Origin of the sequence: Streptomyces sp. NPDC048636 (genome assembly GCF_040650655.1) — a bacterium.
Lineage (GTDB): Bacteria > Actinomycetota > Actinomycetes > Streptomycetales > Streptomycetaceae > Streptomyces.
Genome location: NZ_JBEZHR010000025.1, coordinates 1 through 45,858 on the forward strand (window position 1 = coordinate 1; position 45,858 = coordinate 45,858).

The following is a 45,858-nucleotide window of genomic DNA, read 5'->3' on the forward strand; positions in this document are numbered from 1 at the left end:
CCCCGGGGGGGGGGGGTGCCACACCCTCTTTTCGTTCCGCCCCCACCCCGCCCTGGCGCAGGCTCCAAGCGACGGACAGGGGACCACCACCCGCCACCGTGACGAAGAGCCCGTTGCGACGGGCCGGGCGGCCACCTCCGTGGAGAGAGGTGGGCCGTAACCGGCCCCCTGCCCTACGCAGCCGATCAGCTCTGGCGGTGGCCCCACGGGCAGGCTGCGAGCGTCGGGCAGGAGCCATCCCGGACCACCGCACGACGGCCTGACAGCCTTCCGACTTCGTACTGGCGCAGGTCTCGAACCCGGCCTGAACACAACCGGAAAGCAGCCGACCCCCAGCACGACGAAGGCTCCGGCGCCGCCGTTCTCGGCGGCGCCGGGGCCGGCTCACTCACCGAACCCCGTGAGCCTCAATGAGACGACGGGACGCGCAGCGAGCAACAGTCCGCGTCCCGGATACCCACAAGCTCCGGCGCCCGCCGCGGTGCGGCGGGCGCCGGGCTCACGACAACCGGGTCAGGACATCGGGCGGTGGCAGTAGTGACAGGCCCCGCCGAGGCCCACGCACGGGCCGTTGTCGTCACGACCCAGGCACGCGTTGCTCAGAGTCGCCAGAACCCGTACGACCTTCTTCGCGAGCACCTTCATCGTCTCTTTCCTCTCCGCCGAGGAGGGGGGACCGCCCCTTGGTGGTCCGTTGTGGCCCCTGCCCGACGCAGCCGATACGCCCTGGGGGTGGGGTGGGGGCAAACCTGCTTTTGGTTTGCGGCCACCCCACCCCCAGGGCAGGCTGCAAGCGGCGGGCGGGGGCCACAACGGACCACCGGAGGGTCACCACTCGCGCGAGAGAAGGACAGCGGGCGCCCCGAAGCCCCCACGCGCCACGGACGGGAAACGCCCAAGCACAGCGCCAGTCCGAACAAGGCCCAGTAGAGCTGAGCCGGTACCCGCCGGCATCCACACGCCGATGGCCCCGGCACCGCCGAGTACGGCAGTACCGGGGCCATCCATCCAGCCCCGCTCAGGAATCGTTGTTTTCCTCCGAGCCGGACCCGCCCTCAGGCGGGGGAGGCGCGGGCCGGGGCTCGTGACCACCGGCGTCCGTCCACATGCCGTGCTGCGCCATGGTCTCCTCCTTTTCGACGGTGCCGGGCGGTGCCTCCGTCGTGAGGGAGGGGGTCCGTGGTGGGCCCTGCCCGGCGCAGCCGATACGCCCTGGGGGCGGGTGGCCACAAACGCGCTTTTCGTTTGCGGCCACCCCACCCCAGGGGCAGGCTGCAAGCGGCGGGCAGGGCCCACCACGGACCCCTCTCCCGACGGAGGCACCGCCTCCGCACCGACGAGAAGGAGCAGGGCGAGCGGGGACGACGGCGGAGGACCGGCCGGCGCGCGGTGGCATGGGTACACGTTCTGAACGGCGGGCAGGGGCCACCATGGACCGGAGCCCCGGAACCACCGGTACGGATGGTCACGGGCCTGACGGACGGTCACGGGCCTGGCCGAAGCCTTCCGGCCCCCTCGAAGAGGGCCGGAAGGCCGGTCACTCGCGCGTCACCCCGTGGCACCCCACCCGCTGTCGGCGGGGGCGTCGAAGTGGCGTTCCTCGCGCTCCAGGTTCGCCACGAACGCGTCGACCCGCGCCGTGTCCTGGGCCACCAGGTTCCCGGTCCGCCGGTAGCCGCGACGGAAGACGCCGGTCTGCGGAACCGGCACAACGAACGCACCCCGGGACAGCGCCTTCGCCACGAACGTCCCGTCCTCCGGGCCGTAGGCCACATAATCGGGCGGGAACCCGATGTCGGCCACCGGCCCCGAGGCCACGAGGTCGCCGCGGCCGACCAGTTCGTACACCTCGCGCGGGCCCAGGCGTCCGTCCGCCCCGAAGTTCCGGAACCGTCCGTCACCGGCAGCGGTCTTCTTCCCGTACGGCAGACGCTCCGGCGTCGGAGCGGTGGGCTCCAGGTACTCCTCCCGGCCCGACACCGTGATCAGGTACGGCGACAGAAGGTGCCGTACCGCGTGCTCCAGCAGGTAGTTGGGCGCCATCTGGAGGTCGTCGTCCAGGAAGACCGTGACCAGGTGGTCGGTCTGCCACTGACCCAGGTTCCTGGCACCGCCGCGGTACACCCGCTCCTTCGACCGCACGAGTCGCACCTGCGGCGGCAGCCCGAGGGGCAGCCGCAGCGGGGAAGAACTCTTGTCGTCCACGATGACGCACTCCCACGGCGTCTGCCCCGGAAGCCGTTCAGCGGCCCCGATGACGCTCTCGACCGTCCCGGCCAGCACGCTGTGCACGTCACGCGCGGAGATGACGACGCTGACCCCTGGCAGGGTCGGAAGATCCCGGCCGGTCTCCGGCAGCCCCAGGGCCTCCATGGCCGCCTCCAGCAGCCAGTAGTCGTTGCTGCGAGCCCCCAGCCGTTCCCGGACACTCACCAACCTTCCGGCCGCTCGCGCCGTGGGCCAGCCCAGCCACTCCAGCGCCTCCCCGAGCTCCTTGTCCGGCGCCCGCCCCAGCTCCGCGACGACACTCTCCGGGTGGTCCCGCACCACCAGGAGCATCCGGGCGTTGACGGTCTCCCTGGTGCGCACCGCCCACTGGGCGAGGTCGCTCATGTTCCGGGAGCCCAGCGGTTCCCAGCCTCCAGGACCCGCGATCCAGCTGTGCCGGGTGGGGCCCGCCAGCCGCACCTGGCTGACCCCGATGACAGCGTCCACCACCACCTCCAGCGGCACGAAACCGTGCCGCGCCCACCGGTCCAACGCGACCGACGGCTGCACGAGGGAACGACGCACCCCGCTCGGGACCACAACGTTCGTACTCATCTGACCTCCTGACTGTTGGGGACGGGCCGGAAGTGGCCCGTCCGGAAACCTGAAAGGCCCGCACAGCGGCGGGCCGGGCACGAAAAAGGGCGGCCCCTCGCGAGAGGGGCTGCCCTTCCGGGGAGGGGGAGCGGCTGGGCCGCTCCCCCCGGGGGTCAGCCTTCGTCGACCAGCCCCTCCAGGAACTTGGGGGCGGCTACCGGCTTCTCAGCCTTCCTGCGCACGACGACCTCGGTGAGAACGAGGTGGTCACTGCCGTAGGTCCCGCCCGCCTTCCTGCGACCCTGCTCGTACTCGAGGCTGAGGGCGGTCACGTAGTCACCCTGTCCCAGCGACGTGATGAGGTCGATCCACCCACGCTGCCCGGTGGTGAAGGTGATGTAGTCGTCCTCTCGCCGGGTCTCCTCGTTACGGTTCGTCACGCGGACGGTGAGAGTCGCCCAGGTTCCCTTCGGGTTCACGTAGGTCCTCTCGACGTGCCCGGTCGCCGTGGCGAGGTAGGGGAGCTTCTTGGCGAGGACCCTCAGTGCCTGCGCGACGGTGATCTGTTCCACGGTCTTCCTCCTGTGCTGTGGCCGGGAGGGCTGGCCGCTCGGTGCGGCCCGGGGCTCTGTGGTCCCCTTCCCGGTGATCGGCCGACAGCGCCGCGTCGGGGCGGGGGGTCAACCGGGCGCTTTTCCCGGTTGACCCCCCGCCCCGACGCGGGGCAGGCTCAGGCACCGGGAAGGGGGGCGCAGAGCCCCGCACCGCGACCGTGGGCGCTCCTACCCGCCTGGATCGGGGGTGGCAGGAGTGCCGTCCACCCCAGCCGCCCCACCGCCCCGGCTCAGCCTCGCGGCGCCTACGTGCAGAACCACAGGCGGTCGACCTCGGCAAACCCCCACCGAGTCGTACAGCCGGTAGGCGGCACTGCGGTCATCCTCCGCCGACGGACCGTCGTCCACGCAGAGGATCACCTCGTCCGCGCCGAGCTCCAGCAGCAGCCTCAGCGCCAACCACACCCACCAAGAGAAAAGCTGGCACGGTACGCACAAACCCGTTGCCGGACCTCTCACCGAACTTCGAAAGAACGGTGCGAGGCGAACACGGGGCGGACTGCACGAACCCTGGCCCGCGTCACCAGCCGATTCCGGCGATACAAGCCACACAGCCCCTCTGTCGACCCCAACAGGGAAAGGGCCCCGGTGCCGCCGAGTTCCGGCGGCACCGGGGCCCGTCCCTATACGACAGAACTCACTTGGTCGTTCCGCCCTCCTCCAGCGGTGACTTGGGTGAGGAGTCCTTACGGTCCGTCTTCTGCTCCTCCACGTAACGCATGAGCGGTCTCCTTCTTCAACTGTGCCGGGTGGTGGCCTCCGTCGAGAAGGAGGCGGGTCGTGTTCGGCCCTGCCCGACGCGGCCGATCAGCGCCAGGGCGGGGTGGGGGCAAACCGCTCTTTGGTTTGCCCCCACCCCGCCCTGGCGCAGGCTCCAAGCGACGGGCAGGGCCCACCACGACCCACCGCAACGAACAGCACCGGCAACAGACAGGGGAGGAGAGGTCCCGGCCCTCTAGAGAGGCCCGATCCCACCCACACCGTCAGAAGAAGAAGCCGACGAAACCAGCACAGTCCACGAGACATGAATCGGCTGCCCACTAGCTGCACCAACCTGCAGGCACCGACCCGCTGTCTTCTCCGCCCGCAGCCGCTCGAACGATCGGCCCCGAAGGGACCAACCACACACAGAAAGGCCGGTGCCCGCCAGGACCTGGCGGGCACCGGAGTCATCTCTCAGGCTGTCAGCTCTGCTTGATGTTGCCGCAGCTGTAGCAGACCCACATCGAGCCGCCCTGGTCGCCCGGCTTCTGCATCTGCGCACCACACTTGTCGCACTGCATGGGGTTGTCCCTTCTCCAGATGCCGGGAGGGGAGGGCCGCTCTCTGCGGCCCGTGGTGGCCCCTGCCCGACGCGGCCGATCAGCACCAGGGCGGGGTGGGGGCAAACCGCTCTTTGGTTTGCCCCCACCCCGCCCTGGTGCAGGCTTCAAGCGACGGGCAGGGGCCACCACGGGCCACCCCAGAGAACGGCCCCCCGGCACCTGGAGAAGGGACAACCCCGGTCAGGGTGACAACTGACCACGCGCAGATGCAGAAGCCGGGACCAGCGCGGCTCAATCGAGGTCTGCTACAGCTGCGGCAACATCAAGGCCATCGGACAGAGCTGACAAACTGAGAGATGACTCCGGTACCCATCAGGACCTGACAGGCACCGGCCTCTCCGCGTGCCACACACACCCCACCGGAACCACCACGCCAGCCCTCCGACAAACGGCAGGCTCGAGACAACAGCTCGATCACTCCCGACCCGATACCTCACCCGGCCACAAACCTGACCAGGCACGCACCACTTCCTCAGCGTTGTTCGGCGACGCCGTGACGCTCGCGGAACAACCGCCTGCACCTGGTCGAGAGGGCGCGAGAAGCTGCCGCCCGGTGGCGGACAAGCCAGAGGGCTGGCCCCGGCACACCAGAAGCGGGCACACAGCCAGCGCCCCCTGCGGCACACGAGCACGACGCGCATACGCAGACCGAGACCCACCACTTACCGCGGAGTGGCCATGTCCGCCTGCCCCTCCCGCCAGGGAAGAGAACCCTGCCAGGAAAGGACGGCGACCGACAGCGCAGCAGGACGGTGGACAGAGCGTCGACACTGAGAACGCGCTCCGGGCAGCGAACGAAAGCCCAGGCCACAGGCACCAGCAGCCCGAAGACACCGAACGCATCACTGACCTCACCGGCCGCCCTACGACACCCCTCCTTGGCTCTGTTCACGTCGCAGAGCAGCGTTTCGACAGCAGTTCGGGAGGCAGGTGCCCGCGCCGGATATTCACGACTTCGGGCAGCAGCTCGGTGGTGACCGGCGGGAAGCCGTCTGCCGCCCGTCCGGAACTCGCGGCAAAAGCGCTGGCTACGGGCGTAGGTGGCAGCCGCCATCGCGCCGTTGCCGGGCGTCGGCGGGTGCCTCCCGCTCTCGTGAACATCGACTCTTCCGGTCTGCGGGGGCCTTCCGGAGCCATGAACATCTGCTGCCGGAAGTCGCGAACAAAGCCACCTCCTGGCGTAACCGCCGCAACCGGCGAAGGAGCAGCAATAAGCGAAGCCCTATTGCATAGCTCGCTCTCTCCCTCCCCCTCCACAGGGGGAGGGAGGGAGAGGACGGATGGTTCAGTGGCTCTAGGTGCGGGGCAGTCCCAGAGACGTGCCGTAGTGAGAGACTTCGAGAACCGCCTCAGCCAGGTCCGCGGAGGCATTCCGGCACACGTGCGAGGTCCCGGGCTCCGCCAAGCGGTCCGGCTTCGGTGCCTCCCCGCGACAGGAACGAGAGGGATGACTGCCCTGTTCGGTGAATCGCCCGAGAACCAGCAACAACCGTCCGGTGCCAGCAGTCGCTCAGAACGGGCTTCCGGCGACGGACACGAGCGGAAGCGGAACGAGCGGAATAAGAAGCAGGAGCGGCCGGACAAGGCACAGCAGTTGTCGGCCCGGCAACTGGCCGAAGTGTTCGCCTTCGCCTCGGCACTGGCGTGGAGGGCGGACAGGCGGCGCCTGTGTCTTGTCGCCGGGCTCCAGCTCCTGATCGGAACAGGCTTCGGCACCGGCATCCTCCTGGCCTGGCACCTTCTCTCCCGGCCGGAAACACTCTCCCTCGGAGGAGAAGAGTGGCGTCAAAGCCTGCCGGCCCTCGTCGGCGGCGCGGTGCTCCTCACTGTCCTGAGCCTGGCCCGGGATCTGCTCTCCCTCGTCTCGAATGCCCAAGGGCGACTCCTCGGCCTGCAGGTGGACCGGTTCGCTACTGAGCAGGTGCTCGGAGCGGCTCTTGCGACGCCGTTGTCCGTCTTCGAAGAGCCCGACTTCCACGACCGGCTGCAGCGCGCCGTTTTCGCCTCTCGCTCCCAGGCGACCATGACGATCAGCACCCTGAACCTCCTGCTCGGGGCCGCTGTACAGACCGGCGCGGTGGCCGTCTCCTTCGCAGTGATCGCCTGGTGGCTGCTGCCGTTCATCGCCATCGCCGCTGTGCCGGTCATCTGCACGGCGCGGTGGGCGCGGCAGGCCCAGTATCAGGTGCACACTCAGGTCACCGAGAACCGGCGTATCCGTCAGTACGTCGAGGGGCTGCTGACCGGACGGCAGGAAGCCAAAGAGGTACGTGCGTTCGCCCTCGGCCCCACTCTGCTCGACCGCTGGCGCAAGCACTACGAGAACGAGTTCGAACAACAGATCGCGGTGAACCGAAACTCCACCCGTCAGCAGGTCGGCGGCCGCGTTCTCACGAAGCTCGTGCTGCTCGTGTTCCTGGGCGTGGTGCTGTGGCTCGGCAGCCTCGACTACCTCGATTCGATCACTGCGGCCACCGCCGTCGTGGCGCTCGTGATGCTCACCCAGAGCGTGCAAATCGTCGGATACATTGTCGTCTCGAGCGGTGAACAGCTTCTGTATCTCAATGATCTGCGCGCATTCACCAACGCCCCCGAGGGGCAGCCCCCGTTCTCCGGCTCGCGGGCGAGTCTTGTCCGTCAGGGCTGCTCGACGCCCCGTGCCCTGTGCGTGTCTGACGTCACCTTCACCTACCCGGGATCCCGGGAGCCCGCCCTGGCCGGAATCAGCATGACGCTGCCGGCGGGCCGCACAGTGGCTCTCGTAGGGCCGAACGGCTCAGGCAAGACAACACTCAGCAAGCTGATCGCCGGGCTGTACACCCCCGACAGTGGACACGTGTCGCTGGACGGGAGCCCCGCGCCCGATCCTTCCCGCCTTCAAGAAGCCGTGGCGCTGGTCTTCCAAGATTTCGTCCGCTACAAGTTCACAGCCGAGGACAACATCACCTTCGGACGTCCCACCTCCCCGCCCGACAGCGAGGCGGCAGTCCGCGCTGCGCGCGAGGCCGGGGCGCACGACTTCATCAGTGCGCTTCGGTACGGCTACCACACGTATCTGGGCAAGGAGTTCACAGAGGGCGCCGATCTTTCAGGCGGCGAGTGGCAACGTCTCGCTCTGGCCCGCGCCTTCTACCGGAACGCAGGCTGCGTCATCTTGGACGAGCCCACCGCCGCGTTGGACGCCGAGGCGGAGGCAGAACTCTTCGCGCATGTACGGGACCTGTTCGCCGACCGCACGGTGGTATTGATCTCCCACCGGTTCTCCAGTATCCGAATGGCGGACTACATCTACGTCCTCGACGAGGGCATGGTCGTCGAGGAAGGCACGCACACAGCTCTGATGAGACGGGAGGGTGTCTACGCCCGTCTGTACCTGGCGCAGGCCTCCTCCTTCCTCGACGAGTCGGCCGGCTGAGCCTCCGGGTGGGGTGAGCACCCGGACGGACCGTCTACTGCGGTGTGCTCTCCTCAGCCAGCCGCGGCACATCTCGGCGGGCGTAGCGGCCGAAACGGCCGGGCGGCAGTCCGGAGCGTTCGGCGGTGACTTCGAACTTCCCGACGGACCATCCCAGCACCTGTGCGGCCTCTTCACTGTTCAGGCTCGCCTCGATCCAGGCGTGGCGGTCGGATATGGCCGCAGTGACGTCCGCCGGATCGAGGGCGTCCAAGTCCTCGACGGCGTACAGCGGCCATCCTCGGTAGTCACCGACCGGGCAGAGGAGGCCGCGTTCGGCCAGCAGCTGGATGTCGGCCCGCTCCACTTCCAGGCCCGTGCGCTGCGCGAGGTGTTCCGCGGACTTCTCGGAACCGAGGCCCGGGTGGTCACCGATCACTGCGAGGATCTCCTCGACACGGTCCGGAAGCGTCTTTGCCAGCTCCTTCGACCAGCGCTTCTGCTCAGTGTCGGGCTCCGGGACCAGGCCGCGCTCCTGGGCCCGCCGCAGCTGCCAGGTCTTCAGGCCCAGATAGCGACTCAGCTGCACTGGGCCGAATGATTGGCCCCGCTGTGCCCCGCGCGCCCGCGGAACGGCCGACCGGCTGTCGGCGCCGGATACGACCGGCTCCTGCTTCGGCTCCAGAGCGGCCACGATCTCCTCGACGCGGTCCGGAAGGGTCCTGGCAAGGTCGTAGGACCAGCGCTTGTCGTCGATGTCAGGCGGCGGGACCAATCCCCGGTTCTGGGCACGGCGCAGCTGTGACTCCTCGATACCCAGCCATCGGGCGAGCTGCACGGGTCCGAAGTCGGTACGGTTCTGACTCACGGTGCTTCCCTCCGCTTGACACGGTTTGCACGAAGTGGCGGCCGACCACGGAACAGGGCCGCTTCCAGTATCTCGTGTGGCACCGACAGTCGTCCGGGCCGGTTCGTCAGCGCCGGATGTCCGGCGGCTGGGCGGTAGGGGGCGTCGAGCCGAGGTCAGTGCACAGCTGGGGCCAGCGCAGGTCCTTGGCGACCTTCGAGGCGGCGACCCAGATCTGTCCGCCGTCGCAGTCCCGCCAGGTGGGAAAGCTGAAGGAATAGCCTCGGATGCCCCCGGAGGCGGAGAGGTGGGCGCGCCATTCGACTCCGGCTGCGGTGAGGGCGCGTTCGAAGGTGTCTTGGCCCCGGCCGCGGGTCGCGTCGCGTGCGGCGCGTATGCGGGCACGTAGCTCCTCCCTCTCGGGACGGGACGCTCCCCTGCGTTGGCTCGCTGCTCGTTCGGGACGGGTGGCCTGGGGTGCCACACGATTGCTGCGTTCTTCGGCGTTGACGAGCTTCCATACGCGTTCGATGTCGCGGACGACGGGCCAGGAGCGGTGGTAGTCGAAGGCGTCCCGCACCAGCCGGCCGGTCCAGTCGACGCGGCTGATGGTGAGGTGGATGTGGTCCTCGCCGTGCCGCACGGCGACCCAGGGGCAGTTGCCGTATCCCATCCGGGTCACGTAGCGCTCTGCGATCCGGGCCCAGGACGCGTCAGGGAGGATCGGGTCGTCGGGGGCGGTGCGCAGGGCGCAGCGCCAGATGGGGCGGGCTATGTCACCGCGCCGGGCGGTGTGGGCGTCGATGAGGTGGGCCAGCTGGTCGACGGTGCCGGGAACGTTGCCGGCTACCAGGCGGGGGTCGATGTGCTCCTCGTCGCGGCCGGGGCCGAAGTCGTAGCGGAGGGCGCGGTTGGCGCGTCGGCCCTTTGTGATCTTCGCGATCACCGTGCCCGTCCGACGGTCCGCTCGGGCGCTGCGGGAAGTCCGCGCATCTGGAGGGCGGCGTTGCCGAGTTGGGCGAGCGTGGTGTCGGCGCCGGCGGGCAGGGAGCCGTGCTCCTGGGCGAGGCGCAGCAAGCCGCGCAGGTCTTCTGCCGCCTGCACGAGCTGTGCGTAGGCGGTCTCGTTGGCCTCGGGGACCCGGGGGACGTCGCCGGGGATGCCGGGGTGGCCGTTGAGGGATTCCTCGACGACTGCCCGGACCCAGGCGCCGAGTTCTTTGCGCTCGGTCCCCTGGCGGGCGCGCTGCCAGCGCTCCAGTTCCTCGGCGTTCAGGCGCACGCTCACGCAGTGCGTGCGCTTGCTTTCCGGATTCCCTCGCACCATGCCGGTCTCCCCCCGACTCTCGGATCAGCCACCACAGCATCACAGGTGTGACGCGGGGCACCAACCGTAATCGCCGTCTCTGGAGGCACACTTACGCAGGTGGGCTGCCGCACCGCGCAGGGTGGGACGTGGAGACAGGCACGGCTCCGTGCTGCGGGGAGAGGCGGCGCTTCCCCTGTCCGGTCGGGCCCCCGGGTCTTCCGGACACCGCGTCCACGCTCTTGGGCGACTGCGGTGCAGTTCGGCGCAGAGGAGACAGACCATGACCGCATCACCCGCCTCACGCGGAGCAGTCCGGCCCTCTGACGGGACGGGGATTGATGCCGGGCCACCCGGCCGCCACAACCGGTCGGTGGGTGACACCTTCACACAGGTGTGTGGCGCCCTGTTCGGGGACAAGCGGCTGAGCTTCCGGGCGAAGGGAGTCTTCGGGCTGATCTGTACGCACGGGGGCGGCCCGGGAGTTACGGCCGAACTGATCGCGGAGTGCTCCACGGACGGAGTCTCGGCGGTGAGGGCCGCGCTGCGGGAGCTGGAGGAGTTCGGTTACCTGGTGCGGGAGCGATCTGCTCGCTCCGGGGGCCCGCTGGGCGAGGTCTCGTACTCCGTCTCGGAAGTGGCCGGGTCGGTACCGGGAGGTGACGGTTGCTCTCCGGGGTCGGCCCGCACGGATGAGGGGGGTTACGGATCCGCGCCGATGGTCGGTGCCCCGGCACCGGCAACGGCGCCTGGGGAGCGCGGAAGCGCTGACCGCGGTCCGTCCGCCCCGGCCGAGGACACGGAGGCAGCGCGGCGCCAGACGTCGGCTTCTCGCGGGACGTTCCTCGTCAGCGGCCAGGTGCGGGAGGTACTGCTGGCCTTCCCCGAAAGCTTCCGGGAGGCGATACGGGCAGCGGCGCACACGGACCGGCCGCGCGCTCTGGTCACCGCCGTCGAGCGGGAGTTGCGCACGGTGGAGCCGCTCCGGCTGGCCGAGCGGGTACGGCGGCGGTGGGCCGCGCACGGATACGCCCGTCTTCTGGCGGAGGGGGCTCTCAAGAGGCCGGTGGGTGCGGCGGTGGCCATGGTCAAGGCAGGTCCGTGCCCCGACCCCCGGTGCGAGGACGGGAGGCTGGAGGACGGTGCGGCCTGCCGGGCCTGCGGGGAACGGGAGAAGGACCGGCGCGCGGAACGGGCCCATCGGCGCCGGGAGCCGCGGCAGGAGGCTGCCGGGCCGCAGTCGTGTCCGCACTGTGGCGGACAACCGGGCGCGGACGGGGAACCCTGTGGGGCGTGCGCGCGGTCTGCGGAGGCGGTCCGCGAGGAGATCGCCAGGCTGGTCGACGGGGCCGTCCATGACTGGGCGGCGATGCCCGGTACCTCGGCCGCCGAGGCGCGTGCGGAGGTGGAGCGCGCGGTCGCGCGGGCCCGCACGGACGCTGCCGAAGCCGGAGCCGCCCCCGTCGGCCAGGCGCTGGCCGCGCGTCTGGCCGCCCTCGAAGAGGCTCGGCGCGCCCGGACGGCGCGGAACGAAATCGGCGCCGGAGATCGAGCTGGTCTGCTTGCAAACGCCGGTCGCCGGGGCCAACAGGGTGGGCCGGGGGTTCCCGCGCAGGCCACCACCCGGTTGGACCGGTGCCCGGGAGCGGACGGTACGGGCTGCCCCGAGGGGCGTGCCGCGGTCGGGAGGTACGGCCTGTGTGTGCGTTGCCGTGCTGTGGCCGTGGGTCGGGAGGCGACTGTGAGGCATGGGAGGCCCCCGCAGGCCCGGTGAGGCCTTCGTGGTGCTGCATGGCTTCCTTTGCTCGCGGCTTGTGCGTGCCTTCCCCATACCCTTCGGCTGCCCAGGGCCGGTCGTGGGCAGGATGCGTGGATCGAGGTTGAGGGTGGTTGTTTTCCGGTCGCGGCGAAGCCGCCATCACGCGGGTGATCCACCGGGTAGCAGATGTGCACGGGGCTGCTGCGTGGGTGCGCGGCGAAGCCGCCTGCGACCCGGAGCACGGTCGACCCGCGCCGGGCGACTTCCGTCCAGGGGGTGTCCACCCGCAGATCGTCTGCGGCGTCTGTCTATGTATTAAGAGGCGGTTTGCGTTTTCGCAGGTCACAGCGTTTCTGAATAGCTCCCATCCGTATTTCGAATGACGCTTTCGGAAGTTGCAGTTTCCTATAGGCAACTCTTGTTCGATTTATGTTCGTAGCCGTGAGGGGCTGTGACACGACAGTGACGTGCCTATGAGCATCTCCTGTGTACTGTCCCCATGTTTCGTGTTGCCTATGGGCAACACGGCAGGTGAAAGGGGGGATATGAGGCCAAGTAGCACGCCTCGGCGGTTGCCCGCGGTGAATCGCGGGACGGGGGAGATCGTGCAGCTCGAGCTGCTGGGCAGGGAATCGTTCCAGCACAAAGGCGCCGAGGAGAATCCGGTACTGCCGGCGGCCAGGTACGACTGGCAGCCCCATCCAGGCCGTCATGTGAACGTCGCCAAGGCCCTGATGAGGAAGGTCTGGCACAAGGACAGTGGGTACCGGCAGAACGACCGGGACATCTTCGGTTTCTACGTGGCGCATTCGCCCGAGCGCGCCGAACCCTTGCGAATGACCTTCAAGGAGATCGCACAGACCTTGGGCATCCGGCCCGATACGGTGGCGCGGTCCGTGGGCAGGCTCCATGTCGGCGGGCTGTTGCTGGAGGCCGAGAAGGTGGGCCGGATGAAGTTCTACCGGATCAACCCGCGGGCGGCCTTCGACGGTTCGGCATCCGAGCAGATGCGGGCCGTCCAGGACGCCCGTTTCCCGGTGATCCCGGCACCGAAGCCCTCACCGGTACCCAGGAAGAAGGAGACTTCATGACACTTCCCGCAGCGCGGCGGCCTGAGTTGCCCTTCACGCCGGAGCTCATGCACGGAATCCTGCTGGGCACGGCCGACGCCCCCGGTGCCGACTTCCGGGTGCTCAGCTACTACGCGACAGCCGTGCCGCTCGGCGAGACAGTGCGCAAGACCGCCAAGGAGATCGCGCAGACGGTCCAGCTCAGCCCGCCCAACACCGGCAAGAGCATCCGCCGGCTGGTCGAGGAGGGCTGGCTGGAGGTCTCCTACCGGGTGGGCCGGGTGACCTTCTACCGAGTCGGTCCCCGAGTCATGACCCTGGCCGCCCAGTCACCCGAGGAGGACTCCCGGCCGGCTGTTGCCAGCGTCAGCTACCTGCCGGGCGTCTACGAAGCCCAGGACCTGTAGCCACCGGGCGCCCCACGAGCTTCACCCCTCGGCCTCCAGGCTCAGGCATGCGAAATCCCCTGTGGTTGAGGGGCGTCGCACCAGATGGGGCCGCCGCCACCGCTCCGGCCTGACAACGGCTGCCCACCGGCATTCCGACCGACGGTGGCGCCGACCCCACCGAACTCCCCTCGAGCGGATCAGCCTGAACCCGGGCAACCCCCGCTCCGGCCTCGGTGACCTGACCGACCTCGTCGGCAGCCTCAGGGACCACGGCCAGAAGCAGGCGTCAGGACCTTGAGGAACTCGACGAGGCTCGCGCCATGGACCGGCTCCTGGCCATCCATGGGAGTCAGACCGCGTTGGCCAAGCGGCTCCCACCGCTCCCAGGACTGGATCTCCCAGCGGCTCGCGCTACTCAACCTCACCCCCGAGCTGCAACAGCGGATCGGGCAGGAGCCCATCCACCTTCTGCGTGCGGTCGGGAACAAGTCGGCCGATCAGCAGCAAGCCGCTCTGGAAGCTTTCAAAGCAGCAGCGGGCCCGGAAGGAAGCCGAAAAGCAGGAGCGCCGCCGCAAGCCCGAGCCCGCCCAGAGGGCCGCAACCGCGGGTGAGAGCTCCATCTCCTTCGCAGAGGCCCATTACGACGTAATAGAGCGCCAGGAGAAGGCAGCGGCATCTTCCGCAGCCGAATCCGTGCCCCTGGCCTCCGGACACACCAACACCCGGCACAAGCAGCCGCTCACAGGAAGGCGGCTGCCTCCTGATCGGACGCCATCGGTGCAACAGCTCCCACGGGCCCTGGCGAGTAGAGGCAGGCCCTGGGAGCCCATGGTGCATCCCGGCCGGCGTCCCCTCAGGGACATCTCCAGCCACTGACGTGAATGAGACACTGACCGCTCATCAAGGACGAGAGCAAGAGACAACGGGGGAACTGGTGCAGGGGGTGCACATGAGCCGCGTGCACCGCATGCTCATCGCTGTCGTAATCACCGGTGCCATGGTGATCGCGGCGATCGGCTTCGCGGGCTCCTACGCGGCGGTCCGCGACCTGGCCGAGCGCAAGGGCTTCGGCTCGTTCGCGCCGTTCTTCCCCATCGGTGTCGACGCGGGCATCGTCGTCCTGCTCGCCCTCGACCTGCTGCTGACCTGGATCCGCATCCCCTTCCCTCTGCTGCGGCAGACGGCCTGGCTGCTGACGGCCGCGACGATCGCCTTCAACGGCGCCGCGGCCTGGCCCGACCCGCTCGGCGTCGGCATGCACGCGGTGATCCCGGTGCTCTTCGTCGTCACCGTCGAGGCGGCCCGGCACGCGGTGGGCCGGGTGGCCGACATCACCGCCGACCGGCACATGGAGGGCGTGCGGGTCTCCCGCTGGCTGCTGGCCTTCCCCTCCACGTTCCGGCTGTGGCGGCGCATGAGGCTGTGGGAGCTGCGCTCCTACGACGAGGTGATCCGTATGGAACAGGACCGGCTGATCTACGAGACACGGCTGCGCGCCCAGTACGGCCGCTCCTGGCGGCGCCGGGCCCCCGTCGAGGCACTGATGCCGCTGAAGCTGACCCGCTACGGCGTGCCGCTGCACCAGACGGCGTCCTCCGAGCTGACGGCTGCGGGACAGCCCGCAGACTCACTCACACTCCTCAACGGTGCACCCCGGAAGGATTACTCCCTCCAGGGGGAAGACCTCCCGGGTTCGGCCGCGCTCGGCGCGCCGCGGTCCCCCCTGGATGCGGACAGCCACACCGAAGAGGAAACGCGGATAGCCCGCCACGCACACAGGACCGTTCCGGCCGATGCCGGCAGCCTTGCCCACCCCGGCGAGGCACCCGCAGGGGAGGATCCCCTGACACGTGAAGGGCTGACAGTCGCCGGGGCGGAGGAATCTGCCTCGGCGCCGATACCGATACCGCAGAAGCCAGCCGCGCCTGACAGCGCGCCCGAGTATCAGCAGGCACCCGATCAGGACCCGCACGACCGCCCTCGGACGTCTCCAACGGCGGGGCAGGCAGAGGAAACGGGCCCGTCCCAGAATGAAGGGGCCCCGACACTCGTCGACCGCTACTACCAGGCATGGTCAGACCTCACGGATCGGCTCGGCGCTGAGCCTGGTCTCCAGGAGCTGTCCGATCATCTCTGGATCAACGGCATGGCAGGCCGCAGGGGCGGCCCGATCAGTCCGAGCACCCTGCGCCGGTACCGGCTGGGCTGGCGCATCTACCGAGTGTGGGCCGAGCATCTCGAGATACAGGGCAGCGAACCTTCCCTCATCGAGCTGGAGGTGCTGTGCGCCAAGCACGGCATCCGCTCCAAGGGGCACCGCGGTGACCGCCTGAGCCAGGACGATCTCACGGTCTACCTCGCGGAGTGCCGACGCCGCTACGACGCATTCGCGGGTGCTTCGCGGAGGACCACCAGGTCGTGGTCGCTGTAGGCGACACCGAGGATCTCGTCACGGCCGTGGGCATGGGCGACCTCCCTCCCTCGGAGAGGGAGGGAGGTCGGGTGGTCCGGGGAGTCTCACCCCCGGGCTCCCGAAACGGAGCGTGCCAGTCTCCCGTCACTCCGCTCTTGTCATCCTGGTCACCAGGCAATGGAGGCTTCGGTCGTCCACTTCCACAGTCTCGATCGTTTCAGTCATTGGTCACTCAACGGGTCGTGGTGGGCGGCCGCCGGCGCGTCCGCCGCGGCGGAACGGGGACAGGAGACGGGGGGTTTGGGAGTCACGGGTGGGGTGCCATGTCCTTCGCCCGTGCGTAGTGGCCCTGGAACGCGACGGTCACCGTCGAGGTGGGGCCCTGTCTGTTCTTGGCGACGATCAGGTCCAGCTCCCCCGCCCGCGGGTCGTCCTTGGCGTACGCGTCCGGGCGGTGCAGCAGGATGACGGCGTTGGCGTCGGCCTCGATCGAGCCGGACTCGCGCAGGTCCGCGAGGGTCGGTGTCCGGTCGGCGCGCCGTTCCACCTCGCGGTTGAGCTGGGCGGCGGCGATCACGGTGGTCTGGAACTCGCTCGCGAGTTCCTTCAGCCCGCGGCTGAGTCCGTCGACCTCGGCCGTGCGGCTCTGGCCTCGCTTCTCGGCGGCCTTCATGATCTGGATGTAGTCGACCAGGAGGACGGCGGGAAGCCGGCCCCGGCCATTGAGCCAGCGCAGGCGGGAGCGGAGCTGGTGGAGGGTGGCGGCCGGGCCGTCGTCGACGACCAGCGGCGCCCCCGCGATCTGTTCGGCGGCCTGCTCCACGCGTCTGCGATCGTCTTCGTCGTACTGCCGTGCTTTCACCTGCTGGAGCCCGACTCTGGCCTCGGCCGCGATGATCCGTTCCATCAGCTGCGGGCGGTTCATCTCCATGGAGGAGACCATCGCGGTCCGACGGTGTCTGATGGATACATGCCGGGCTATGTCGAGTAGGACGACCGACTTGCCCACGGCGGGGCGGGCGGCGACGACGATGAGGTCACCGGGCTCCGCTCGCAGGATCCGCTCCAGGTCGGTGTAGGGCAGCGGAAGGCAGGACGGGCGGGGCTCATCCATGCTGCGGAGGTAGTCCTCCAGCATCTCGTCGAGCCACCGCACCCGCTCGAGGCCGCCTCCGGTGGCGTCGGTGGTGACGGCCTGTATCTCGGCGGACGCCCGGTCGAGGATGTCGTCGGTGTCGCCCTCGGCGAGGTATCCCATCTGGGTGATGCGGGTGCCGGCCTCCACCAGGCGGCGCAGCTTCGCCCGATCGGTGACGATCTCCGCGTAGTAGGCCGCGTTGGCCGCGGTCGGCACCGCGTGGACGAGGGTGTGGAGGTAGGCAGGACCGCCGACCCGGCCGATGCCGCCGGTCCTGGTGAGTTCGGCGGCCACGGTGATGGGGTCGGCAGGCTCCCCCCGTCCGTACAGGTCCATGACGGCGCTGAAGACGAGCTGGTGCTGAGGGCCGTAGAAATCGGTGCTCTTGAGCCCCGATTCGACGATCTCCCCGATCGCATCCTTCGACAGCAGCATGCCGCCGAGGACGCACTGTTCGGCGTCTGTGTCCTGGGGCGGGAGGCGCTCGAGGTGCACGGCCTCTCGGTGGGGCGGGGTGGTCGTGGGCCCGGGGCCGTCGTGCTCCGAGGCGGTGTGGGTGCTCATCGGTGATCTGCTATCCCGTGGTCGAGATCCAGGTAGGGGGTGGCGGGGCGGTTCTTCGGCTTGCCGCCGTTGGCCCGTGGCTCGGTGCTGGCCGGGAGGGTGGTAGGCGTGGCGCCGGGGTGGCAGGAGGGGCACTTTGTGAGCGTCCCTTCCGCCGATTCACGCAGCCGCTGGCCGGGCTGCGCAGGTGGGTTGCCGTCGTTGCAGATGCCACACCAGTCGGGCAGGGGCCGGCGCCGGCCAGGCAGGGTGACCTTGGCCGGTATCACGAAGCTCTCCAAATGGCGGGTCAGGTCGAACCAGTTGGCGCGCTTGCCCATGTCCGTCACGGCTGCCACGAGGTACTCCACGTCCTCCCCTTGGGCCAGCAGCAAGTTGGCGTCCCGTGTCAAGCGGCTGCGCGCTCGGGAGGGGATGCCGTGTCCGTGAGCCTGCCGGGAGGCGATCCACGCATCGGCGATCCGCTCGCCGTTGTGAGTGCTGTCGTGGTCGTCGGGCCGTGCGGTGGTGGCCGGTTCCGGTGCGCTCCGGCCTTTTGCGCTCTCTCCTCCTCCGGCCTGGGGGGCGGCGAGGTCGGCCTGAGGCGTGCCCGTGCGGGAGGGAGAGGAGGGCTTCTTGGAGAGACTTCTTTGAAGGGGCTGGTTTTCGCAGGTCAGGGATAGATCCGTTCCGGTTTTCCGGAAGGGCGTTCCAGAATCCTGGGACGGGGTTCCAGGATTCTGGAACGCGCACGGCGCGCTGTCTGCCGCTTGAGGTGTTCCAGATTTCTGGAACATCTCCCCGCCAGGACCCACCTGGCGTACCTGGGCAGTCATCCGGCCGTCCTCGTCCTGTCGGAGATCGGTGAGGTGGGTGGGCGGCTGGGGCTGGTCGGTCCGCCAGTTGGGGGTGTAGGCGTCCAGCTTGTCCCAGGCGTTGCGCCAGCCGGTGTACTCGGTCGGCGGCAGGTCTTTGACCGTGTAACCGCGCAGGATGCCGCGGGCGGCCTTCTCCTTGCCTTTGAGCGCGCTGGCGCCTTCGGCCGCGATGCTGTCCTTGGGCACGACGAGGTTCAGCTTCTTGAGGGCGTCGAGGAGCTCGTACATGGCGGAGACGCTGATCGGCTTGCCGCCGGGCCCGGGCAGCAGCCAGCACATCTGGTCGATGGTCATCCGCCGCAGGCCGCCGCGCGGCCATCTGTTCGCCTCGGTGACCATGGAGCGCAGCAGCAGGTACAGCCGCAGGGTGGTGTGCGACAGACCGGGCATCAGCAGCACATAGTCGCGGATCTGGGAGTACGACCAGTAGTCCGTGATGTCGCCTGTGAACTCGAACAGGTCCGGGCTGTCGGAGACCGGAGAAAGGGTCTGCCTGGAGTCGGCTCCCGGGGCCGTGTCAGGTGTTTGGGCGGTGTCGGTGTTGTGCGGGTCGCGCATCGTGCGGGTCTCCCCTGGAGGGGGTCGGGGAGCCGCGGATCGGCGTGTCACCGGACAGGTGTGACGTTCACGGACGCATGGTTGCGCATCGCGCCTATAGGCGCTCTATCCTGGTGGCTGTGGGTCCTGGTCCTCGTAGCGGGTCCAGGATCCCGGCGTCCGCCGACCTACGACTCGAAGCTTCGCTGGCGGGAGTCGCTTTGGATGGCCGTTCTGTTCGCAGCAGGGCGGCCATCACCTTTCTACGGGGCCGCGTTCGTCACAGTTCTCGACGTGCGAGCGGCTTGCGCGGTTGCGGTCACGCCGGGCTGCGGCCATGTCCTGTGGCTGCGGAAGGGCTTCCGTTCCCTGTTCACGCGGCGCCTCTCTCACTTCACCCGGGGCGGGCGCCCCGGTCCTTGTCTCTGCTCAGGTCGTCGGGCGGGTGGCAGGGCCCGCGCTGCGAGGGCGCCCAGGCGGCGTACCTCTTGGGGTGTGTGACGGGCGGTCTGCCTTCTCAGGCAGCGCCCGAGACGGGGGCGTCGATCACCGTTACGCCGTCGAAGACGAGCCTGCCGCGGCGGCCGACCGGTGCTCCGTGGACCGCGATGACCGGCTGGACGTCGATGTCCCAGCCGTCGCGACGCAGGGCAATGGCGAGTTGCGGTGCCTGCCGCTCGACCGTGGTGAGGGACCTGTTCTGGGGATACCGGCCGTACCAGAGGATGTCTCCCTCCCGGCTGACGGACACCGAAGCGTGCCTCGCCTGCCAGTTCCTGGTGTCGATGTACGCGATGCCCCGGTTTCCGGTGGCCACGTGGTCGAGATTGGCCCTGCTGCCGCGGATCGCCCGGTCGTGCAGGACGTGGCCGCCTCGGCGCTCCAGCGGCTGGAGCATGTCCGCTGTCCTGCGTTCGCCTGCCGCTCCGGTCCGCCACGCGGTCACGTGCCGCGGGGTACGCAGGGCTCTGACCGCCCAGGCGCCGAGCACCGCGAGGCCGGCGGCGTATCCTTTTGCCGGGACGCGCCACGTGTGCCGGCCGATCGACCAGGTGAGTCCGGTCGCGCACGCTGCGGCGCTCGGTAGACCGATCAGGAAGCGCCGGCGTGTGTGCGCGCCAGTTGCACATCCGCTGCTCGTATTCCTGCTGCGCGGACCGTCCGGCCCCGGTATTCCGTATGGGCCTTGTCATGGTGTTCCTCCCCCGTGCCGTGTGCTCGTGCCCAGTCCTACGCCGCTGGGCAGGTGATGGCGCTCCGGATTCGTTCGGTCTCTTCGAAGAACACCGGCTCTCCGCCGACGAGAGGCAGGATGCGCAGCAGTTCCTGGCACGTACGCCGTGCCATCGGCTCGTCGGTCCGGGCGAGCTTCTTCCAGACGAAGTGCGCGTTGCGTGCGGCCCGGAGCGTCTCCTCCCGCGTGGCGCGGGCCACGTGGCGCCGCTCGGCGACCTGCAGGTGCAGCGTGAGTGCCTGGATCAGGTCGTCACCGGCGCGGAGTGCGACGTGCGCGCGCATGGCGAGGGCTCCGAGGGTGTGGGGATGGTTCGGTCCGAACTCGTCGTGGAACGCCGCTTCCAGGTCCTCGGTGATAGCGGCCGCTGCTGTCATGTCCTGGCGGCCCATGGCTGTCGTCAGGTCGGTGAACTGCTCGGTGTGGTGCGGAGGGATCAGCGGCGCTTCGGTCCAGCCGAGGTCCATGTCGGAGGTGGGGTCCGGCACCTCTGGCGGGGAGATGTCAGGCATGCTCACTCCGTTGCTTCGCTCGCCGGCAGTCCGGGTGGGTCCGTCCAGGTGTCTGCGCACAGTCGCTGGATGGCATCGAGTGCGAGGCCGGATGGGTACGACAGGACGGTCCGGGATGATGTTCCTTCCCTGGTGGCACCGGTCTCGATGGACCGCATCAGGCGCTGGGCGTACGGGGCGAGCCGGTCCAGCAAGGTGTTCACCCGCTTGGCAGGTGTATACGCGATGGGCCACCGCAGCTCGTGGCAGACCCAGACGGACCACGGTGGGATCGCGTCGGCGTGGCTGACCGTCAGTTCCCCGGTGATCAGGCTGAGGTTGACGAAACGGCGGACGGAGGATTCGCCGTCCCCGGCCGAATCATCCTCGTCGAGGTGCCAGTGGATCACCTTGACGCTTCCCGCTGCCGTCGTGTCATGCAGAGGCGTTGGCATGAGTGTTCTTCCTGGTGCTGGTGGGTGTGTGCTGAGCTGCTGTCGGGTTGTGGGAAGGGTCTGGCTGCGCCGCCTCGTATGCCTCGCGGATGCGTTTGGGGAGGGGTCCGCGGGTCGGCACGCTGAGCCCTTGCTTTCCGGCCCAGTCACGCATGCGCTGCGTCTGCGCCGGGTCGATCCGGGTGTAGCTTCTGGGGGCCCTGCGCCCGGGCTTCCGGGGGCGAGCGCCTGCCAGAAACTTCTGCAGGGCGGCTTCGAGTTCGGCCTGGTGGACGGGGCCCAGGTCGATTTCGTATTCCGTTCCTCGGTAGGAGAACGCGATACGCTCGACACCCTGAGTGGTCATCGGGTCGAGGTCGTCGACCAGGATGGTCCGGTCCGCCATGATGCTCCTTGCTTTTTCTATCTGATCGTCTCGACGTGGTGCCATCGCGAGCTATCCGCCGTTGGGGAAGGGAGGCGTCCATCCAATGCTTTGCTCCCCATCTCGTCCCGATCTCGGTTGTGGGAACGATCGGGATGTTTTGGGCATGTCACGCGCCCAGTGCCTGCGCACGCGCGTCCGGCTCGGTGGCATGCCAGGTCAGGTAGGAGTGGGCGAACCGGGTCGCTACGGCCTGTGCTTCCTGTGCGCGTCAGACCGCGCACCCGGTCTCGCGTCAGCGCTCTGCAGACGCTCAGAAGCCGACAGCCACGTGCCGACAGCGGGCCCATCAAAGGACGCGCCGATCGGTGCCGGGTCGGTGTCGGGAACCGCCTGAGGCTGGGCGGAGTTCACAGCGGGTTTCGGCTCGGGAAGGTTGAGAACCTTCCGCGCAACAGCCTCCAACGACGGCATCGACGTACAACTCCCCCGAGTCTTGTGACCATCTGGATGACGTTTCCGACGAGACGGTCGCTGAACCCAGATGCGTGAAACTGCCCGCCAAACCCGCCGGGCAGGTGATTTCGATTACAACACGCCTGACAGATCGAAGAAAAGTTTCCGTTCTCCCGCCATCCCCGAAACTCGAAGAGGTTTCCCTCTGTGCGAGAATACGGCCCCCTTCTTTCCGTCACGCGAGGTATTAGAATCTCTCTTCTCGCCTGATGAGAAGAGAGCTGAAGGGAATTCGAAGGCGAGTGACGGAAGTCGGTAGACTGCAGTGCTTTGTGGTCTGGCCCTGGGCGAGCTAACCGACCGTTGCAACGTGAGGGAGAAGCGTGCGCGCGATCGTGATGAAGAGATTCGGCGATGCCGATGTTTTACGGCTCGGTGATGTACCTGACCCCGAACCCCGCGACGGGTACCACGTCGTGGACGTCACGCTGTGCGGAGTCAACTTCGCCGACGTGCATGTCCGCCAGAACACCTACCTGACCGGAATCGAACTCCCCTGTACTCCGGGCAACGAAGTGGTCGGCAGGGTGGATGGGCGGCGCGTCGTCGCGCTGACACCCGGCGGTGGCTACGCGGAGAAGACTCTGGTCCCACAGCGGACCACGTGGGATGTCCCCGATGACATCAGCGACGAGCACGCGCTTGTGCTTGCTCTCCAAGGGAACTCGGCCTGGCACGCTCTGTTCACCGCAGGTGAGTTGGCTCCTGGCCAGACGGTGCTGATTCCGGCGGCCGCCGGGGGCTTCGGCTCCCTTGCTGTGCAGATGGCGCACCAGGCCGGAGCCAGGGTCATCGCCATGGCCGGCACGGAGGACAAGCGGAGCCTGGCGGAGGAACTGGGCGCCGACGCCGTCGTGGACTCCTCTTCTTGCGACGCGCTGACGGAACGCATCGTCAAGGCCGCAGGCGGACCTGTGCACATCGCGCTGGAGACGGGGGGAGGCGAGACCTTCGACCAGGTCCTCGGCGCGGTCGCCCCCGGGGGCCGAGTCGTCGTCTATGGGCAGGCGTGTGGGCAGGATGCCGCCGTGAGCACCCGGGCCCTGATCCAGAAGTCGATCACAGTGGCCGGCTTCTGGCTGGCATCCCAGTACGCGGACCCGACCGCGCTGTCTGTCTCGATGGCAGGTCTGTTCGGCGCCGTCCGCTCGGGACTTCTGCGGCCGGTGACCGGCACGACGTACCCGCTCGGCGAGGCCCCGCAGGCGCACCGCGATCTGCAAGCCCGAAGGCACAGCGGGAAGCTCGCCCTGGACACCTCGAGCTAGAGGACTTCGATCTGTTCAGAGCCCCAGCCTACGATCGAGGCTCGTAGTTGCGCGGAAGAGGCCGGCCGATCCCCCACCACAGCCGAGTCCCGTCCTGGCCAGGACTCAAGGCTTGCCGAGTAGCGGCAGTTCTCGGTTGAAGACGGACACGGTCCGGTCCCGGGCGAGCACCACGGTGGCGTCCACAGTGAGGTCCTGTTGACGGCCCGGCCTGCACCCGGATCCGCGGCGGCACTGGCAGGGGGGTCTCTGACCGCTCATCTCAGCGCCTTTGGCGAACAGTTGGCGGCCTGCCACCCAGGGCTGGCTGAACTCGTCGCCGTCGCGGAGTCACAAGCAGGCAGGACGGCCACATGAAACAAGAGACAGCAACCTCGGTGGTCGTCGCCACCGGAGTCGTGACGGGACACATGTCCGGATACCTGGCTAGGCGCGTTGTCCTGAGGCAGGCCAACTGCCACCAGTGCGACTCAGCTGGGCAGCAGCGTGCTTGGTGGCCTCGATGAGTTTGGGCGGTACCTCTGGCATGAGGTGCGCAGGTCGCAGGAGCAGCACTGCCCCCATGATGGAGTCGTTCCACATCACGGGTGCGGCACAGGAGTTCCAGCCCCGCATGCACTCCTGACGACCCACCGCGTGGCCCTGGTCGCGGATGTCGTCAAGGGAGGAGAGCAGTACGTCGTTGTCGGTGATGACGCCTGGTCCTGCCTCCTGCACGACGGGCTCAGCCAGTACGCGCTGCTGTATCGCATCCGGGAGATACGCCAGGATCACGCGTCCGGAGGCCCCGGTACGTAGGGAGCGGCCAACTGTCAGGATCTCCCTGGGGGTCATGCCGACTTCAACCAGATCGGAATCTCCGACCGCCATTTCAATGCACTGCCGTTGGGCACCACCGAACGGCGCCAACGCGTACAGCAGCGCCAGCCCACCATCGGAGACCAGGCGGAGCTCCTGGAGTACCGCCCGTGCCCGGTCTCCCACCAACTCGTCGTGGGCAAGCGCGTGGATGCCGAGCTTCGCGGCACCTGTACCTAGCTGATACACACCACGCTTCACCCTGATGAAGGTTCCTTGGTAGACCCCGGACTGCAGGATGCGGTGGACGACGGAATCGTCCAGGCCCGTGGCTTTCGCGATCTCCCCACTGGTGTGGGCCAAGCCTCCGAGATCCATGAACGCTTGCTGCACCCGGAAAACGCGTTCGGCGTGGCTGGTACCCGCAGATCGGCTGCCTGAGACCACCTTCCATCACCTCTCTGGGCTGCAGGGCCCTGTCGAACTACAACACTGCACCGCCTTGGCCGAGGACACCTGCAGGAACGCGATCGTCCCTCGCCCGAAGCGGGCCAAACTCCGCTTGCATCGGCGGACGCATACCCAGGATGCCTGTAGGTGGCGGGAAAGCATTAGCGCTGAGTACACAGCAATGTTGACGGTAGTGCACTCGTAACGTATTGAGGGCCAGGTGTCAGCGATCCTTGAGCGTAGTGCCGTACTCGGACTGGCAGACCTGAGCATCGAGTGAAGGGCGTCTCCAACCGCGAAGGAACCGCGACTCGCAGGAGAGACCGGGCCCGCGGCCAGGGTAGGAGGAAGCGGCAGGGCGGGATCAGATACACGGCGCAGGCACTCCAGCACGGTGCCAAGCCGCGCATGGCCAGGCGCAGCCTCGGCCCCCGAGATGACCGTGCCGTCGTGCCATGCGACGTCAGTCGGCGACAGCAGCACGCTTGAAGCGGGCCCTGGGCGCTCCCCTGGAGTCCCTGCCACACACGAGCGCATCAGCTCACCGGGCGCCAACGCCTGTCCGCGGGTCACCGAGGCGGGCTGGGGAGACGGCCGATGCCGTGGGCGATGCGCAGATGGACCGGGAGGGCGGTGCTGGGGTAACTACACGGTCGTGACGCAGCGGGCCACGCGGGATGTCCCGCTCTCCCGCGGCCAGGGGGCAGGGCGCAGGCTCTGTGTCGACTTGTATTTGCTGCGGTGCAGTCCTCCATAGGCAAGGCCCTGTCCGCGCAGTCGGCGCGGGCTTGGCGATCTGCCTCGGTAATTTCAGGGTGGCCCATTCCCCTTCCTCACCGCTTCGGGAGCGTTATGCCCAATTCGCGCATGGCAGCGGATGCCGGTCCGCCCTCGGAGCGCTCTGTCTTGTAACCCTTGACCCCGGGCTGAAGCGTGCGAGGGTCGACCGCCTCCGAGGGCGCGCCGGTCTCGTACAACCCATCGGGTTGCTGGTCGCGGTCATGTGGGGCGAGCCAGAAGACGCGGCGCAGGTAGGTGCCGGAGGCGCGTGAGGGTTTGGCTTCGGGACCGAGGGTGGCGTAGCCGACGAGGCGGCCGTTGCGGTGGTAGGCGGGTTTCCGGTGTCGGCTGGAGAGCCGGTCCAGGGACTGGCGGACGTAGTCCAGGCCGTCGGTGTCTTCCAGCCACACGAGGTCGATTTCGTGGGTGAGGTCCTCGGGGTCGATCAGGGCGCTCACGCGGTCTCCTCGTCTGTGTCGGCGATCAGGCCGATGCCGGGGTAGTACTTCTTGGAGTTGGAGGTGGCCATGTCCTTCGGGGAGCGCATACCCAGTACTTCGCGGACTCTGGCGGCGAAAGCGCGGGAGGAGACGGGGGTGGCTCCTTCGCTTTCGCACCAGCGGGTGTAGGCAAGGTAGAGATGTTTCTGCTCGGCGCGCAGGCCAGCGTCGGTCTTGCAGGATTCGCTCAGGAACCGTCCCATGTGGTCCTCGGTTTCCGCGTAGGCCGTGGTGGCCACGCGTACGCGCTCGGGTCCAGTGAGGTCCTTCTCGCCGCCAAGGTAGCGGCGGGCGCCGTTGATGAGCCAGGTCAGGATTCCGGGGCCTTCCTCGGTGACGAGGATGTCGGCCAGGTTGTCGACCTTGTGGGCGTCGGGCACGACGCGTTCGAAGGGGACGAGTCGGATGCGGCGCCAGAAGGCGAAGCCGCCGGTGTTGACCTCGGGCCGGTGGTTACCGAGGACGAAGAGCTTGTGGGTGGGGTTGAAGGAGAAGAAGTCCTGTCGCATGCGGCGGGCTTTGAGCTTGTCGCCGCCGGTGAGCAGCTTCACCCGGGCCTCGTCGAAGCGGTCTCCGGCTTTCAGTTCGGAGGAGACGATGACGCGGCGGCCGTGGAGTTCGGCGAGGTCGGTGGGATGGCCTTCGAACGGACGGGCCATCAGGAAGCCAGGTGGAGCGGCGTCGGCGTATTCGCCCAGCAGTTTGACCAGGACGTCCAGTAGGACGCTCTTGCCGTTCTTTCCCGAGCCGCAGAGGAAGGCGAGGATCTGCGCGCCGACGTCGCCGGTGATGGAATAGCCCAGCAGCAGGTGGAGGTAGCTGATCATCTCCCGGCCCTCGGCGTCGGAGCCGAAGGTGTCCTCCAGGAAGCGGTCCCAGCGTGGGGTGGGCATCTCCTGGGGGGAGGTGGCGGTGGAGCGGGAGTGGAAATCGCGGCGCGGGTCGGGGGTGCTGGTCCGACCGGTGCGCAGGTCGACGATGCCGCCGGGAGTGCACAGCACGTGCGGATCGGCGTCGAGGGCAGCAGCGTCCAGGAGCATGTCACGTGCGGACTTCGCTTGCATCAGCATGGATTTGATGCCGGTGGTGGACATGGCACGGTGCCGGGCACGGCGAAGGTCCGCGTCGGTGTGGGTGCCCTCGGGGTCGGTGGTGGCGAGGGATTCGGCCATGTCGCCGGCGGCCCAGACAACGGTGTCGTGGTCGTCGGGAACCCAGCAGTACCCATTCCATTTCAACCAGCCCAGACCGTTGGCGTGTTGGTAGTCGCTGGCGTAGAGGTGAGCGAAGGTCTTGGCCATGCCGCGGTCGGTGAGCGAGTCCGGTAGGACGCCAACGCTGGTTACCCGGTAGGACAGTGGCTCGGCCGGGGGCGCTGTGGGCGGGGGGCTTTGAGCAGGCAGCGGTGCGGGGGGCTGGGCCAGGATCTGGCGCGCGATCGCAGCAGCGTCGAAGGCGGCGGTCACGGACAGCCTCCCGGGTATAGCGGGTGTTGAGCGCCGGCTTGCAGGCCGGTGCGGATGATCTGGTCCGAGCGGGCGTGTAGGTGTGGCCGTGCATGGTCGGCGGCGGCCAGAAGCGCCTGGCGGGCAGCGGCTTCGGTGAGGTGGCCGGCGGAGACCAGTCCACCTGCGGTGTAGGCGGCACGGTTGACTTTGTCGGAGAATCCCATACCGGACGGGGCAGCGGCGCATCCTGCCACCTCTGTGAGGACGGTTTCCAGGGCTCGGGCTGCGGGCTGGCGCCCGCCCCCTGCGGCAATGACCGCCTGGCGGGCCCGCGGAGTGGGGGCCCTGGGGGCTCGTGGTGGGGCAAATGGCTGCTGAACAGCCTCGAGGTGACCGGTGCGCTCCAGTTCCTGTGCCAACCACCGTGGGAGTGGCGCAGGGATCCGGCAGTTCCCCACAGGGGTATACGTACCGCTGGTCGTGGTGGTGCCGGGGGCGATGATGTAACCGCCGGTGGCACGGACATCGATTTGCCAGCCTAGGGCGCGGCCTTTCCCGGTCCCTGTCGAACAGAGCCAGGTGCGGCCTTCGTCCTCCTGGTACCAGATGTGCAGGCCGCCCGAAGGAGTGTGGACGCGCAGGGTCCCTTCGTCGGTGGCTGGGTCGGGCACCTGGCGTAGGGCAGCCAGCACAGCCAGGGTGTGGTATCCGTTTGTCCAGCCGGTGAGGTCGACGGTGTCATGAATAGGGATGCCCGGAAGCAGGCGGCTACGTTCTGGCAGTTCCCCGTGGTGGGTGTCCAGGTCGATGACGACGAGGCCAGCTGGGCCACAGGCGACACCGACGCCGAAGGTGGGCTGCTCCAGCCACCAAGCATTGATGAGATCCGCATCGGTAGTGGCGCTGTAGAAACCGTGACACCACCTGCCTGCCTCACGGCAGGCACAGCCTTCATGGCTATGGCCTGGGGTAACGCAGTGGGGGCAGTTCCGCGCTGGGCTCTTGCGCCCCGGAGCCAGCGGATGCACTGGCCAGCCGGCCGTCGCGCACCAGCGGGCGACGGCCGACATGTCAGGGCGAATCTGCGGTCCGGGGATGGTGGGGCCTTCAACGTATAGGTGAGCCCCTTGAGTCGCTGGAGGAAAGACCCAGCTCGGAGAAGGTTAGACAGGTCTCGCAGCGACTGAAGCGACTCAAGTTCTGAATTGTTGTGACTAGGCTAGCGGAGGGGACTGCCGTCGCGGGGAACCCATGGTGCGTGGCGTCACAGCAACCATCACCCCGGCCTCCTCAAACGGACCTGTGGGGCGCAGCTCAGCTAGGGCAACTGTAGTGCAGGAGCGACTGAAGCGACCGGACTTGGAGTTTGTCCGCACTGCTGAGCCTGACGCTCAGCAGTGCCTGCCTGAGTCGCTTGGGTCGCTCTCGACATGCCCTCACCTGGGGTGAGCCCCCTCAGCAGCCTCGAAGCGAGCGACTCAGACCCTCTCGCGGCAGGAGGACTGCTGACCGAGTACTGAAGCTCAGCGACTGGCAAAGCTTCAGTCGCTCCTCGCAAGCAAGCACAAAGCTGCTGGTCAGAGGGCCGGAACAGTCAGATAGCGACTGAAGCGACTGAATTTCAGGGTTATGACGACATTCGCATGTGCGCGCGTGTGTCATAGACGCAAACCTTCAGTCGCTTCAGTCGCTTCTCAGACTGGTCAGTGACCCTGACCAGCAAATTCATCGAGTGACCGGACGTCTGTGGTACAGCACGGTCAGTCGCTGCGCTCAGGTTTTCGTCGCTGAGGCTTCTGACGATGCGAGGTCCTCCTTGAGAGCCCGCTTGGTAGTGAGCGCAAGCACGAGAAGCGGGTCCTGCTGGTGCGCTACAGGCAACTCGTTGCACCTGTAGCACTGATGTGCCGCTCGAATCGTGCGAATGCTGCACGGCCCGAGCCAGCCCCGCTTTGCCAGGAGATGTCGGACGAACGCCAACTGGTCGGCCCCGGTGGCCGGGGCATGGGGCGAGTGACGCGTCGACGCCCTGCTGTCTATACGAGTCGGCGTGGCAAGTGAGTTCGTTCGCGCAGCTCTATCCCGCGCGGCGGCGGCTGCATCCGCAGCCGGACGCCGGGTTCACCGCCAACATCACCATCGATGGCGAGTACCTACCGGAAGCGGCACCGACGGCCGAGGTCGCCGATCACTTACGGCCGACTCCGGCGGCGTCCACCGCCACCTCGTTCAGTCGCAGGCGTACCTGGCCATGCTGGATATCAATGATCCCAGCAGACGTTCGGTGATCCAACTGAACACGAGCACAGGGACCGGTACGTCCCGAGGCCCGTCGATGCCGACGACGGTTTCGACATCGGAGACGAGCCTATCCCTCTCTCGAAGCTTCGTCGGGGCTGTCTGCTACAGGTCGAACTCCACATGTTCGAGGTCGGTGAACTCCACATCGAGGCCGTGGGCACGGCGGCCGCTGTCGCGGAAGTACGTCTCGCCCAGCGCCTCGGCGGCGATGCCGCGCAGTTGCTGCTCGGTCGCGCCCTGTTCCTGGGCGTCGAACAGACGGGCCGCGTGGCGTGGTGGCAGTGCGAGGGTGAGGTGGCGCAGCCGGGCGTCGTCGGTGCTGCCGGGGGCAGCGGTGAAGCCGAAGCGCGCGCGGGTGTCGATCAGGATCCCGTCGGTGGTGGACGCGGCCTGCTTCGCCTTCGCGCGGATCTGAGGCTGCCAGCGCTTCTTGACCTCGCCTTCCATGCGTTCCGCGAGGTCTTTGCGGGGCTTTTTGATCTGGTTCTTCACGTAGCGTTCGACGGTGCGCTGGGTGATGCCGAGCAGATCGGCAACGCGCTTGGTGCTGCCTTTGTGCTGTTTGACCAGGTAGCGCATCTGGGCGCCGGCGCTCTTGGGGATGGGGCGGGTGAACGCGCCCTGCACCGCTTTGTCGAGTCCTTCCCCGACTGTGGCCATCGGCTCGGCCCCCTTCTACTGTCCGTCGTCCTTGGCGGTGATCTCGCCCGTCTTGATGTACCGGGCGAGATTGAGGACCTGGCCGTGCGTTTCGCGTACTTCCTCGGCCCACAGGGTGGTCTGGGTACCCTCGTGTTTGACCATCCCTGGGGAGACCCCGAGGCGGAAGCTGCCGGGCACCGTCTTGCCGTCGGCGTCGTACGGCAGGAGGTCCAGCGGGGAGGGGCCATCGGTGGCGTACACGGCGCAGTCGGACAGGATCGCTGCCGGGTACTGGCCGGTGGCGGCGGCGAGGGCGACCATTTTGCGGTGCATGTTGACCCGGGCGCGGGAGATGACGGCTGCGCGGATGTCCGGGCGCCAGGTCGGCCGGGACAGGGCCGGCCACGGCTGTCCGGGCTTCCAGCCGCCGCCGCGCGGCCGCTCCCTCAGTTTGCCGATGCCACCCTTCACGGTCGCCTTGATCGCGCCCAGCACGATCGCCATCTCCGGGTCGCCCTGCTTGTAGCCGTCCATCGCCGCCAGGAACTCACTCGGTGGCAGCTTCTCCCCCACGCCCAAGTCGCTCATGGTGTCGACGTACGCGTTGCGCAGCCGCTTGTACCAGCCGTCCAGGAACTTGCCCTTCTCTCGGCGCACCCAGGCCTCGAGGGGGGCGACGTCGTAGCCGAGCTCCACCGCGTACGCCACTGTGGGGGTCGCGTACCAGGCCGGTCCAGCCGGCCGTTCGCCGGTGGGGGTGAACGGGCTGGGCAACAACTCGCCCTGCAGCTGCTGCCACTGCTTGCCGACCAGGACGCGGGAGAGGTCGATGTGGGAGAGGTCGACCAGCCACGCCCCTGGCAGCGTCGGGTCGAACTCGGGGTTGGTCACGTGGACCGGCGGCTGTGAGAGACCGACGATCGCGCCGTTCGCCGCTGCGCCGAAGGCGAGGTTGACGTCGACGCCGACCACGAATCGTTTCATGCACTCGGCGTCGGTCAGCTGCCGCGCCCAGTCGTAGGCCTCCTCGAACAGCATCTCCTCAGGCCCCCGCTGGTGGAAGCGGGGCAGGTCTTTCAGCAAGGGGTGTCCGTCCGGCGCCTCGCACGGCGCGCACTCCATTGCCGCCTCGCCCAGCGAGCCGGGCCGGTGCTCCTTGTGCCGCCTGCCGTTCGCGTCCGGCTCACTCGCCCTCGTGGGCGGGTTCAGCGCCGTCATCAACTCCAGGCCCGTCACGGCGGTGGAGCCCCGCGGTGTGATCACCCGCTGTGCGTAGACGCCCAGCAGCCGGGCGAGCTCCGCGGGCGGGAGCTGGGCGGCGTCACCCCAGGTACGGCTGTCCAGCGCGTCCCAGGACGGGACGCACAACTGCACGCAACTCCGCTCCCGGCCCCGCGCGGGACGGTAGATCCGCGCCCACGGCCCGAACCCACGCCTCGTCAGCTTCCACTCAGCTCGCTCGAGCTGCAGCAGGACCTTGTGCCCTTCCGGCATCCGTCCGGCCAGACGCTCCGACTCCGACAACGCGACCGGCAGTCCGTACCGTCGGCAGGCTGCCTCGGTGAGCACCAGCAGCGGGTCGGCGTCCTTGCCGCAGCCGTGCAGCTTCGGCGCTCCGAGCTGTGCCTCCTTCAGCGTCCACTCCACCAGGGCCGGGAGGGACTTGGCGGGTACGTCCAGGACCAGGCCGCCGACGCCGTACGCCACGACCTGGCGGTCGTCGTCGGCATCGACGACGGCGAGCGGCCCGTTGGCGAAAAGCGGGTCGACGGGGACCGTGGTGGTGGTCTTTTTCGGTGCGGCCTTCTTCGCGGGGCGTCGGGAGGTAGACGTCGACCTGGTGGTGGCCACCGGGGCCGACGTGGCGGGGCTCTGCGGCGTGTGTTCCGCTGCCGTGGCCGCGGTCTTGGGCTCCACATCTGGGGGCTGAGAGCGTGCGTCCGTCGATTCCTGCGCCGAAGGGATGGTGTCGGGGGTGGTGGATGTGACGCCCGACGAGGGCAGTGCGGTGTTGTCGGGGGCGGGGTAGAGCTCTGCGAGCTTGTTCAGGAGGTGTGCGTAGGCCTCGCGCTCCGGGGGCCGCGGTTCGGTCTTGCCCGCTTCCCAGACGCTGACGGTGGCCCGCCGCACCTTCAGCGCGCTGGCCACCTGGTCCAGCGTCAGTCCGTGGGCCTGTCGCAGCCGCTTCCGCTCTGCGGGTGGCGGCAGCGGAGACGCGGAGGCGATCAGCGCGTCTACCGCCTCGAACAACTCGGACATGGAACACCTCCCGCTCTCACCCTAACCCAAGGCGCGCACAGATTGAGCATGATCTGCGTACCAATGACGAACATATCGCGTACGGATCGCAGGGCCGCGCGGCCCGAGGCTCGTCTCGGTCGTGCTGTCCGAACAGGAGAACCGCGATGTTCCGCACCAGGCGATCCTGCCCACAGCCGCGAACGGCGCGGTGCGCCAGGACCAGCCCGGTCACCGTGTTCATCGCTGGTACTCCCGGTAGCGGGAAGACCGCCCTCGCCGACCTCGTGCACGCGGTCCTGGACCGCCGCGGCGGCGCCGCCCGGATCGGCCGCGACCTGTACAAGGCCCGCGCGATAGTTCCTGGCGCTCGGCGGTCGCTTGGTCCAGCGGCGTAATCGCGGGCACTACGCCTGCTGCCAGGTGGAGTTCAGGACCATCGTCGAGGAACAGCTTGCCGTCGCCTGGCGGACAAGGTCCGGGCTGTACAGACGCCGGGCGTATGGCTCCCCGCCCACGGCAATTGCGCCCAGGACCATGTCGAGGTCGGCCTCAGCCGCACTCCTTAGCGCCGAGATGTCCGCCGGGTCGAGCCGAGCGACGTCAACCAGCTGGCCCTCGCCGACCTCGGCGACCACCTCCAGGCTCTCCTCCTCACGGCGGCCCATCTCCCCCAGTGCACAGTTCCACTCTGCGCTCGGCTCGACCGTGTCGGTGGTGGAGGTCGGCTGGGCCGGGCGCCGCGCGGCCAGGTCACCATCGTGCTGGGCATCCCGAGCCAGGGCTGCCTGAATGAAGGCTGCGGGTTTTGCTGGCCTCCAGCCCATGAACAGGCCGTATAGCTCGCCAGCGATTTGCACGCTGTCCATGCCTCGGTCGATGAGGGGACGCAGCGCGTAGGCCAGGCGACGAAGGGATTCACGCTGGGTCCATGTCACCAACGGCCGTACCTGCCGGGCGACAGCGATGTCCCGCGCAACCTGCCGTGCCGCACGCTTCGCCCCCCGCCTGGTCTTCCGTTTCCGGGCGGGGGATGTCGTTGAACGCCTCGCACGCGAGGTGTCTTTACCACCACCCACTACCTCAGCCTGACCCTCTGGAGGGGAACCCCCAAGGGAATGGGGCTCACGCGCTTGCGAACGGGAGTTATCCACAGGGTCAGCGGCAGCCCGGGCAGAGGCGATCGCCTGGGCACGGCCGTCCTCCGTCACCCCGCGCACCCGGGCCTCATAACCCTGCCCAATCGTCCGGTGCCCCATGGCACGGTCATACACCGGCGGGATGACCGCCCCGTAGATCGTTGCCGTCGCCGTGTATGCCCGCCCCAGCAGCCGAAGATTTCGCTTCGACCCATGACGCACCCAGACAAGGGCCCCCATCTGCCGAAGAACCGCCACGTGCCGCTTCACCGTCGCCCGCGACAGCCCGGTACGGCGCACGATCCCGTCCAGGCCGTACAGGACCAGCCCGCGGTCGTAGTCCATTCGGCTCGCCAGATCCTTCGCCACCCGCAATGTTGAGGCTCCAGCCCGCGGGTGAAGCCCCGCACCCACCAGCCAGCACACGGCACGCAGCCATGCCCGCGGCTGCGCATGACGGGACTCAGTGCGTCCCACCTCTTGCTGCGGCCCCCGGATGGAGACGAACGATGGGGCCTCGGTGTGGTCTCCGGAAGGTGGAGTGGCGCTCACCGGCGCACCTGGCGAGATGCCGGCCGAGCGTGTGCGCTGCGGTCTGCAGGCAGATGTGGCACTCCAGCGCGAGCAGTGACCGGTTGGGCGCTGTTGTAGGGGTGGGTGGCGTCACCGAGATCGAGGATGGGCAGGGGCTGGAAGCGAGGCGAGGTCGTCACACCTGCTATAGGTGTTGACCCTGGCCGCGGTGTGACACTCGTCGAGCAACAGTTCTGGGCGGCGGGATGGATCGGGCGAATCGGGCTGTGAGATTCCGCCAGGCGGGACCCTGCAGACCAGTAAATCTGAATGAAACGGACGTATGCAGGCTGGCGAAAGACAGAAGGGTCGTGCAAAATGAGCACTGCTCCTCTCCTTGCGTGAGGGCATGACGAAGCCCTTCGTGGTCTTCGTGGTTCCGGGATAGAACCGATGTGCGAACTGTCCGACCGGCTGCGAACCGGGCGGGCACTCCCTTCAGAGGGCCTGCGAAGCCCTCCGGAGTGAAGTGGGCGCTGAGCCGAGGTGACTGCCAATCACCGGCTGAGCGTCCCGGGCGGCTGGGCCGCCCGCAGACCTACGTCATCTCGACCCCCTCTGCGGAGGGCTGGTCGGGGTGCGCGGTAGCACAGAAAAGCCCCGCTGACATGCAGCGCGAGTCATCGCGAAGACGGCGAGGATCTTGTGTGCGGGCGAAGGCCCGCGGGTACAGTGGTGCCATGAACACCGAGGACCTCCTGATTAGGTTCTCTACTCCCCCGGGCTTGCCAAGGCGCGGGGGATTTTCCATATTCAGATAGATCTTGATCGCAGCTACCATACCCTCTCGATCATGCTTCGTGCAGAGGATGACGCGGGCGAGTTGAGGCGCGTGTGAAAGGAGCATCTCACCGTGCTGGACCATGGCCTGACGCCGCCTCAGGGCATCATGGGTGACATGCCTGACTCCCCTGCCCCGGACTCCCCCCTGGCCACGTACGCGACGGCGGCAAAGCAGCGCGCCTACATCGCGGCCATGAAGAAGATCCGCGGAGCGAGGACGCCCGGCGAGCCCGTCCGCGTCTACATCAGCGCCTCGCCACACATCGCCCGGCGCCGTCAGTGGGACGAGCGCCTGGCGAAGATCCGCCACCGCCTCCCCGGCGTGGAACTGATCCAGTTCCAAGACGTCTTCACCCCGGAGAACTACACGGAGCAGTGGAAGGCACTCGCGTCGACCTTCGACGGCATGGTCGTCGTCGGCACCACGAAGCGCGGACCCAAAGGCCACGTCTATCGGCTCGGCGAAGTCGCCCGGCTCGAGGTCATCGACATCGTCAAGGCCAGCAAACCGGTCCTGCTCCACGCCCGCCGATACGGGCTCGTGCCGTTTGTCGACTGCAAGATTCACCGCGTCGGGAAAGACAAGCTCCGCACGAAGGTAACGATCCCCGATGGCTGGGACCCCAAGGACTACGAACCGACCCTCCAGGCCGCACTCCGCGCGTTGCGACCCCGTAGCACGGAAGCCGAGAACGACCAGAACACCGACGCGCCGAGTCACCTGACCCATCCGTTCGCCGCACCTCCCGCATGAGGTCATGAAGCCACTCAGGGGCACAGACACCCGGGTAGCGCTGGCAGTGACCACGACTCGAGCAGACTTTGCCAGCGATACCAAGGCAGTTCGGCCTGATAGTCCCGTGGGTCCCGTGGGGCGGGAAGCCTTCCTTCTCCTCATCCCGTCCTGAGGGAGCGGCCGCGTAGCAGCCCCTCGTGACGCGCCTGCTCACAGCGCCAAGATCGCCCACATGCACCTGGCCCTCTTCGACCTGGACGGCATTCTGGTCGACCGGCAGTCGGCATTCAACGACGCCGTAGCGAACCTCTGCCACGCACACGACTACGACGCCACCATCGAGCAGTGGCTGCTCACCGAGCTGACCGATCGCGCCAACCCCGGCGACTTCGCCCGGCTACGCGACGCCTTCGGCCTGACGGTGCCCTCCGCACAGCTGCGGCAGGAGTACGTCGACCTGATGGCAGTCACCGCCACCTGCCGACACGAGATCCTCGAGAGCCTGACGCGCCTGCGCGCCGCCGCGTGGACGATCGGCATCGTCACCAGAGGTCCCAGCGACATTCAGCGGGCGAAACTCACCGCGGTCGGACTCGTCAGCCTGGTCGACGGCGTCGCAGTCTCCGGCGGCATGGAGACTCGTAAGCCCGACCGGGACCTCTTCCAACTCGCGGCCACCCGATGCGGCATGAGCCTCACTGACGGCGGCTGGATGATCGGGGACAACCTATCGGCGCCAACCGGCAAAACGCGGTGGTCGGCACAGTTGACGGCTGCTCCCAATGCGGCGTCCGATGATGATGAGGGGATCGGTGCCGACGGGATTCTGGCGGCACAGGTCATCGGTGCCGACGACGATACGGTGGTGGTTTCAGCGAATGACGTCACCTACGCCGTCGACCGCACGACGAGCAAAGTACGTTGGAAGAAGCTGGCATTTCGTGCCGTGGTGATGGCCGACGGAACGGTCGCCGGAGGCATACACAGCCCTTCTGGTGACCGGCTGGTGGGATACACCGCGAGTTCAGGAAAGCAGCGCTGGACGATCCGCAACGCCAGTGATCCAGGCGCCACCGGACCCAAATTGCTGACTGGGACGCATGCGAACAAGGTGCTCGTCGTCGACGTCGTGCACGGCAGGCAGCGTGCGGCGCTGGAGGGCGGTGGCTGCCAATACGACGGGCAGTCGCTGATTCTGTGCACGAAGGATTCGTACAAGCCGGGCATCACCGTCTTCGAAGCGCGTTCGTTCAAGAAGTTGTGGGCACTCCCCGACAACTCCGGCAGGGCCGTGCCGAGGGTCAACGAGTTCTGGCACGGTGCGGTCTACGGCGACCTACCTGACCATGGGCTGGATGCCAAGCCGGTGGTCCTGGACGGCCGGACGGGCAAGGACCGTGAGGCGGATCCTGGCGCGGCACCATTCGAAGCCGATCAGTACGGCGGCGTGGTGCGGAATGAGAACGGCGTCGTTTTCTACGGCGCCGTTGGCTGACCCAAGCGTCTGCCCCGAGAAGCTCGGCCCCTGCGGTCGACGTGCTTTCCTGTCAGTCCAACTTTCCCGGACGTGCCAGGAGTCTTGCAGGTACACGCCCGCAGCCTCCAGCGCCCACGCCACTCCCCCAGCCAAGCACTAACTTGCCACCCGAACCGAGAGCGACCGCCTCTCACCTGCTAAAGCCCTGGTGGTCTTCAACCGTCAAAGCGCCAATCCTGAGAGGGCAGATGGGGAGCACCCTCTCGAGGGTGAGGGGCGCCGACCTCCGTCAGAGAGGCGACCGCTCATATTCGGTCCGTGTGACCTCCCGCATCACTTCACAGATCTCATGACCAGCCGCTTCATCTGGATGCAGCTCTACCTCCAAGACCGCCATCGTTCGGTCAAGTCCGGCGTACGCCCCGCCACCGCCACGCGCGCGCAGCGGGTCTCGACGCCCTCCAGCCCGGCGCCGGCTACACACGCGTTGGCAGATCCGACCACTGTCCCGGAAGCGAAGCAGCAGGCATGTCCTCCGCTGGCGTTCCCGGCACGATCTCCTCCAACACCATTGCGCCCGCCTCCTCGTCGACGGCCAGCACAGAGGCCACCCGGCCCGAGGCAGCGAACCACCCCAGCATTGCGGCCTGCTCGGCCAGAAGGGCCCGCTCCGGACTGATTTTCAGCACCGCGGGCGTGCCGTCGGGCCAACGGCACCGCAACGCGACCGACGAAGCACCGTCCGGGAGGGAGTCACCGAGCGAGAGTCCCCACTGGGACGTCAGCCGTGCGATGAGATCCGGCGTGTCAGCGCACCATTCGGCAATCTGGGGACCGAATCGACGTACCAACCGCGTAGTGACGCTCTCCACATCCACCAGCAGTCGCTTCACGCGGGCTAGTCTGCTGCTCGCGCGATCTTTGTCCACCGCTCTCCACCGCTCGCGTGAACGCGAGCTGACGAGCAAATCGGACCAGAGCAGTCACCCAAACCTTCGGTGAGAATCGCTCAGCCTTCGCTGAGACAGGTCAACCAAGCAGATGACACTCGCCGCCGCGAGCTCAAGGCTGGGTCCTGTATTACGACGTAATACGGCCGCCTCTGCCCGGCCAGCGCATGGGCGCTGGCCGGGCTCACCATTACGACGTAATGAGCCAGCCGTGGTCCGTAGTGGCCTCGAAGGCAGCAACTTGTAGTTTACTAACGCGTCGCGGCTTCAAATGATCTCGAACGTTAGTAAGGTGTCATCCATGACATCGCCCTCCCTCGGCGACCGGGAAAAGGTCGTCTCCAAGCTCCCGGCCGGGCTGCAGCAGAACCTGAAGATCCGTACCGCGCAGCACGGCATCGACATCCAGCACGCGGTTGAGGCGGGCATCAAAGCCTGGCGTGCGCTGGGCTCGAACCTCTCCCCCGTCGACACCGCAGGCGCCAAGTCCTTCTCGACATGGCTCCCCTCGGGCCAATGGGAGGAGTTCCGCCAGGATTGCAACGCCCGCGGAGTATCCATCGTCCAAGGCCTGTCCCAGTCCGTCCTGGTGTGGCTGGAGAAGAACCCAGCCCCTGACGTCCAGCGGCCCGGTGTCGTCAAGCGCCGCATCATCTGCAATCAGAAGGGCGGAGTCGGCAAGACCGCCGTCACAGCCGGCCTGGGCGAAGCACTCGCGGAGGACTCCGACAAGCTCCACCCAGTCCGCATCTCCAAGCACTTCGCCGCTGCCCTCAACCAGGACGAGCCCGAACAGCAGTCTCCGCTCGACTACGAAGACCTGCCCGGACTGGGACAGCGAGTGCTTCTGGTCGACTTCGACCCCCAGAGCCACCTCACCAAGCAACTCGGCCACGAGCCCCTGCCGCTGGACGGCGACAGCCTCACCAAGCACATGGCAGGCGAGGCCAAGGGCGACATCAGCGACCTCATCGTGGAAGTCGAAGGCGACCGCTTCGGCGGCAGGCTCCACCTGCTGCCCGCGTGCACCGACGCCTTCCTCCTTGACGTCAAGCTCTCCGGCGTCCGCGCCCGCGAAGCCGCCCTCGAGCGAGCCCTCATCCCTCTCGAAGAGCACTACGACGCAATCCTCGTGGACTGCCCGCCCAGCCTCGGCCTGAGCATGGACGCCGCCGCCTACTACGGACGGCGACGTCCAGAAGAGGAACCCGGCAACTCCGGTGTACTGATCGTCGTCCAGGCCGAAGACAGCTCCGCCGACGCCTACGGCCTCCTCACCGCCCAGATCGACGACCTGCGCAACGACATGAGCCTGGACCTCGAATACCTCGGCATCGTCGTGAACCACTACGACGCCCGCCGCGGCTACATCGCCACCTCCTCCCTCGAAGCCTGGATGGACATAAAGGATCCGCGCGTGGTCGGCGTCATCGGTGACCTGAAAGAACAGAAAGAAGCAGTGCGGCTCAAGCAACCCCTGCTCGCCTACGCACCCAAGTGCAACCAGGCAGTGGCCCTGCGCGCGCTCGCACGGGAGATCGCATGAGCAGCAAAGCATCGGCACTCGGCACCGGCAGCTCCTTCCAAGCAGCCCGAACCATCAGCCCGCGGCGCGCCGCCATCAACGCCGCCACCAACGCCCCGACCGAAGGCGCTCCCCCACCCATCAAACTCCCCGTCTCACAGATCAGCCTCAACCCGGCCAACCCCAGGTCGGAACTTGGTGACTTGACCGACCTGGCTGGCAGCCTTCGCGACCACGGCCAGAAGATGGCCATCAGCATCATGTCCCGCTTCGCCTACCTCGAGGCCAACTCCGACCGGGAAGCCGAGCTGGAAGAGGACACTAAATACGTTGTCATCGACGGCAGTTCACGGCTCGCAGCCGCCCGAGAAGCAGGCCTCACCGAGATCAAGGTGATGCTGGACGAGGACCTCGGCAGTAACCCGGACGAACTCCTGGAGTCAGCCCTCGTCGCGAACATCCACCGCCAGGACCTGGACCACCTCGACGAAGCCAAAGCTCTCCAGCAGCTGCTCACTGTCCACGGCACGCAGGAGGCTCTGGCGGCTCGGCTCCACCGTTCCCAGGGTTGGGTCTCGCAGCGGCTTGCTCTGCTCAGCCTCACACCGGAGTTGCAGGAGAAGCTCGTTGCGGGGGAGGAGCCTGCCGATCTGCTGCGTCAGGTTGGTCGGAAGAAGCCGGAGGAGCAGGACCGGCATCTGCAACGGCTCAAGGACAAGCGGGTACAGGAGAAGGCGGACAAGCAAGCCGGGGCGAAGAGCCGGAAGAGCAGCCGTAGCGGAGCAAACGGAACGGGTCGGGGCGACGCTGGGAAGTCGGCAGCTGACGAGGTTCATTACGACGTAATGAATGGGTCTGCTGGGGCCAGCGGCTCCCAGACCTCCGGGCTGACAGAGGCTGAGTCTCCGAGGTCGACCAGCGCGGCAGCCTCCTCCCAAGCGGGCATCCCCTGGGAGGACGGCTCAGCCAGCATGGACATCATCTTCCAGAACCTGAGCCGGCCCGAACGCCACAGGATGATCAACCGCCTCCTGGAACTGCTCGAGACCCCAGAGGCATTCGTAGCCGACCTGCTCGCAGCCAGTAGCCAGGTATACCGCCACCAGGTTGCCGACCTGCTGCTCAAGGACCAGTGAGGCATGGCTTGGGCCCCGCTTCGTCGACTGGCCGCAGCGGGACCCAAGCCGTTGCTCCGTGCTGATGCGCTCACCCTAAGGTGTCACTGGCGAGCCCCGGCGATCGCGCTATTACGTCGTAATAGCGCGACCCCAGCTCGCTCGTAGGGCGTGGCCGATCCCCGCCCTAGACAACACCTGCTCTCTGACCCCTTGTCGGTGCTGGGCCCCCTCGGGGCAGGGCTCAGTGAGGATGGTGGCAGTGCCGATTCGGCGCCAGATGATGTGGTGCTCGCCCGGGACTGTCGTGCAGGCGTCGTCGACGACTACACCCGCCCTGCCGGCCGACGGATGATGACCGCCGACCTCCGCGCCCTCTACCCGCGCGACGCCGAGGACCAGGCCGTGTTGCGTCCGCTGACCCGCAACCGGACTTGCCTCGCCGTACGAGCGGGCCCGCCTCGCCACTGGCGCGCTCACGGCCCGGGTCCACGCGGCGCGCCGCGCGGACCGCCTGGGTTCCCGAACCCGGCCGCACCCCGTCACCGTGCCCGCCACCCCGAGGCCCCGCCCGCGGCCTTCCCGCACGGACCGGAAGGCGAGCCGCGGGCCGGGAACAGAAGACGGACGTCGCCATGGTGGAGCAGACCCGCCGGATGCTCCAGGTCGCCGTCGCCGAGCTCAAGGACGGCATGCGGGAGCGTGCCGTCGTCCCTGGTCCCTGACCACAACCAGCCCCGGCGACGGCCCCGCCGCCGTACACCCAGCAGCCCGGCACTCAGCACGCGCCGGGGCCGGACCACAGGAGGAGTCGCGTGAGCACCCCGGAAGAACAACCCAGCCTCGAGGACGACCTCGCCCGCGCGGCCTCCAAGGAGATGGCTGCCGCGCTCGATGAGCCCCCGGCATGAGAGCCGATCTGGAAGCGGCCCCGAAGGCCGAGCCGAAGGCAGAGAAGAAGCGGGAGCTGCGCAAGCAGCGCAGGCGGCTCCAGGGCGCCGGTCGCCGCCGCTTCGTCGCCGGGCAGTCGCGGTCCCGGCAGAACCGCATCGGCATCGCGGCCGCGCGTCGCGATGCCCGGGCTCTGTTCCGAGTGCGGCACTCCAGCGCCTGGCTGTGGTGACGATGCCGCACATCGTCCATCGAGTGGACCGACGATGTGCGGCATCCGGTGCACGATGCCCGGTACCGGGTGGAATCCACTATCGTGCGCACCACGACGTTCCGCACTGCCTCGGGTGCGCACCATCTGACAATGGCTGGCACTCTCGCGCGCACTCGATGTTCCGCACCGCGCCGATATGGGCACTGCCCAACCACTCCTTGACCAGGTTCAGCCGGGCGCGTGTTGAGCCGCCTCGTACTCGTTCATGAGCTCGAAGGCCAGGTAGCCCGGGTAGCGCACCCAGAAATCCAGCTTCTGCAGGCGAACCTGTGTATGGACCACGCCCGCAGTCGCCGCGGGCACGTCCTCGTCCTCGGTCGGTGGCTTGGCTGCCGCGTCGATCAACAGCATCCGGACGGAGTCCTGCCAGCCAGAAGCGCCTACACACCAGACTGTGGAAGCCTCGCTCACAGAGCCCAGTTGACGCCCAGCTTCCGCAGTGCGTCCAGCTGCTCCGCCGTGAGCTTGTCGCGCCTCGACTTTGTGTTTGAGATCCAAACGCCCAGCTTCACGACCACCAGCTCCGTCTCGCCGTCGGCCGTGATCTCTTCGCCGTGGCCCCTTGGCACGGGCCGGTGGGCGCCTTCCCGCTCCACCCACTGCGCGAGGGCCGCCAGGCCCCGCTGGAACGCCTGCTGTGCCTTGCTCGGACCCTTCCCGGCCCGCCCGGCCGCCGGGGCGGCAGAGAGCGCCTCAGCGGGTTTGATGCCCAGCTGGAGCAGCCGTTCCTGCTGCTCACTCGACAGCTGCGCCCAGGTGCCCGGCAGCTTCTGCCGCTCCAGCCATCGTCCGATGTCGTCGCCGTCGAACTGCACGCCGGGGGCGATGTTGGGCAGGTGGCCGTCGGTGTCGACCAGATCGGCGAGGACACGGTAGTGGCGTTGCCAGTCCAGCGGCCAGGGGCAGTTCCAGTCCTCATCGATCGCCGCGAGCTGCTTCGCACGCTCGGCCACCCGCTCCGGGTCCTTCCCCAGGCCGCCCTTCCGGCGCAGATTGGCCATGTGCTGCCCGACGGGCACCATCACCTCGCCCTCGCCGCACACCGCGTCCTGACGCGGAGCAAGGTGCCCCGTGGCCCTCCGGTAGGACCGCAGCGCGGCGAGCTTGGCCTCCCACGCCTCCTCACCCGGCTCCCACACCATCCCGGCCTCCGGCAAATCGAGCAGGGTCTTGCGCCGATCCTCCAGCTCCCCGACCCGCAGCGCTTTCCGCTGCTGGTGCACCCACCGCCCAAGCGGAAACGCCTTGGTCGCCCCAACCTCGACCTCGACGTCATAGGGCACGGCGTAGAGGCCGGTGATCTCGTTCTCCGCCCGCCACCGGAGCAGGGCCTGGTATCCCTGCAGCCACACCAGGGACTCCGGCCGGTACACCCGCGTACGGAGGAAGGCCGCGATGGTAGATGCGTCGCGCGGACTGGAGAAGTGGAGCAGGTCGGTGCCGTTCTGCTCCTGGTCCGTGCCCTCACCTTGGTCGCCGGCCCCGACGATCCGCCCTTCCTCATCGCGATGGACGTGCATCTTGTGCTGTCCGCTGGCGCTGGCTCGGGAGGCGAGTCGCTCGACGAGTCGTTCGTCATGACTGCGCAGGCCTTGGAGCACAGCGACGAGGGGGCGGAAGCTGGCAGAGGCGACCATGTCCGTCGGGTCCTCACCAGGCTCGAGGAAGATCGGCACGATGATCCGGGCGATCTTCGTTCTGCCGTCGCGGTTGAGCCGCAGCGCCCGGCCGATGTTCTGCACGATCTCCACCTGCGAGCCGCGGGTGTCTGCGAAGCACACGGCCTCCACCCCCCGCTCGCCGGTAATGTCCACGCCCTCCCCGAGTACCCGACAGCTGGCGAGGAACGCCCGGTGGACCCGGCGGCCGACCGCGTCGATTCCGTTGGCGAACTGTCGGAGGACCTCACGCCGCTCAGGCACGAGGTGGTCGCCGCACAGCCACGCCGACCACACCCGGTCCGGCGGGACGTGACGGCCAGCCTCCAGCTCGTAGAACTCCGAGTCGATCGACGACGCGGGGAGCCGGTCCGCGGCCGCCAGGTCGTCGTCGGAGGCATCATTGACGTACAGCTCCGCTGCCGCCTCCGGCATCTTTTCCGCGAACGCGGCGGCCTCCTCCACGCGCTGGTGGAAGGTCATGACGGTTCGGAGGTTGTGCTTGGCGGCGTGTTCCAGGAGCGCAGTCTGCAGGAGAGCGAGGCGCCGGCCCCGCAGGGCTTCCTGCGACAGCCCGAGGACGGGTGCGGGGTCGCGGATCTCCAGGACGTCGATCTCGAAACCGGCGAGGATGCCCCGCTCGATAGCCTCCGAGAGCCCGAGTTCGGCTAGCCACGGCCCGTACGTTTCGGAGTCGGCGGCCATCGACGCGATCTCCAGTTCCTGGCCGCCCTTGCCCTTCTGCGGTCGGGGCGCCGCGAGGATGCGCGGTGTGGCGGTGAGGTAAAGCCGGAAGTCTGCGGGAATGCGGGTGTTGTCGTGGATGGCCGCCCACGGCCTCCCAAGATCACCAGCGGTCCCGTGGGCTTCATCCACGATGGCGAGGTCGAAGCCTTTCATCCGCTGCCCGTAGAGGCGCTCCCCGCCCCGTAGGGCGGCTTCCAGCGGCCCGCGGACCTTCCACCGGACTGTTGGGTCTTCGGGGCCCTCCCGGTCGACGAGAGAGGCATACGTGGCGAACACGACGACCGGCCCGTGACTGGCCCACAGGGCGAGTCGGATCGGGTTGGTCGTGGTGCGCACCCCGAGTTCGTTCAGTACCGGGTCGTTCTCCAGGGAGCACACCGCGACCATGGGGCTCTTGTGGCCGATACAGCGCCATGCCTGAGCGGTCTGTACGAGCAGATCGAGGGTGGGCACCATCACCAGGATCCGCCCGTCCCGGAAGCTCTCGAGGGAGGCCCACGCGGCCGTGTAGGTTTTCCCGGACCCGGTCGCGGATACGACAGTGCCTCGGCGGCCCCGAGCTGACGGAGATGACTTGGCAGGGAATCCCACCCACTTGCGAATCTGCGAAGTCGCGGTGATCTGGTGTTCTTGGAGTTGAATCACCGACACCTCAACCTTTCTTCTCACACGATATGTTACACGCCTAGAAAACCAGTTCACAGCGTTGACGGGATGAAGAAGAACATTGCTGCGAAGGAGTCCTAGCACTAAAATACTGACCATGGTCGAAGAGTTCTGCGAAGCCATGCAGTTACCCAGCTCCCAGTGCGATCATTGCCGTTCAGCGCGATCAAATCTCCCTAAACGGGTCTACCGAACCAAGGGAGGAAGCGTTTACCACCGGACACCGAACTGTGGGGGCCTCAAAGACGGGCAGCGATACGCGCGATGGAAGGGAAACGACGTCCACGATGTTGTGAGCATTCCACGCAGCGAAGTGCAAGCCCGGCTCGGAGCCTGTGAAATATGCCGTCCCGATCTGCCGTCATCTCCTAGATAAGTCACCACTGAGGGCGTACCGTATCTCCGCCAACGCTACATGCTGTATCACCATGATGCAGCATGTCTAAAGCCGTAGTCTCGAGCAACACCCCCTCCCTCGTAACCAGCCAGGCCCGCGCTAGCGGGTCCAACGGTTCTGGAGGCGGAGCCGGAAGGACCGTCAGGCGGGGGTGCAGTCCCCCGCCTTGCCCGGACTGGAGCGAAGCGGAAGGGCCATCAACCCGACTGCGCAGCAGTCGGGTTGAGCGGATGGCGCAGCCATCCGCCGCTCCCGCAGAGCGGGAGCGCAACACCCGCGCGCAGCGCGGGTGTTCGCTTGCGCCTCGCGCAGCGAGGCGGTACCCGCTCCGCGGGAGCGGCGGATGGCTGCGCCCACCGCTCAACCCGACGGCTGGGCAGTCGGGGTTGTTGCCCATCCGCGTCGCTCCAGACCGGGCAAGGCC

General features: G+C 67.9%; 31 protein-coding genes and 2 pseudogenes. 11 read left to right on the plus strand and 22 right to left on the minus strand.

Annotated elements, in window-relative coordinates; genetic code table 11:
* Nucleotides 1-1,548: 1,548 nt before the first annotated feature.
* Together AB0C66_RS35505 and AB0C66_RS35510 are read right to left on the minus strand one after the other, a co-directional pair.
* Nucleotides 1,549-2,823, minus strand: coding sequence for a glycosyltransferase (locus AB0C66_RS35505; protein WP_362448597.1), 1,275 nt, complete (start codon nt 2,821-2,823; stop codon nt 1,549-1,551).
* Nucleotides 2,824-2,978: 155 nt separating this feature from the next.
* Nucleotides 2,979-3,377 (minus strand): hypothetical protein, encoded by a 399-nt coding sequence (locus AB0C66_RS35510; protein ID WP_362448600.1) that lies wholly within the window; start codon nt 3,375-3,377, stop codon nt 2,979-2,981.
* A gap of 2,814 nt (nt 3,378-6,191) precedes the next feature.
* Between AB0C66_RS35510 and AB0C66_RS35515 the strand changes: the two genes are divergently transcribed.
* Nucleotides 6,192-8,159, plus strand: a complete 1,968-nt coding sequence (locus tag AB0C66_RS35515) for an ABC transporter ATP-binding protein (RefSeq protein ID WP_362448603.1) — start codon at nt 6,192-6,194, stop codon at nt 8,157-8,159.
* A gap of 34 nt (nt 8,160-8,193) precedes the next feature.
* On the opposite strand, the gene AB0C66_RS35520 is transcribed toward AB0C66_RS35515, so the two are convergent.
* The 3 genes from AB0C66_RS35520 to AB0C66_RS35530 form a co-directional block, all read right to left on the minus strand.
* On the minus strand, nt 8,194-9,006 hold the full coding sequence (locus tag AB0C66_RS35520; protein ID WP_362448606.1) for a hypothetical protein: 813 nt from the start codon (nt 9,004-9,006) through the stop codon (nt 8,194-8,196).
* A gap of 106 nt (nt 9,007-9,112) precedes the next feature.
* A complete protein-coding gene (locus AB0C66_RS35525) occupies nt 9,113-9,931 on the minus strand; it encodes a hypothetical protein (RefSeq protein ID WP_362448609.1) in 819 nt (272 codons plus the stop codon).
* Nucleotides 9,928-10,272 (minus strand): hypothetical protein, encoded by a 345-nt coding sequence (locus AB0C66_RS35530; RefSeq protein ID WP_362448612.1) that lies wholly within the window; start codon nt 10,270-10,272, stop codon nt 9,928-9,930. Before AB0C66_RS35530 ends, AB0C66_RS35525 begins: the two co-directional genes overlap by 4 nt.
* Before the next feature lie 2,382 nt (nt 10,273-12,654).
* Between AB0C66_RS35530 and AB0C66_RS35535 the strand changes: the two genes are divergently transcribed.
* Together AB0C66_RS35535 and AB0C66_RS35540 are read left to right on the plus strand one after the other, a co-directional pair.
* A complete protein-coding gene (locus AB0C66_RS35535) occupies nt 12,655-13,140 on the plus strand; it encodes a winged helix-turn-helix domain-containing protein (RefSeq protein WP_362448615.1) in 486 nt (161 codons plus the stop codon).
* Nucleotides 13,137-13,526 (plus strand): winged helix-turn-helix domain-containing protein, encoded by a 390-nt coding sequence (locus tag AB0C66_RS35540; RefSeq protein WP_362448618.1) that lies wholly within the window; start codon nt 13,137-13,139, stop codon nt 13,524-13,526. Before AB0C66_RS35535 ends, AB0C66_RS35540 begins: the two co-directional genes overlap by 4 nt.
* 393 nt (nt 13,527-13,919) lie before the next feature.
* On the opposite strand, the gene AB0C66_RS35545 is transcribed toward AB0C66_RS35540, so the two are convergent.
* The gene (locus AB0C66_RS35545) at nt 13,920-14,129 is read right to left on the minus strand and encodes a hypothetical protein (RefSeq protein WP_362448621.1); all 210 of its coding nucleotides are present in this window, start codon (nt 14,127-14,129) and stop codon (nt 13,920-13,922) included.
* 329 nt (nt 14,130-14,458) lie between these two features.
* On the opposite strand from AB0C66_RS35545, the gene AB0C66_RS35550 reads away from it, so the two are divergent.
* Complete coding sequence (locus tag AB0C66_RS35550; protein ID WP_362448624.1) at nt 14,459-15,940, plus strand: DUF2637 domain-containing protein; 1,482 nt, start codon at nt 14,459-14,461, stop codon at nt 15,938-15,940.
* 289 nt (nt 15,941-16,229) lie between these two features.
* Here AB0C66_RS35550 and AB0C66_RS35555 read toward each other — a convergent pair whose 3' ends face one another.
* From AB0C66_RS35555 to AB0C66_RS35580, 6 genes are all read right to left on the minus strand, one after another.
* The gene (locus AB0C66_RS35555) at nt 16,230-17,624 is read right to left on the minus strand and encodes a replicative DNA helicase (RefSeq protein ID WP_362448627.1); all 1,395 of its coding nucleotides are present in this window, start codon (nt 17,622-17,624) and stop codon (nt 16,230-16,232) included.
* The gene (locus AB0C66_RS35560) at nt 17,621-19,039 is read right to left on the minus strand and encodes a hypothetical protein (RefSeq protein WP_362448630.1); all 1,419 of its coding nucleotides are present in this window, start codon (nt 19,037-19,039) and stop codon (nt 17,621-17,623) included. Before AB0C66_RS35560 ends, AB0C66_RS35555 begins: the two co-directional genes overlap by 4 nt.
* A gap of 496 nt (nt 19,040-19,535) precedes the next feature.
* The gene (locus AB0C66_RS35565; protein ID WP_362448633.1) at nt 19,536-20,009 is read right to left on the minus strand and encodes a nuclease-related domain-containing protein; all 474 of its coding nucleotides are present in this window, start codon (nt 20,007-20,009) and stop codon (nt 19,536-19,538) included.
* Between the two features lie 239 nt (nt 20,010-20,248).
* Nucleotides 20,249-20,764, minus strand: a complete 516-nt coding sequence (locus AB0C66_RS35570) for a hypothetical protein (protein ID WP_362448636.1) — start codon at nt 20,762-20,764, stop codon at nt 20,249-20,251.
* Nucleotides 20,765-20,766: 2 nt separating this feature from the next.
* On the minus strand, nt 20,767-21,198 hold the full coding sequence (locus tag AB0C66_RS35575; protein ID WP_362448639.1) for a hypothetical protein: 432 nt from the start codon (nt 21,196-21,198) through the stop codon (nt 20,767-20,769).
* Nucleotides 21,179-21,583 (minus strand): Lsr2 family protein, encoded by a 405-nt coding sequence (locus AB0C66_RS35580; protein WP_362448642.1) that lies wholly within the window; start codon nt 21,581-21,583, stop codon nt 21,179-21,181. The genes AB0C66_RS35575 and AB0C66_RS35580 overlap by 20 nt, the downstream gene beginning before the upstream one ends.
* 818 nt (nt 21,584-22,401) lie before the next feature.
* Between AB0C66_RS35580 and AB0C66_RS35585 the strand changes: the two genes are divergently transcribed.
* Nucleotides 22,402-23,346 (plus strand): zinc-binding dehydrogenase, encoded by a 945-nt coding sequence (locus AB0C66_RS35585; RefSeq protein ID WP_362448645.1) that lies wholly within the window; start codon nt 22,402-22,404, stop codon nt 23,344-23,346.
* 426 nt (nt 23,347-23,772) lie between these two features.
* Here AB0C66_RS35585 and AB0C66_RS35590 read toward each other — a convergent pair whose 3' ends face one another.
* The 6 genes from AB0C66_RS35590 to AB0C66_RS35615 all read right to left on the minus strand — a co-directional run bounded on the left by AB0C66_RS35590 (nt 23,773) and on the right by AB0C66_RS35615 (nt 32,524).
* Nucleotides 23,773-24,537: an IclR family transcriptional regulator C-terminal domain-containing protein gene (locus AB0C66_RS35590; protein ID WP_362448648.1), complete on the minus strand. Its 765-nt coding sequence runs from the start codon at nt 24,535-24,537 to the stop codon at nt 23,773-23,775.
* A gap of 890 nt (nt 24,538-25,427) precedes the next feature.
* Nucleotides 25,428-25,832: a DUF6009 family protein gene (locus AB0C66_RS35595; protein ID WP_362448651.1), complete on the minus strand. Its 405-nt coding sequence runs from the start codon at nt 25,830-25,832 to the stop codon at nt 25,428-25,430.
* Entirely contained in the window at nt 25,829-27,346 is a 1,518-nt protein-coding gene (locus AB0C66_RS35600; protein ID WP_362448683.1) for a phage/plasmid primase, P4 family, read from the minus strand. Before AB0C66_RS35600 ends, AB0C66_RS35595 begins: the two co-directional genes overlap by 4 nt.
* Entirely contained in the window at nt 27,337-28,392 is a 1,056-nt protein-coding gene (locus AB0C66_RS35605; protein ID WP_362448654.1) for a bifunctional DNA primase/polymerase, read from the minus strand. The genes AB0C66_RS35600 and AB0C66_RS35605 overlap by 10 nt, the downstream gene beginning before the upstream one ends.
* A 1,333-nt stretch (nt 28,393-29,725) precedes the next feature.
* On the minus strand, nt 29,726-30,283 hold the full coding sequence (locus AB0C66_RS35610; protein ID WP_362448656.1) for an XRE family transcriptional regulator: 558 nt from the start codon (nt 30,281-30,283) through the stop codon (nt 29,726-29,728).
* Between the two features lie 15 nt (nt 30,284-30,298).
* Nucleotides 30,299-32,524, minus strand: a complete 2,226-nt coding sequence (locus tag AB0C66_RS35615) for a helix-turn-helix domain-containing protein (RefSeq protein ID WP_362448659.1) — start codon at nt 32,522-32,524, stop codon at nt 30,299-30,301.
* Nucleotides 32,525-32,670: 146 nt separating this feature from the next.
* Between AB0C66_RS35615 and AB0C66_RS35620 the strand changes: the two genes are divergently transcribed.
* Complete coding sequence (locus AB0C66_RS35620; protein WP_362448662.1) at nt 32,671-32,901, plus strand: zeta toxin family protein; 231 nt, start codon at nt 32,671-32,673, stop codon at nt 32,899-32,901.
* Nucleotides 32,902-32,910: 9 nt separating this feature from the next.
* Here the strand turns inward: AB0C66_RS35620 and AB0C66_RS35625 are convergent, their stop codons facing one another.
* On the minus strand, nt 32,911-33,441 hold the full coding sequence (locus AB0C66_RS35625; protein ID WP_362448665.1) for a hypothetical protein: 531 nt from the start codon (nt 33,439-33,441) through the stop codon (nt 32,911-32,913).
* A gap of 1,627 nt (nt 33,442-35,068) precedes the next feature.
* Between AB0C66_RS35625 and AB0C66_RS35630 the strand changes: the two genes are divergently transcribed.
* Together AB0C66_RS35630 and AB0C66_RS35635 are read left to right on the plus strand one after the other, a co-directional pair.
* Entirely contained in the window at nt 35,069-35,752 is a 684-nt protein-coding gene (locus AB0C66_RS35630) for a hypothetical protein (protein WP_362448668.1), read from the plus strand.
* A 214-nt stretch (nt 35,753-35,966) separates the two neighbouring features.
* Nucleotides 35,967-37,229: an HAD hydrolase-like protein gene (locus tag AB0C66_RS35635; RefSeq protein WP_362448671.1), complete on the plus strand. Its 1,263-nt coding sequence runs from the start codon at nt 35,967-35,969 to the stop codon at nt 37,227-37,229.
* A 473-nt stretch (nt 37,230-37,702) separates the two neighbouring features.
* Here the strand turns inward: AB0C66_RS35635 and AB0C66_RS35640 are convergent.
* Nucleotides 37,703-38,083, minus strand: a pseudogene (locus AB0C66_RS35640) (aminoglycoside phosphotransferase family protein); the annotation flags it as partial.
* Nucleotides 38,084-38,462: 379 nt separating this feature from the next.
* Here AB0C66_RS35640 and AB0C66_RS35645 point away from each other — a divergent pair.
* The 3 genes and pseudogenes from AB0C66_RS35645 (at nt 38,463) to AB0C66_RS35655 (ending at nt 41,924) form a co-directional block, all read left to right on the plus strand.
* A complete protein-coding gene (locus AB0C66_RS35645; protein ID WP_362448674.1) occupies nt 38,463-39,707 on the plus strand; it encodes a ParA family protein in 1,245 nt (414 codons plus the stop codon).
* Complete coding sequence (locus tag AB0C66_RS35650; protein ID WP_362448677.1) at nt 39,704-40,822, plus strand: ParB/RepB/Spo0J family partition protein; 1,119 nt, start codon at nt 39,704-39,706, stop codon at nt 40,820-40,822. Before AB0C66_RS35645 ends, AB0C66_RS35650 begins: the two co-directional genes overlap by 4 nt.
* Nucleotides 40,823-41,616: 794 nt before the next feature.
* Nucleotides 41,617-41,924, plus strand: a pseudogene (locus AB0C66_RS35655) (hypothetical protein).
* A gap of 210 nt (nt 41,925-42,134) precedes the next feature.
* Here the strand turns inward: AB0C66_RS35655 and AB0C66_RS35660 are convergent.
* Together AB0C66_RS35660 and AB0C66_RS35665 are read right to left on the minus strand one after the other, a co-directional pair.
* Nucleotides 42,135-42,317 carry a hypothetical protein gene (locus tag AB0C66_RS35660; protein WP_362448680.1) on the minus strand — a complete coding sequence of 61 codons (183 nt, stop codon included), beginning with the start codon at nt 42,315-42,317 and terminating at the stop codon, nt 42,135-42,137.
* Nucleotides 42,318-42,373: 56 nt separating this feature from the next.
* Entirely contained in the window at nt 42,374-45,016 is a 2,643-nt protein-coding gene (locus tag AB0C66_RS35665; protein WP_362448686.1) for a Helicase associated domain protein, read from the minus strand.
* Nucleotides 45,017-45,858: the final 842 nt, after the last annotated feature.

Bases quoted from the DNA above. Each gene is read 5' to 3' on its own strand.
- AB0C66_RS35575 (WP_362448639.1), bottom strand. From the start codon at position 21,198: ATGCCAACGCCTCTGCATGACACGACGGCAGCGGGAAGCGTCAAGGTG.
- AB0C66_RS35620 (WP_362448662.1), top strand. From the start codon at position 32,671: ATGTTCCGCACCAGGCGATCCTGCCCACAGCCGCGAACGGCGCGGTGC.
- AB0C66_RS35650 (WP_362448677.1), top strand. From the start codon at position 39,704: ATGAGCAGCAAAGCATCGGCACTCGGCACCGGCAGCTCCTTCCAAGCA.
- AB0C66_RS35515 (WP_362448603.1), top strand. From the start codon at position 6,192: ATGACTGCCCTGTTCGGTGAATCGCCCGAGAACCAGCAACAACCGTCC.
- AB0C66_RS35545 (WP_362448621.1), bottom strand. From the start codon at position 14,129: ATGGAGCTCTCACCCGCGGTTGCGGCCCTCTGGGCGGGCTCGGGCTTG.
- AB0C66_RS35505 (WP_362448597.1), bottom strand. From the start codon at position 2,823: ATGAGTACGAACGTTGTGGTCCCGAGCGGGGTGCGTCGTTCCCTCGTG.
- AB0C66_RS35560 (WP_362448630.1), bottom strand. From the start codon at position 19,039: ATGCGCGACCCGCACAACACCGACACCGCCCAAACACCTGACACGGCC.
- AB0C66_RS35645 (WP_362448674.1), top strand. From the start codon at position 38,463: ATGACATCGCCCTCCCTCGGCGACCGGGAAAAGGTCGTCTCCAAGCTC.
- AB0C66_RS35635 (WP_362448671.1), top strand. From the start codon at position 35,967: ATGCACCTGGCCCTCTTCGACCTGGACGGCATTCTGGTCGACCGGCAG.
- AB0C66_RS35660 (WP_362448680.1), bottom strand. From the start codon at position 42,317: ATGCTGTTGATCGACGCGGCAGCCAAGCCACCGACCGAGGACGAGGAC.
- AB0C66_RS35555 (WP_362448627.1), bottom strand. From the start codon at position 17,624: ATGAGCACCCACACCGCCTCGGAGCACGACGGCCCCGGGCCCACGACC.
- AB0C66_RS35540 (WP_362448618.1), top strand. From the start codon at position 13,137: ATGACACTTCCCGCAGCGCGGCGGCCTGAGTTGCCCTTCACGCCGGAG.
- AB0C66_RS35615 (WP_362448659.1), bottom strand. From the start codon at position 32,524: ATGTCCGAGTTGTTCGAGGCGGTAGACGCGCTGATCGCCTCCGCGTCT.
- AB0C66_RS35580 (WP_362448642.1), bottom strand. From the start codon at position 21,583: ATGGCGGACCGGACCATCCTGGTCGACGACCTCGACCCGATGACCACT.
- AB0C66_RS35605 (WP_362448654.1), bottom strand. From the start codon at position 28,392: ATGTCGGCCGTCGCCCGCTGGTGCGCGACGGCCGGCTGGCCAGTGCAT.
- AB0C66_RS35550 (WP_362448624.1), top strand. From the start codon at position 14,459: ATGAGCCGCGTGCACCGCATGCTCATCGCTGTCGTAATCACCGGTGCC.
- AB0C66_RS35610 (WP_362448656.1), bottom strand. From the start codon at position 30,283: ATGGCCACAGTCGGGGAAGGACTCGACAAAGCGGTGCAGGGCGCGTTC.
- AB0C66_RS35570 (WP_362448636.1), bottom strand. From the start codon at position 20,764: ATGCCTGACATCTCCCCGCCAGAGGTGCCGGACCCCACCTCCGACATG.